The following is a 57,671-nucleotide window of genomic DNA, read 5'->3' on the forward strand; positions in this document are numbered from 1 at the left end:
GACATCTTGAAGAAATGCTGCCCAGACACCCGTTGTACCATCATGAAGGCGGGAGATGTCATGACCAGCCCTCTCATCACCATCGATGGCGATGCGGCCATCGGTGAGGCTGCTGACCTAATGGCCGACAAAAACATCAGAAGGCTCCTCGTGACCGAGCAGGGGAAGATCAAGGGTATCATAACAGAGAGAGACGTGATGAGGGCCACCCTCGACGTCTTCAAGACCCTTTCAGAGGCCTTTGTCTGAGAATTCACCTGGCATCGCCTCTCACACCAAGATGATGGAGATCAGCGAGTCGCTGAAGGAGGGCCGGAGAGAGATCGATGAAAGAGAGATTCGGCACTTTTGTTCTTCTGGTCGTCCTCCTTTCCTGGCTCCCTGGCTGTGCACCCTGCTCGACCTATTTGGAGAGGGTGCGGAACAACGAGGTCGTCTTGGATGCTTGGGCCAGGGGCAGGAGGGCGGAAAAGAGAGGAGAGTACCGGAAGGCTAAAGAGGAGTTCTACTTCGTAAAGCGTTTTGCCACCACTTACTACCTGCAGAGAAAGGCCCGACGGCGCTATGAGGCTGTAAGCAGAATCCTCGAGCAACCGGAGGACAAGAGGTGAACGATCCGCAGTTCCCCTTCACCTTCGAATCAACAGAGGCGGAGGATCATCTCCCGCTCAGAATCCATCGGACCTATGAAACAGAACCCGCATTTCCGGTATACGTGGACCGCGATGGAATTCGAGGTCGATACCGTCAGCCAGAGGCACTCCAGCCCCCTGGTAGAGGCAGCCTCTGCCACCAGGTGGATGAGTTCCGTCCCGATCCCCTGGTTCCGGAAATCCTGATGAACGAAGACGAGCAGCTCGGCCATGAGAGTGGATGGAATGGGAATCGCCGATGTATGCCCTATCACCCTGGTCTCATACAGAGCCAGGAAAGTGATATCCCCCTCCCGCAGGAGTCTCTCAACCCACTGCCTTCGCGTTTCTTCCAAACGGGGAGGAAGCCCCTGGTAGGCTTCTTTAGGCTCCAACTGATCGTAGAAAGCGACCAACCCCTCGAGTGCCCCTTGAAAGAAGGGGCATATCGTGACCTCCTTGCCCAGCTTTGTCCTGAATGGGCGGGCCTCCAATAGCTACCCATCCTTCTCGGTTTCGAGAAAAGCCTCTCTTCCCTCTTCCACGGTCTCCCACTTCATGCCCGGGGAAACCTCTCCAGAAACCTGTCCCTCCGGAGGAAAGGTTCCGGCCCGAAAGATCTGCCCTGTTCCACCTTACGGTCCCTTGACCCGCACCACACGGCCCCCGGTCATTCTTATGAGATCTCCAGGGGGGAGCCGGAAGATAGCGTTCGGACTGCCGGCCGCGGCCCAAATCTCATCGTGTCTCAGCAGATCCTCGTCGATATAAGTTTCCATAGGCTCCGCATGACCGACCGGAGGGACACCACCGATGGCAAAACCCGTTCTCTCCCGGACAAAATCAGCACTCGCCATCTCTACAGGTTCGGAGCAGTATGAGGCGATTTTCTCCTCGCTCACCCGGTTCGGACCGCTCGCAATTACCAGAATCGGTCTATCCGTGGATTTCGACCTGAAGACAAGGGACTTTGCGATCTGACCTATGGTGCAACCCACGGCCTGTGCAGCGTCGGCAGCGCTTCTCGTCGTCCTTTGAGATTCCACCACTCGATGAGAAAACCCGAGCCGCCTCAGTTCATCCTGAACCTTCTGGGCCTTTCGACTCAACTTCCCGGACATGGTATCCCCCAGCAAAACACCTCTCCCTCATAGAATGCCCGAACAACCAGCAATGACCAGCAACCCAGTATAGCAATTCTGCATGCTTGTGTCCATTACGCCCCGCCGGCCTTTACCGGGTCCCCGGCCGAATCTCCCGCCAACGGTGAATCCGCGCGCTTCCGACCGAGATCGTCGAACCGACAAAGTCCTGTCTCCGGAGCGGGGAAACCCCTCCCCGTGATTCGGCTTGACATTCCTCGAGGGATGAATAGACTGTGTGTAGCAGCCTGCCTTCTGCCAAGACCCACCAGTCCCAGCAAGGAGGAAACCATGGAAAACCCCTGGTACGAACATTATGAAGAGGGTGTTCCCAGATCTCTTACGTATCCTGAGGGACCGATCTATCAGCTCCTGGACGAATCTGTCCGCAACTACCCCGACCATGTGGCCATCATCTTTCTCGGAAAAAAAATTACATACCGGCGCCTGGGCGAGCTCGTGAATCGTTTCGCCACAGCAGTAAAGGCGGTCGGGGTCAGGAAGGGAGACAGGGTGGCTTGCATCCTGCCGAATTGCCCGCAGTTCGTCATCTCTTACTACGGTGTCATAAAAACAGGGGCGGTTTTTGTCCAGATAAATCCCCTAAACAGCCCAAAGGAGATACAGTTCCAGCTCGCCGACTCGGGAGCCGAAACCATCATCGTTCCCGACGTCCTCGACCTGCCCGGCAAAGTCGGTAAGATCAGATCTCAAACGCCGCTCAAAAGAATCATAAATACGAGCTTCAAGGAGTTCCTGCCTTTTCCGAAGAACGTCCTCTATCCCCTGGCCGCAAAGCCTTCCAAGTTTGAAAAGGGCGACGGGGTCTTCAGGTTCAAGGAACTGCTCGACAACCACCCGCCTGCTCCTCCCCCTGTGTCTCCTCACCCGGACGACGTGGCCCTGCTTCTTTATACCGGTGGAACCACCGGTATTTCCAAGGGTTGTATGTTGACTCACAGAAACCTGGTCAGCAACGCGATCCAGTGCAGCCTCTGGTTCGCCAAGGCGGAAAAGGGGAAAGAGATCTTTCTGTCGGTCCTCCCCTTTTTTCATTCCTACGGAATGACGACCGCCCTGAACCTTCCCGTCTACTTCGGTGCCACCATGTTCGTCCTCCCCCGTTTCGAGCGGGACAAGCTCGACGGTTTCCTCAAAGACATAGAGAGGATCCGGCCTACCGTCTTCCCGGGTGTGCCTGCCATATACCAGGCAATCATCAATTTCCCGGAAGTGCGCCGCTACGATCTCACCTCCATCAAATTCTGCATCAGCGGGGCGGCCCCTCTGCCCGTCGAGATCTGCAAGACTTTTGAGCAGATCACGGGCGGCAAACTCGTCGAAGGATACGGCCTCACAGAGGCATCTCCGGTCACCCATGCCAACCCCCTGTTCGGCAGCCGCAAGGTGGGAAGTATCGGACTCCCCTTCCCTGACACGGAATGCGAGATCGCCGATCTCGAAACAGGAGAAGGCCCCCTGCCTCCGGGTGAATTGGGAGAACTCCGCATAAGGGGTCCCCAGGTTATGAAGGGATACTGGAATAATCCCGAAGAGACAGCCGGATGCATCAGGGAGGGGTGGCTCTACACGGGTGACATCGGAAAAATGGACGAAGACGGGTATTTCTATATCGTGGACCGGAAAAAGGACATGATTATCACGGGTGGCTTCAACGTCTATCCAAGAGATATCGACGAGGTCCTCTTCAAACATCCCAAGGTCAAGGATGCCGTGGCCGTGGGAATCCCCGACCCATACAGGGGTGAGACGGTGAAGGCCTACGTGGTGCCCAAAGAAGGTGAACAGATTACAGAAGAGGAGATCCTCTCATTCTGCCGCGAGAACTTGGCCAAGTTCAAGGTTCCCACGGCAGTCGAGTTTCGAAAGGAACTCCCCAAGACCATGATCGGTAAGGTACTGAGAAAGGCTCTGAGAGAGGAGGAGATGCGCAAACAGGAGAGCGGAGGATCCGAGAGCAGGGGTGGATCATGAGACGGGTTGCAGTTGTCGGTATCGGCCATAGCCGCTTCGGAGTCCGATCAGATGCCTCGCTCCGTGAGCTGGCCTTCGAATCCGTGAAGGCCTGCCTCCAGGACGCGGGGGTCACCCTGGAGGATGTGGATGCCATGGTGACAAGCGTGGCAGGAGACGAATTCGCCTTCTCCCTCCAGCCCTCTGCTCAGGTACATGACTATATCGGCTTCCACCCGAAACCGAACTTCAGGGTTGAGGGGGCCTGCGCGAGCGGCAGCATGGCACTGCGGACGGGCTGGATGACCGTGGCCTCTGGTCTCGCCCACACGGTGCTGGTGGTTGGTGTCGAGAAGATGACAGAGGTGCCGACCAGCGTTGCCACGGATATCATGGGGCGGGGCGGAGACGCCATGTGGGAATACCCCTTTGGCATGACTTTCCCAGGCTACTATGCCATGCTCGCCCAGGCCCATATGGCCGAATTCGGAACCACGGAGAGACACCTGGCCATGGTGGCAGTCAAGAACCACTATTACGGCAGCCTCAATCCCATGGCCCACATGCAAAAGGAGGTAGCCCTGGAGAAGGCCCTCTCATCCTTCACCGTGGCCTATCCCTTGAAGCTCTACGATTGCAGTCTGATCACAGACGGTTCTGCCTCGGTCCTCCTCGCCTCCGAACAGAGGGCCAGGGAGATAAGCTCAAAGCCGGTCTGGATCGCAGGCCTGGGGCTTGCCACCGACACCATGGCCATCGGGGAGAGAAAAAGCCTCACCTCCCTCAGGGCGGCAGAGGTCGCGGCCCAGCAGGCCTATGAGATGAGCGGACTCGGTCCTTCCGACATCGATGTAGCCACGGTCCACGACTGCTTTACCATTGCGGAAATCGTGGCCTATGAGGATCTCGGGTTCTGTTCCAAAGGCGAGGGGTGGAAGCTGATCGAAGAGGGTGAAACCTATGCCGAAGGCAGAATCCCTGTAAACCTCGACGGAGGGCTCAAATCCAAGGGACATCCCATCGGTGCTACAGGCGTTTCCATGGCAGTGGAGATCACCAAACAGCTCCGCGGGGAGGCTGAAAAACATCAGGCGAGAAACGCGGAGATCGGGTTGACACACAACGTAGGCGGGAGTGGGCAGGTCGCTGCGGTCCACATCTTCAGGGGGGACTGAATGGGGTTCAGGGATTTTTCCTTACATATAGATCAGACCAAGGTCGAGCGGTTCGCCCGGGACCTGGCCTCGGGCAGGATCACGGCCACAAGATGCAAGAGCTGCGGGACGGAGTTCTTCCCTCCCAGGGCTGACTGTTTCAGGTGCATGGCAAGCGACATGGAATGGATCCCTCTAGACACCCGGGGCAGACTGGCCACTTTCACCATGATCCATGTTCCCCCGGAACATTTCGCCTCAAAGACGATGATGCCCTTTTCGTCGATCACCCTCCAACCCTGCCCTGTGGGTCTCCTTGAGATCGAAGGCGGACTCAGGATCATGGGCTGGATCCCCCATGTGGAGCCCGAAAACCTTCGGATAGGCATGCCCTTGAAGGGGGTCCCCCACACCCTGCCGGACGGGAAGGTGACGATTCTCCTCGAACCCGTCGACACTGTCCCCGAACCCGGCAACCAGAGGGCCTAGCAGGGGAGAAGTCCTCGATTCCCCTGGTAGAGAGCGGTGAGATGGAGACAAGAAGGATCGTCGACCACCTCGAAGAACTGGCCGAGAAACTCGGCATAGAGGTCATCCATGAAAGCCTCGCAGGGGAGGACTTCCCCGTGAGGAGCGGCATCTGCAAGGTCAAGGGAAGGTACAGGATCTTGCTCGACCGGTCCGAAACCGCCGAAGACAAGATGAGGGTCCTTGCCAGAGCTCTCGCGTGTTTCAATACAGAGGGAGTCTACCTCCTGCCCCAGATAAGGGGGATCCTGGAACAGGTCAGGAGATCGCAGTAAGATCAGCACCTGTCTTGCGGGCCTCACGCAGGCAGGACGAAGCTCATCGCCTTATCACATCGAATCCCGTGTATCTTCTGAGCGCCTCAGGGACGACAATGGAGCCGTCGGCCTCTTGATAGTTCTCCATGATTGCCATAAGGGCCCGGCTCACGGCGACCGCCGTCCCGTTCAGCATGTGAACGAATTCGTTCTTCCCCGTCTTCCTCGATCTGTACCGGATCTTCAGCCGGCGGGCCTGGTAGTCGGTGCAGTTCGAAGTGCTCGTCACTTCACCCCACTCCCCCTGATCGCCCCGTCCAGGCATCCAGACCTCCAGGTCGTACTTCCTGTAAGCAGGGCCTCCCAGGTCGCCCGTACAGATGTCTACCACCCGATAGGGCAACCCGAGGCCGGCAAAGATACCCTCCTCGTAGCCCAGGAAAGACTCATGCATAGCCTCTGACTGGTCCGGCTCTGTGAAGGCGAACATTTCAACCTTTGTGAACTGGTGAACCCGATAGAGTCCCTTGGCCGCACGCCCCGGTGCACCGGCCTCTGTCCGGAAACAGTGGGAGATCCCGAGGAGTTTCATGGGCAGCTCGTCGGCAGGGATGACCTGATTGGCGTAGAGCCCTCCCAGGGTGATCTCCGCTGTCCCGATAAGACAGAGATCGGAATCGGCAATCGAGTAGACCTGTGTCTCCTCGCCCCTGGGATTGAACCCGATTCCGTCGACGATCTCGCTCCGGGCCAGATCCGGAGTGACATATAGGGTAAACCCTTCCCTGGCGAGCATGTCGATGGCATACCGGATCAGGGCATACTCCAGCAAGACCGCCTCGTTCTTGAGGTAGTAAAACTTCTGTCCAGCTACACGGGTGCCTCCCTCGAAATCGACGAGTCCCAATTGTTCCCCCAGCTCGACATGGCTCTTCGGTACGAAGTCAAACTCCCGCGGCCTCCCTACCCGCTTAATCTCTCGATTCTCCTTTTCCGAAGTCCCCACCGGTGCCTCGGGATGGGTCATGTTCGGGATCATCGAGAGTTCCTCGTAGTACGCCGCAGAAATCTCTCGGAGCTGCTTCTCGTTCTCGGCGATCTGCTGCTTTGTCGCCTTCGCCTCTCCCACCAGATCCTTACGCCTGTCCGGATCCTCCTGCCTTGGGATCATCTCCGAGACTTCCTTCAGCCTCCTCCTGAGGTTGTCCGTCCTGAACTGGAGGTCCCGCCGCTGGCTGTCAAGATGGAGCACCCGGTCCACGTCTGCCTCAATATTCCGGTTCCGGCAATTGGTCTTGACAGCTTCCGGGTTCTGCCTGATGTACCTTATGTCGAGCATGGCTCTCCTTCCGTCTTCTACGCATATCTGGGACACGCTCTAGTGGCCCCTTCCCCGGTCAAACCCTGCCACGGGAGCTAGTATACCACATGCAGGCAGGGCCGGCATGGGGCCGGCAATCAAAGGGCCTATCCCCCCTTCTTCCCCGTGGATCCATCTACTCCGCTTCTCGATCTCGCCTCGCAATCCTCCCCCTCGATTCTCGGCAGATTCATCAGGTAGATCGCGGCGATGGCCAGAGCTATTCCAACCACCCTTCTCGGTGAGGCCCTCTCGCCGAGGAGCAAGACGCTCAGGACCACCGCCACGACCGGATAGAGACTCGATATCGACGAAACCAGGCCCACCGGGTTGGCCCTCACGGACCTGAAATAGTAGTACGCCCCCAGGTAGTTGCAGAAACCCGCAGAGAGGGCACACAGGCTACCGAGAGGGTGGAATTCCATGCTGATGAAAAACAACACGATCATTCCACAGAAGGCGGTGCCTATTATCCCCAAGACCAGAGCCGATTCGGCCGATATCGTCCTTATGATGACCTTCGGCAAGAAGGTCCAGGTCCCCCAGCAGAGGATCACCAGGAATATGTAAATCATCCAATCGTTGTTCATCGTGTGCCCGCGGCTTGCAAGGGACTCAACGGGCCAGAGACGTCCCGCCGAAGATCCTATGTGAGGATCAAATAGATCGCCACCAGAGCCAGGAAGACTCCGGCGTAGTTCAGTTTCCTGAATTTTTCTCTCAACAGAACACTCCCGAGTATCAAGGTGGTGATCGGATATGTGGCCGACAGAGGAGCGACCACAATCGCATCCTGCTTGGAAATCGCAAGCAGATACAGAAGAATCCCCACGTATCCGATGATGCCGTTTACAAAAGCCCAGGCAGGCCCCCTCCCCTTGATGGGAAGGCGCCCCCCGAGCCTGTACATCAGGACGAGCCCCACGGCCAGTCCCGCGATCACCTCATACACCATTATGCTCGAAGGAGATATATACTCCGTAGCTATCTTGGGAAGGAACGCCCACAGGCCCCAGGCGACGACGGTGATGAGAGCATAGCCGAGATTCTTCATCCACCACCCCACGAGCAGCCATGATCCCCGACTCCGGATCGCCTCGTTAGGCGGTACTTCCCCGGGCAATGCATCCACGGGTAAGAAATGATATAGGAGACTTGAGAAACCAAGACATCCTCCCCCTTCTGTCCCCCCATTTTATAACAGAACCCCGAGACACTATCCAGATGCACCTTCATATTCCGGGGCCCCGGTCTTGTCAAAGGGAAGGCAATTTGCTAAGGTTTGGCCTGATGGAACCCGACTGAAGAACGTGCCCCGGGGATTTCTCCCGGTAGTTTGGACCCGACTCATGAAGCTCTTCCAATATATCAAGAGGGAGCTCATAATCACCGGGCTCAGAGCCAAAGACAAGGCAGATGCACTCCGCCGTGTGACACGGGCTTTCAAACAGGCCGGGCTGGTCGAAAAGGATGGAGAGCTGTTGAGCCGTCTCATGACAAGAGAGAAAGTGATGACCACAGGCATTGGAAAAGGCCTCGCCGTGCCCCATGCCTTTTCGGAGGAGATCGAGGATATGGCCATTGCCGTGGCCCTCCTCAGCAAAGAAGTCGATTTCCAATCCCTTGACCAAGAACCGGTGAAAGTCATCTTCATGATCGTTGCCAATGACCGGAGAACCGATCTCAATCTCAAGGCCCTGGCAGGAATCTCTCGAATGACAATTCACACGCCCCTCGTAGAGAGACTCCGGTCCGCCCGTGACCCCGGCGAGGTTCTCTCTATCATCCAGGAAAGCGAAGGACAGGTGGCCCACCATTGAAAAGATCGATCCATCTGCTGGTCTTTGTCCTCAATAAGGAAGAACTCCTCGACGAGATTCTGACAGGGCTTCTCGACATCGGGGTGTCCGGGGCGACCGTGGTCGACACCATGGGCATGCTCCAGGTGATCAGTCAGGACATCCCGATCTTTGCGGGATTCAGATCGATGACAACCGGCGGCCGGGGCCACAACAAAACGGTATTCTCGGTCATAGAGGACGAAGAAATCCTGAGGGAGGCCATCGCCTTTGTCGAGGAGACCTGCCTCCAGTCTCATCAACAGACTATCGGCATCCTCTTTGCCGCACCTCTTACCTACTTTTCCCGCCTCGGGCTCCCCCGGAGTAGTCGCCACTGAAAAACCCCCGTGGAACGAAGACAACGAGGTTTCTAGGGCGCCCGTCTTACCGAGCGGAAGGGCCGTCTTCCGGTGGCAACTAGATAGAAGGCAGCGGCCGCCGCCGGCCTGCCCGTGTTTCTCCCACTCTTGCCAGAGCCAACTTGAAAGCCACCGGACCTATCAACTGGTTGACGGCAATCACTGCGACGACGATGGTGGCAAAGGAGACGCCCCATTGCGGGAACCGCCTGGCCACGATGGCCGCCAGTCCAAGGGAGACCCCTGCCTGGGTGACAAAGGCAAGCCAGCTGTTCCGGTAGAAGGTCGGAGGATCACCGCTCAGCCGCCCCCCGAGAAAGGCGCCCAACCAGATCATCACGAGTCTAACACCTGCGAGGGATATGGCCACATGCCAGGTCTGTCTCAGGGCGTCCAGATCCAGGGCCGCACCGGTGAGAGCAAAAAAGATCACATAGACTGGAAGGGAAGACCGGTCGATGGCATTCATCAACCTCTCACCCTCGGAGGAGCGGTTTTGAATGATGAAGCCTGCAGCCATACAGATCAAGAGCGGCTCGAGATGGAAAGCGACGTGGAAGGACTCCCCCATGAAGGCTCCGAGGTAGTATGAAAACCTGGCGATGGAGAATGTGACGCCAAGGACGAAAACCGCCAGATAGACCCGGATACGCTTGATATAGAAGGCCATGAACAGACCGACAAGATAACCGAGGGAAAGGGAGAGGAGTATCTCCGCCGATAGAACCAGAAGCAATCCTGCATGGAAGGATCCATCCGATTGCGACAGGACGCCGGCGACCGAAACGGTCGCGGCAAAAAGCAGGATAATCACGACGTCCATGGCCACGGTGACGCCGAGAACCCCCTCGGTGAACGGGCCCCTTGCCCGGCATTCTTTGATTATTGCAATGGCGGACGATGGCGACCTCGCCACCGAGATGACTCCGAACAGAAGGGCCACGGAAAACAAAACCGGGAAACCCATCTCGCGGGTAAAGGGAACCAGGCCGTGTGTGGAAAGCACGAATAGGGTTACACCGGACCATACCACAGTGGTAAGAAAGAAGATAGTGTAGAGGATACTTCTGTACCTGCTCCTCAGATCCTTGACTCTCAGCTCCCCACCCGCTGCAAGTGCTATGAAAGTCAGGGCAAGATCGTCAACCACCTTGAGCCGCTGGACCATCTCTATCTCGACAAAATCCAGGATGTGGGGACCGAAGAGGAGGCCGGTGAAGATGTAGCCGCTGATCTTGGGCAGGGAGACTGTAGAAAAGATTTCGCCTATAAGGTAGGCCGCCAGAAGGAGGAATCCAAAGGCTACTGTCACCTGCGATTGGGCGGCAACAAGACCGTCGGTCCCGAGGAAACGGACCACTCCCATGAGAGCCACAATGGCAACGAAAGTCAGGACCCTCGTCATGTCTCCTCGCAGTAACGGTCGAACACCCTTCTCGCCAGATATGGGCTGATCAACTCGTTCACCATGACAGCCAGAAGGACGATGGCAACCACCGTGTCTGTCACATCCGAAGGATAGGCCCGTTGGAAACCGAGAACCATTGCGACGGCAACTCCCCCCTGGGAGACCAGTGTCACGCCAACCGTCCTGGGACAAGGAAAGGCGGCGAGATTGCGAATTGCGAGATACCCTCCGAGCATTTTCCCCACAAGCCGGGCAGACCAGTAGACACCGGCCAAGAGGAAGACCTCTGCCCCCCCCACCCGCCACGTCGCCCCGGCCAGGACCAGGAGAATGAGGTATACCGGCTTCTCGGCACCCACGAGGGTTTCCATCACCCTTTCCCTGGCAGGAGACAGGTTCACCACCAGGATTCCCATGACCATGCAGACAAAGAGCGGGGCAAGATGGAGGTAAGCGGCGATCCCCCCGCTGAAGGTCACCATGCCGATTACGATGAGCAGGAGTTCCTCATTGGAGGCCTTGTGAAACATGAAGGAGTTGAACAGAAACCCGACTATCAATCCCAGACCTACACTGACCGCAAGCCCGCGCAGCAGGATAAACAATCCCGTCTCCCCTGAAGGGACGGGCGGGATGTAGCAGAAGAGCAAGCCGAAGATCCCCAGGCCGACCAGGCCGTCCAGACTGGAGATGTACCGTACCAGTCTCACGATTCCTACCCTCGGCGCCCTCATCTCCTCGGCAACCAAGGCCGGCACCGATTGAGCCGTAACCCCTGCAGCGGCGGAAAGCACCACACACGCAGCAAGGACAAAGGCGGGCTCTCCCGGCACCATGCGCCAGAATAGCCAATAGAAAACCGAAAAAACCAGGGCCATTGTCACCATCGACTGAATAACCGTGCCCATCCAGTATGAGGGAGGAAACATCCGGAGTTTTCGAAACTCCACTTGCACGCCGAAAAGAAACCCGATCCATCCGAGCACCAAGCTGAGAAAGGGACCGAGGCTCGACAGGGTTTTCTCGTCGAGGATATTGAGGAAGTTACTGCCCAGGAACAGGCCGATCAAAATAAACTCCGTACCGGTGAGAAACAGGTATTGAGTGAGAAAGGGGAGGCGCATCCGGACAAAGGACTTTCGCGCACCGATCATGGAGATGCCGAGGATGACGAGGAGACCGATGATGATCTTGACGCCCACAAAGACCGTCCTTCCAGAAGGCCGGTTTCTTTCAGGGAACCGGCATGGATGGCTTCTGATTCGGTTTAGGATACATTAAAGGGAAAGAAGAGCCGCCGGTCAAGACAAATCTTGACCGGAGTTTCCTCATCTTTTGACCGAAGATCCCTGCCGGTCTTTAGCTCCACGGTTGTTTCTCTTCTCGACATGAGCACCCCCTCTTCCCTTCGCTTCAAAGACCTTGAGGAGCGGCCCATTCCAGGGGGGAAGACTCCGGTCTCTCGCTTTTTTCTTGTGGCGGGACTCGGCCAAGGGGCTGAGGGCGGGGTCGAGAGAAAAAGGGATATGTTTTGACTTTTGGAGAAATAGTATAATATGTTTAGGCAGTCATCCTGATATTCCCGATTTGGCTTGAAATAACTTGAAGATGTGTTAATAATATTAGTAGAGGTGTGTCCTGTGACATGGGACCAAGGGGGGAAGGGAAGACGTTTGTCTCGTGGTCTTTCTCCGGATAAGACCTAACAGATCCCGTTGAGAACAGAACCTTACAGGGCGGGTCGCATCCATCCAGAGGTCGCCTTTATGCAAGAGGAAATACCGGTCTCTCCTGGTAGGTTCAACAGGCTCTTCCGGTTCTGATCAGTCTGACCCGTCCTTTCTCGTTGCATTCCACAAAGCAAGCATCGATCCTGCCGTACTCCTGAAGCCGGCGATGGGGTCTGTTTCCCGGTTTTCAACGGGTCCTGGTGGAAATGCCGTCCCGGAACACCTGTTCCCAAAGTCCGAACACGATTAACTGGAGGAGAGCCAATGTTCACCAATCCAGAAATAGATCCCGAATGGGAAGAAGAGGGTTGGGCACGTTCTCCTGACGAGGAGGAGCCCCTTGCTCACGAAGACGAGCTCGAACTCGGCGAGGAGGAGAACCCCCTCTTCCTGTATCTCCGGGACATGGCCCGATATCCCTTGCTCAGTCGGGAGGACGAGGCCAGACTCGCAAGGGAAATCCAGGAGATCCAGGAGGATTTGCTTCGTCTTTTCATGGAAATTCCTATCAAAGTGCGAGAAATCGAACATCTCAAGAGAACGATGCGCTCCGGAGGAAAAGGGAAAGGCAGGGTTTTGAATGCCAAGGCTGATTTGATCAATCGGATTCTGCTCCGGCTGAGGGAGATCGATCCCGACAAGGCGCGGGAGTATCGCATGACAGAACTCCTGGATCAAATCCACCTGTTGGAGGCCAGACTCGGAGAAGCTTTCGGCCGCATGGTACAGTCCAACCTCAGGCTGGTGGTCAGCATCTCCAAGCACTTCCTCAACAGGGGACTCCCCCTTGCCGACCTGATTCAAGAGGGCAACATGGGCCTGATGAAGGCCGTCACCAGGTTTGATCCAACAAGAGAGCTCCGTTTCAGTACCTATGCGACCTGGTGGATCCGTCAGGCTATCCACAGGGCCATCGAGATGAAGGGAAGGACCATCCGGATGCCCGTGCACATGTTCGGGGCCCTGAATCGTTACCGCAACGTCTTGCAAGCCCTCAGCGAAGAGCCCGGGGAATCTGAAGGCCTCTCCCCCGAGCAGATCATGGAGAAGAGCAGGCTCTCCCAGGGGCAGTGGGAGGTCCTCCAGAATCTCGTCGAGGAGCCGCTATCCCTTGAGATTCCTGCAAGGGACGGTGAGGCACGACTGATCGATCTGGTTCCGGATCGAAAGACCCTCTCTCCGCCGGAAGCTGTGACCAAGAGGGAGGTTTCAGAGAAACTCAGAGAGGCCCTGAGAAACCTCTCCCCCCGGGAAGAGGCTGTACTCAGGAGGCGGTTCGGGATTAATCACGAAGTGGTTTCCACCCTGGAGGAGATCGGAAACGAGCTGGGCCTCTCCCGTGAGAGGGTGAGGCAGATCGAAAAGAGGGCGCTCCGAAAGCTGAAAAGCGAGGGAGTTGGAGAGGATCTCCAGAAACTCCTGTGAGGGCACAGCAGCTGCCAGCCCGGCTCACAAGGCGATCATTCCCTGAAAGCCGTCATGGGCTCTTCAATTGTCTCCCCCTTTTCGAAACGCTCCAGGCATAGGCGTAACAGATCCTGGGACACCCCTTCCCCGGTGACGAAATCCGCAATGAGCCGGCCGGCGGCAGGACTGTGCTGAAAGCCGTGGCCGCTGAACCCGTTTGCGGTGACAAACCCTTCCAGGTCTCGAACCGGGCCTAGGATGGCGTGATGATCCGGAGAGATCTCGTACAGGCCCGCCCAACCCCGGGCCATGCGGGCCTCCTGGAGAGCAGGCACCCGGGCTATCGCCTTCTCGGCCGTCTCGGCCATCGCTGAAGGCTCGATGGAGGTCCGGAAACTCGGTTCCCTGTCGACAGGACCTGCCAGAAGCAGGCCCTTGCCCTCCTGGCGGAAGTACCATCCCTGGTCGAAATCGATGACCATAGGGATGGGCTCATCGGAGAGGCTGAAGGGGGCCGTTACAAAGAGCTGGCGCCTCACGGGTTTTACCGGGATCTCCACACCGGCCATGCGCCCCGTAATCGAAGCCCAGGGTCCGGTTGCATTGACCACGATCCGGGTCTCGATCTTCCCTGTGCTCGTCTCCACTCCCGTAATCCTCCCGCTCCTCCCATAGACACCCACCACCTCGGTCTGTTCCCTTATCCGGACCCCCAGCCTTCGGGCCACCCTCACCATCCCGGTCATGGCCTCGTAAGGCCCAGCGTAGCCGTCCAGAGCGCAGAAGGTTCCTCCTGCCAGATCTTCCCATCGAAGAAATGGCCACCTGTAGTGGATCTCCTCGGGGCTCAACAACTCCACCGGAAGGCCAAAGGATCTCTGGAGTCTCACGTTCCTCCTGAACAGATCCAGAGTCTCGGGACGCGTGGCCAGGAAGAGATATCCAACCTGCCTGAACTCGAGGTCCACACCGGTGAGTTCCTCGAAGCGGGTCCAGAACTCCAGGCTTTCCCTGGAGAAACGAATGTTGATGTCGGTGGAGAATTGGGTCCTGATCCCCCCGGCACAGAGCCCGGTGGACCCCCCGCCGAGGGATCCCCTTTCGAGGAGGATCACATCCTTCATCCCTCTTCGGGCGAGATGGTAGGCGATGGAAACGCCGACAATCCCCCCTCCGACAATGACTACGTCGCCTTTCTCCACGGTCACCATCGACCTTCATCGCCCACACCGGATGCCTCGACCGCGACCAATCCGGCAGGAGAAACCCTCAATCGCACACCTTCCTGAAATTGCACCTGGCCCGGGTCTTTTCATCCCCGGTCTTTCTAAAGAATCTCTCCTCTCTCGGCACGTTGTTTGCCACGTCGGCCAGGAGGGACTGCATGTCCGCGATACTTCCCCGGATGTAAGAAGTCGCACTCTCGATCTCCCTCCGGCCTATGGTGAAGTCCACACTCCGGTTCGAGAGGAGATTGTACTCTACGAGTCTCACCCTCTCCGGGGGCAGCCTCCACCTCTCCATGGCGTACATGGCATAGCAGGCGAGCTGGAGAGATATATCGGCCCCGAGGCTTCGGCCCGTCTTCCAGTCGATGATGACGGCGCCCTCTTCTGTCCGGAAGCTGCAGTCTATAACAGCCCATATCTTCGTTCCGTCGAGGTAGAAGGAGGAGAAATCTTCGATCTCCAGCCACATCCGGCGGGGCAGGTCCTTCAGCATGAGGAACATCTCGGAACCGTAGAAGTTCCTAAGGCACTGTTCCACATTGTCCGCAACCCGCTTCCATTCCGCATCGTCAAGCTCTTCGCCGTACTCGTGCTCAAAAAGGGCGCATGTCCTTGGATGGAGGAGATACCTCTTCTCCCTGGATGACCTGAACTCCTCGCGCATCCGGTCGAGGGTGATCGATACGATATCGTCCACCTCGAGTATCGAGACACCCCGCTGGAGGTTCCTCAGGGTGTGCTTCAGGCATTCGTGCACCTTCTCGCCCGCCCACATGTACCGGTTCTTGAGGTTTTTGAGAATGTAGATCTGCCTCGTTCTCGGCGGCGCGTCCTCTCGCCAACCACCCCAATACGCGTAATAGCTGAAGTGATACTGCCTGGGGCAGGCTCGGAAAACCTCGTCCCTGGACTTGGACCACGAGAATTCGTTCCGGATCTTCTTCGCTCCTCGGGGTTCCCTCCTCGAGACGGTTTTCCACTCCGCCACAAGAAATGGAGGGAGCGTGCCTCATCTCTCCCGGGGGAAGCCCCTACCTCCTCAGGACACGGCCGGCCAGTCTGTTGTTGTACTCTCCATTCTCAACCACCACCCTGCCGTTGACCAACACGTATTCGACCCCCTCGGCATACCGCATCGAATCGCCGAAACCAGCAGGGGAATCGAATCTCCCCATGTCTATGATAAGGATATCCGCATCGTAGCCCTCCTTTATCAGCCCCTTTCCCTTGATCCCGAATCTGCTTGCCGGATAGCCCGTGGCCTTGCGGACACCTTCTTCGAGCGGCATGATTCTCTTTTCGAGAATGTATTTCCTGAAAAAAGTCGGGTAGGTCCCATAGAGACGGGGGTGAGGCATACCTCCGTAAAGACCATCCGTGCCGAGCATGCTCCTTTGGTCAGCCAGGATCCTGGTGACGCTCTCCTCCGACATGGCATGCATGAGCATGCTCGCCCGGCCTCCCTCGGCCAGGATTATGTCACACAGAGTATCAACCTCGTCTCGACGTGTCTCCTTCATGATATCGGCGAGAAATCGGCTGTCAAAGTCTCGAAACCCAGGAGATCTGAGATTGGTGACCATGAGGCCCCCGGCACCTGTGGCGCGGAGATAGTTCTCCCATCCCTCGATCCCGTGATGGATATCTTCCCGTATGCGGTCCCGGATCTCCTTACTCCCGAGGCGGCGGAGCATCATCTCCGTCCCGCCTTCAAGGACCCACGGCGGCAACGCGGCGTTGAGCGTCGTGCTGCCGACGCTGTATGGGTAGACGTCGAATGTGATGTCGAGGCCGCACTCACGGATCAGTTCAAGCAACCGGTCCGTCTTGTTCCAATTCTCCCTTCCGAAAGCCTTCAGATGAGATATGTGCAGCCTTGCCCCTGAAAAGGAAGCTATCTCGATTGCCTCCTGGATCGACTCGAGGAGAGTCTCCCCCTCGCTCCTTATGTGGAAGTTCAACAACATGTCCTCCTGTGCGGCTGCCCTTGAAACGCTCTTCAGCTCTCTCCGGGCGGCGTAACAGGCAGGGGCGTAGACGAGCCCGAAGGACAAACCGAATGAGCCTTCACGAGACGCCCGACGGGTCAGCTCCTCCATATGCCTGATCTCCTGGGAACTTGCAGGACGGCTCTGCCATCCCAAGGCGGCGAGCCGTATGGCACCGAACCCAACCTGGGAACCGAGATTGACCTGCAAGCCTCTCTGCTGAAGAATCTCCAGATACTCCCCAAGAGAGACCCAGTTCCATCCCCTTCCAAGCTTTCCCCAGACGCCTTCATACTGGGCCGCCCACTCTTTCCTGTTCTCCGGCGAGACAGGGACAACAGAAAGGCCGCAGTTGCCGACAATCTCCGTTGTGACGCCCTGCATCAGTTTGGGACTTGCCTTGTCGTTGTCGAGCACCGCCAGGTCGCTGTGTGAATGGATATCCACGAATCCTGGAAGCGCATGGAGTCCTTCAGCCTCGATCACCCTATGAGCATTACTCCCCGGTATGTCCCTCCCGACAAAGGCGATCCTCCCGCTGGAGGAGATACCGATCGAACCGGATCTGGGCCTGCCGCCCGTTCCGTCGAGGATCAGAGCATTCCTTATCAGTGTTTCGATCACGCGCCGCTCCTCTTCTATGTTATACACATCGCCCTTTCCATAATCCGACAAAAATCGCCCCCCTCCCCTATAGGATGGCGGACGCAGTCCCTCACCCGAGCACCTGCCTGGCCGGGACAAGCACCCCTGTCCGGCTCAACGCTCCAACGACGCGGGCAGGTTCATCGACAACCACTGCCGGGATGCCCTCGACGGCATTGGGCTCAGAGACTTCTGTATACCACCCGGCCGCCCAGGATGGTCATGGTCACGCCGATCTCTCCGATCTCCCCCGGCAAGACATCCCACGGGTCCTCCTCCAGGACAACCATGTCCGACAACCGGCCCACGGTGAGCGACCCCTTCACATCTTCTTCGAAAGAGGCATAGGCTGCATGGGACGTGTACATCTTGAAGGCCTCTTCGATGGAAATCTTCTGCCAGGAACCGACGACTTCACCTGTCTTGGTCTGCCGGGTGACCATCGTCTGGACTCCCAGAAGAGGAGGATGCAATCCACAGGGATGATCAGAAGAACCCGCCACTCTGATCCCCTTCTCCAGGAAGCTCCTATGTGCGAACATGGTCTCCACCCGCTCCCGTCCGTAGTAGGGGATGAGCTTTTCGCCGTGCTGCCACAGGTAGGACCCGAATGGAACGGCCAGGACCCCAAGCAGGCCCATTCTTTCCAAAATCCTCTCATTGATGACCGTGCAATGCTCGATCCTATGGCGAGGGTCGGGTCGTGGAAATATCTCCTCGGCTCTCCCTATGGCGTCGAGGGCCATTTCGATGGCCACGTCTCCGTTCGCATGAAGGCATGCCTGATAACCAAGACGGTGAATCCTCTCGACCAACTCGTTCAGGAAACCCTGGTCTTCGATAACCAGAACCCCATGGTCCTCAGGGTTGTCGGCATATCCGTCACCGAAAGCGGCTGTCCGCCCGGCAATCGCCCCATCGAGGATGACCTTGATCCCGGTAGATCGGACGAGTTCGTTTCCCCACCCTCCCAGGAGACCCAACCCCTCCAAATCGTGGAGGAGGAAGTAGCTGAGCAACATGTTGACCCTGAGAGGCAGCGATCTCTCCCGGGCTGTATCGAGATAGGAAGTAACATAGCTGGAAGAGACCAGAGCGTCGACGACACTGGTGAGACCCGCCGAATTCAACACCTTGGCGGCTTCTACGAGAGCCCTTCTCCGGACCCCACGATCGAATGGGGGGACCACGACCGGCTCTCCGCTCATGGCCTGGTCGGCAAACCGAAAAAAAGCGGCTTCGATCAATTGCCCGGTCAACCGGCCGGTGGCAGGATCCCTGCCGAGCCTGCCTCCCTCAGGGTCCGGGCTGGTCTCATCAAGGCCTCCTCGCCTCAGAGCCTCTGAATTGGCAATCCCCCAGTGGAGGCTGACATGAGATACAATGACCGGATGGCGGGGAGCCACGCGGTCGAGATCGTCCCGGGTGAGAAGCCGCTGCTCTTCCATCTTCGTGTCATCATAGAGGATCCCCCGGATCCATTCTCCCTCGGGCAGCCGCTCGGCTTCTGACCGGATAACCTCCGCGAGTTCCGAGAGGCTCCTCACCCGGTCCGGTGAGAGATCGACCTGGAGAAACATCTCGGCAAAACTCGAGAGGTGCTCGTGAGCATCGATGAAACCGGGCAAAACAGTTCGTCCTTCGAGGTCGAGCCGCTCGGTCGCTCGACCGGCCAAACCGGCAAGCTCCTTGTTCGAGCCGACAGCAATGATCCTGTCCCCCATGGCGGCAAGGGACTCGGCCACGGTTCCTCTTTCATCGAGAGTCCGAATCCTGGCGTTCTCGACCAGTAATGTCGCCTCTGCGGTCGGTCCCTTTGAGTCCGATCTCTCAGCAGTTCCCATAAGAGTCACAGGGTCGCGGAACAAAACGTCCAAGATGAACAGGCCAGATGCTATCAGACTCGGCGGATTTCGTCAAATCACGCGCGAGATTCGAGGCTCAGAGGAGCCTCCAGTTTTCAGGATCAACATGGCCAACCAGAAGCACACCGCTTTCCCTGGCAGGACCGGAGTCAGGACCCTGCTCAGGCGAGTCCCTTCTCCCGTCCTCTTCTATTCGGTCTGGTCCACTTTCTATAATAATAGGAGCAGGCCAAATGCTCAAAAGGGAGGCAAAGAGGGACATGTTGGCTCACGACAACAAGCAGCCCGGTGATGGGAAGGCCGGGGAAACCGCCGGATTTGGGAAAAAGGCCGGCCGAAATATTCTATGGGAGTTCAGGCGGACATGGCCCCAGCTCCTTGTGACAGACGTTCTGGCAAAGGGCGCCGGCTTCGTCTTACTCACTCCACTCGTCGCCGTGCTTCTTCACATATTCTTGACCGGCGCAGACAACCGAGTACTCACCAATGAGGGGATCTTGTTCTTTTTCCTCCGCCCGGCGGGTCTGGTGCTGCTCATCCTGGTGGGGGTTATATGGGCCGGCATCGTCTTCGCCGAACAGGCAAGTCTGATGGCCGTCTGCCTTGGGACGGCCGAGAACCGCCGCGTGACCTGGGGACAGGCACTGCGTTATTCGGCTCGACATGCCGCAGCCATGACACGGCTCGCAGGGAGGGTGGCGGTCAAGAGCCTTCTGCTGGCGCTGCCCTTCCTCGCTGCCGCAGGAGGGGTCTTTTTCGCCTTCCTAACCGACCACGATATAAACTACTACCTCACCCAAAAGCCGCCGGTCCTGTGGGTGGCAGCCCTGCTTATCGGAGGGATCCTCCTCGGGCTTTTGGTACTACTTGCCCGTCTCGCCCTGGGGTGGACCTTCGCATTGCCGATCCTGTTGTTCGAGGAATCCGGGCCCAAAGAAGCACTTCGCTCCAGCCAAACCAGAACAAGAGGCCGCAGGTGGACGATAGCTCTCTGGTTCGCCGGCTGGGCGGCACTTTCAATAGCCGCCTCGGCTCTGTTCACCTGGATCGTGGGCTTTGCCGGCCGATTCCTGATCCCCACTCAAAGCGGTTCTCTTCTTCTCGTCGCCGGTGCGGTCGGAGCGGTATTCATACTGAGCTCCCTGGGGAATCTGGCCATCTCCTTCCTGGCCGCGGTGTTCTTCGCCCTTCTTGTGGTACGTCTCTACCGAGCATGGGGGGGAAGAGGGGGGCTCAAGAACCGGTCGATCGCCCCGGTTGGATCGCTTGCCGGAGAGCCTGCATGGCGGATTAGACGCTGGACTGTGCTCTGGGGGAGCCTCGCGGCAGCTGCAGCCGTCGCCGTGACGGCCGTGATCCTGGTCCACTCCATCCCGGTCGACGCCCGCATTGAGGTGGTGGCGCACCGCGGGGGCGCTGGGGTGGCACCCGAGAATACGCTTGCGGCCATGGACCGGGCCATCGCCGACCACGCCGATTGGGTCGAGATCGATGTCCAGGAGACCGCGGACGGGAGGGTCGTCGTCGCCCACGACATGGACCTCATGAGAGTCTCGAGGGTGGGCCTGAAGATAGGGGAAGCTACTTATGCGGAGTTGGAGAAAGTCGATATCGGGAGCTTCTTTGCTCCTGAGTTCAAAGACCAGAGGGTGCCGACCCTCCGGCAGGTCCTTGATGCCTGCAGGGGAAAGACCGGTGTCATCATAGAGCTGAAGTACTACGGATACAACAAACACCTCGAGCAGCGGGTCGTCGAGATCGTCGAAGCCACGGGTATGGTCTCACAGATCGCAATAATGTCACTGAAGTACGAGGGAATACTCAGAACAAAGGCTCTCCGGCCGGACTGGACCTATGGTTTTTTGAGCGGCCTCGCTGTCGGCGACCTGACCGCCCTCGACGTCGACTTCCTTGCAGTCACTGCTGGCCTGGCCACCAGGCGGTTGATACGGACGGCCCACCGGCGGGGAAAGAAGGTGTACGTCTGGACCGTAAACGATCCAGTGCGGATGTCGGTGATGATCGACCGCGGCGTTGACGGGATCATTACAGACCAAGCGGCCCTGGCCGAATCTCTTCTCGCCAGACGGGCACGCATGACCTCCGTCCAGCGCTTCGTCGTCGGAATCGCGGCCCGTTTGGGTCTCCTAAGGGGAATGGAGCAATCCTCGGATGTATCAGATGCCTAGATTTATGTTTAGAGTTCAGAGCTCGTAATTTCGGGGGACGTAGGTTCTCAAGCAACTTACTCTTGCAAGTAATCCATGGTTTCCGGCATCTCCTCGGAATTGGCCGACCGATTGACGGCCGAGGTTGTGACACCCAGAAAACGGGCAACCTCGGCTCCAGAATATCCCATTGTCTTTACCGCCAACTGACAGAACAACCTCCTCGCTCTGACGACATTCCCATACTTCCCTCCAGACCGCAACTCAGATTCCGCTATCCCCTCTCTTTTCGCTATCCTTCTGGCCAAGGATGTGAGGTCACAGACCTGAGCAGATAATCTCAACGTCTCTTTTTGCCTCTCCTCAGCCTCAGACAGCAGCAGCCTGACAAATTCACTGCTGCCCAAAATCCTCTCATCTGAGGCGATCTTTGTCCCCTTCCGCCTGAGAGAGAGAACCTGCGACCATCCCCCAAAGCTGCGAATCAAGCCTCCTCCGACAAGATCCTCCCTGTGCCCTTGGGATACACCATCCCTGACGAAAAACTCGTAACGAGAAATCGCTTCTCTTCTCATCTCGCCAAAATACTGAAGAACCGCCTCTGTATCCTGCCAGGCACGCTCCACTCGCCCCACGATGGCGGAATGGCCCGTCCAATGATACCCATTTAGCTCCTCTAAGCTCTTCACAATTCCGGCCCTCAACGGATTGAGGTGAATATATCTTGTCAACTCCAAGAAATACGGATCCTTCTCACAGACGATCGACCTATATCTGTTTTGAAAGAGATGTCCGTACCGGTTATGCCTCCGGTTGTAGCTAACCGCATAACCGGTCAGAAGTTTTCTCATACTCTTGGAGAGGCGTTGAGTGGCGGTTCTCGCCAGAAGATGGAAATGGTTGGGCATAAGGGCCCACGCATAGACTATCAACGAACCTTCTTGACAGAGAGTAGAAAGGCGGTCGAGAAAATCCTCCCGATCTCGGGTGCTCCTGAATACTCTTACCCGATCGATTCCCCGACCTATGACATGGTGCAAGGTTCCAGGCGCATCGAGTCTCGCTTGTCTTGGCATGACCGAAGGTTAGATCATCCAGGTTATCTTGTCAAGTTGCTTGAGAACCTACGTCCCCTTCTTTTCCTTCTTTTCTTTTTTTGTTGACACGAGACCTGCTCTTCTGGTATTCTCCTTGCCGTAAGAAATAGGGAGCTCGGAAGATGATTGGAATTTCTGGAAAAGGTCTTCGCTGGTGGTGGTGGACGTCAAATCGGAGGGATTTGCCCGATGATGGCCACTGAGGGATAGACCGGACGATGATTGAGGCCGTGGGCAGATCCTTTGCTCACGGCCTTTTTGGTTTGATTCAGAAAGCCGTGAGCTTATTGGGAAGGCTCACGGCTTTCTGACTTTTTGGAGAAAGTGATCCCATGTGAAAGGAGAAAGAAGATGATCGGGGAAGCGATTCGACGAGTCGTTCAGGGCCATGACCTGACCGGAGGGGAGATGGAGAAAGTAATGGGGGAGATCACCGGGAGGAAGGCCTCTTCTGAGCAGATCGCCTCATTCGTCACAGCACTGCGGATGAAGGGGGAGACGCCTGAGGAGATAAGCGCCGCAGCAAGGGTGATCAGACAGAGAGCCTCGGTGATCCGTGCAGGAGACGACCTGGTCTCCATCGATCGTGAAGAAATCACCGTGGAAAGGGAGACCATTCTGAACACGGCAAAGGGCTTTACCCAGGGAACCAATACCTTCAACATCTCAACCGCCGTGGCACTCGTCCTGGCAGGAGGCGGCTTGAGGATCGCAAAATACGGGAGGAAGTCTGTCTCTCCCCTATGCGGATCAGCCGATGTAGTCGAGTCCCTGGGGATCAACCTGGATCTGACATCCACACAGCTCGAACGGTGCGTCAGAGGGTTGGGAATCTGTTTCCTCTATGAACCCCTGGTCCAGAACGGCCTCGAACACATCGTGGCCCTCCGCAGGAAGATCGGCCTCCGAACCATATTCAATTTCCTCGACCCCCTCATAAATCCGGCAGGGGCATCGGTCCAGGTGCTCGGTGTCTACAATCCGGACATGACCGAAATGATGGCGGCCGTCCTGAGGAATCTCGGAATCCGGAGGGGACTGATCGTCCATGGGGAAGACACCCTGGACGAGGTCAGCATCACCGGAAAGACCAAGGTCACGGAGTTCACAGGCAGTACCCTCAAGAGCTACGTGATCCGGCCCGAGGATGTCGGGCTTGAGAGGGCGGAGCTCGTCGATATCAGAGGAGGAACCGCGGGGGAGAACGCAGAGATCATCTTGGAGATCTTGAACGGAAGCCCCGGGCCCCGTCGTGATGTCACGCTTCTCAACGCGGGCGCGGTCTTCATGGCTGCCCGAAGGGCAGAGAGTCTCACGCAAGGAATCGAGATGGCCAGGAGATCGATCGATTCAGGGGAGGCTCTCGACAGGCTTAAGGGATTGATCGAGCTCACCAACCAAAACGACAGGTATGTAAGGAAGACCTACGAGCTGGAAACAGGGGAGACGAGCCAGCAGGGGTTTCAAGGATCTTGATGAAAGGGCGATGGGGCTTTTCCGGAAATTTTTCTTGAACCGGTGCTTGACATACGGGTTTTTTTGTATTATGCTACCCTTCAATCAAACAGGTGGGTAGCATGATGATAAAGGGATTCGGAAGGGTTTTCTATTTTAGCTTTTATTACCTTTTCGTCATGGTCTGCCCACAGGGCTGGGGTTAGGGACAAGGGGATCGAATCCAGAAGCCGTGGGCAGACGAACGGTGCTCACGGCTTTTTTGTTTTAGAGCCGTGGGACCCTCGCCCGCGGCTCTTGCTTTAGGAGGAAGAAACCATGCTCGTCATCATGGAGGAAAAGGCGACCCCCGAGCAGATTGAGGAGGTCATGCAGAGGATCCGCGCGCTCGACTACGAGTGCCATCGGATCGAAGACGAGAGAGGTGTGGTCATCGGTGCAACAGGTCACGGCAGGGGAAGGCACCGTCTCCAGGTTTTGGAATGCCTGGCGGGAGTGGAGCGTGTGGTTCCCATATCCTCCCCGTACAAGCTCGCAAGCAGGGAGACAAAGAGGGTAAGGAGCTATCTGAAGGTCAACGATGTCGAGATAGGCAACGGGCGAATCGTGGTCATGGCAGGCCCCTGTGCCGTGGAGAACGAAGCCCAGCTGATGGAAGCAGCGAGGGCCGTGAGCGAGGCAGGCGCCTCGATCCTCAGGGGAGGAGCCTTCAAACCCAGGACGTCACCGTATAGCTTTCAGGGGCTCGGTGAAACCGGGCTAAAACTCATGGCTCGAGCCAGAGAGGTCTTTGGTCTCTCTGTAGTGACAGAGGTTATCAGTCCCCAGGACGTGGACCTCGTTGCCAGCTATGCCGATATCCTCCAGATCGGCGCACGGAACAGCCAGAATTTCTCCCTTCTGAAGGAAGTGGGGCGAGTTGGGAAACCCGTTCTCTTGAAACGCGGCATGATGACGAGCATCGAGGAATTCCTCATGGCAGCCGAATACATACTCTCCGAGGGGAACGACAAGGTGATGCTCTGTGAAAGAGGAATAAGAACCTTTGAGACTTCTACGCGCAACACCCTCGACCTCAGTGCCATCCCGGTTCTCAAGGAGAAGACCCATCTCCCCGTGATCGTCGATCCAAGCCATGCTGCCGGAAACTGGAGATACGTCCCTCCCCTCTCCCTGGCCGCCGTGGCGGCCGGGGCTGACGGGCTCATCATCGAAGTCCATCCATGGCCCGAGAAGGCCCTTTCCGATGGAGGCCAGTCGCTGAAGCCCGAACGATTCGGGAAACTCATGGCCGACCTGAGTCAACTGGCCAGACTAATGGGGAGGGACGCATAGTCGAATGGAAAGGATCGATCTATCCCTTAAAGAGGAAGAAAAGAGGTGCGAGATCTTCATAGGCTCCGGAGTCATCGATTTTCTTGTGGCCGACCTCGAGGGAAGGCCGCTCGGTAATCGACTGGCCATAATTACGGACAGCACGGTGGAAGGGCTCCTGGGCCGCCGCCTGAGCCGCCGCCTCTGCGATGCAGGCATCAAGACCGATCTGATCGCCTTCAGTCCTGGAGAGGAAGCCAAACGATGGAAGACGGTCAAGAGGATCTTCGAGCAGCTCCTGGCAAAGGGTCTTGACAGGAAATCAGCCCTTGTGGCTCTTGGGGGAGGAGTAGTGGGTGATGTGACCGGCTTCGTGGCCTCGCTCTATATGCGGTCGATCCCTTACGTCCAGGTACCCACCACCCTTCTTGCCCAGTCTGACAGCAGCCTGGGAGGAAAGAACGGGATCGATCTCGCACAGGGGAAGAACCTTCTGGGCACCGTCTATCAGCCTTCCCGGGTCTACGTGGATCCGTCGGTCCTCAGGAGTCTGCCTCCCCATGAATTCCGCAACGGCCTCGCGGAAGTCATCAAGTCCGCCGTTATCAGAAGTGCCGAACTGTTTCGGCTCCTGGAAGACTCCCGCGCCGCCTTGCTGGAACACCGATCCGGGGTCCTGGAGGAGATGGTCTCCAGGTGCTGTCAGATCAAGTGTGCGGTGGTCGCCGACGACGAGAGAGACACAGGGTTGCGAAGAATCCTCAACTTCGGGCATACCGTGGGTCATGCCATCGAGACCTACACGGACTACCAGGTACCTCACGGCATGGCCGTCTCCATGGGCATGGCATCCGAAGCAGCCCTCTCGGCAAGGATGGGAATCCTGTCAGACACCGAGAGACGGAGGCTCCTTGCCCTGCTCGGGATATACGGGCTCCCCACTCGGATCCCCGAAGGCTACAATGCCGAAAGGATCCTCGCACTCATGGCCTCGGACAAGAAAACCGAGGAGGGACGGATCGCCATGGCTCTGCCTACCACCATAGGAGACGCCGTCGTCAAAAACGGCATTCCGAAGGGTTTGATCCTGGAGACTTTGAAGGAGGCCCAGGCATGATCGCTGTTCCGATCGTCTCGTCCACGGAGCAGGAAGCCCTGCGAGACATGGAAGAGGCCGCAAAGGTGGCCGACTGTATCGAGATCCGCCTCGATATGGTGCCCAGGCCTGCCTGGGCACCCCTCCTGAGAAAAAAGACCAGGCCGACCATCATAACCCTTCGTCCCGAACGCCAGGGCGGCTGCTTCCGGCAGGAAGAGACTCTCCGGGTCCGGTTGCTCGGGGAAGCGCTCGGCCATGGTCCTGATTTTGTCGATCTTGAGTGGGACACCCCGCCCCACCTGCTCGGCCCCCTCCTGAGGAAGAAGGGGGAGAAGACAAGGGTCATATTCTCTTACCACAACTTTGCGGAAACCCCCCGGGATTTGGAGCCTATCATGAGAGAGATCGCCTCCAGGGGCGGGGACATCGTGAAGATGGTGACTCTCGCAGAGGATCTCGTTGACAACGTGAGGGTCCTCGAAGCCATCGAAAGACGCCCCGGCAAGACGATCGCCTTTTGCATGGGTCCCTTTGGATTGCCGAGCCGGATCCTCACACTCAAGGCTGGAGGTTACCTTACCTTCGGGGCTCTCTATCGTGGAAAGGAATCGGCACCGGGCCAGATCCCTGCCGCTGAATTGAGAGAGATCTACAGGGTCCACCGGATCAAACCCGAAACCCGCGTATTCGGAGTCATCGGAGATCCTCTTGCCCACTCGCTCTCGCCGAATATTCACAACCCGGCCTTTGAACAGACGGGCTACGACGCGGTCTATGTACCCTTTCGAGTCCGGAAGCTTGAGGGTTTTATCTCCCATTTCAGTTCCCTTGGTGTACACGGCTTCAGTGTAACGATCCCCCACAAGGAGGCGATCATCCCTCTGCTCGACGGTGTGGACGGAGAATCGGACCGGATGGGGGCGGTCAACACGGTCTATCGCCGCAAGGGGCAGTGGCTGGGAACCAATACCGATGTCTATGGGGCGTGGAAGGCTCTGGAAACGGCGGGGGTAGAACTTCGGAGAAAGCGGTGGACCGTCGTCGGAGCGGGGGGGGTGGCCAGGGCCGTCGCCTTTGTCGCAGCCCTCCGCGGGAGACCCGCATCTCTCACCATCGTCGGCCGGACACCGAAGAGGCTCGAACGCCTCGTCAAGGATCTCCGACAGGTATCACCGTGCCCGGTTTCAGGGATACCTTTCACGGAGACGGACCTGAGGAAGGCTCTCAACCATACCGACATCCTCGTCAATGCTACACCTGTGGGTATGACTCCAGGAGCGGATGAGACCCCCATCCCCTCAGACCTCCTGGAGGCGAGACCGCTGGTATTCGACACCATCTACAATCCCATAGAAACCAGACTGCTGAGGGAGGCCAGGGAGCGGGGGTGCCGGAGCGTCTCTGGTTTTGAGATGTTTCTCCATCAGGGGGCGGCTCAATTCGAGAAATGGACCGGCATGAAAGCCCCCCTGGGACTGATGGAGGAAAGAGCCAGAATGGGGTTGGAGCAATGAGAAAACGGAGAGTTCCATGCCTTGCCAGGCTCGACAGCAGAGTCACGGTTCCCGGTTCAAAGAGCCATACGGCCAGAGCCCTGATCATCGGTGCACTGGCTTCAGGACAGACCGTTTTAAAAGACCCGCTCCTGGCTGAAGATACCGAGTATATGATCCGGGGCCTCAAGGCCTTAGGTGTGAGAATGAGAACGACCTCAAGGGGAGTTGTGATTCAGGGCACGGGGGGCAGACTCTCTCCTCCTGCGGAGCCGATCTTCCTCGGAGGCGCTGGAACCGCGGTCCGCTTCCTTACCACCTTGAGCGGGCTCTGCGGTGGGCATGCAGTGATCGACGGATCGCCTCGCATGCGCGAGCGACCCATTCAGGATCTCCTCGACGCCCTCAAACCCCTGGGGATCGATGCCCGTTCCATCCCTGGAACAGGATGCCCCCCGGTCGCCGTCGAGGGAGGCCGCTTCCGGGGAGGCAAGACATCCCTCAGAGGAAGCACGAGCAGCCAGTTTCTTTCCTCGATTCTGCTCGCAGGCCCCTATGCGGAATCCGGGGTTGAGGTGGACGTTGATGGGGACGTGGTATCCCGCTCGTACATCAATCTTACCATGACCACCATGAGGGACTTCGGGGTAGAGGTGACCCACGACGACTACCGGGTATTCCGAGTGCCAGCGGGCTCCTATTCGGGAAGGCCGTACACGATCGAGGGAGACCTCTCCAGTGCGTCCTATTTCTTTGCTGCCGCCGCCATAACCGGAGGCCGGATCCGTGTCGATGGAATCAACCCGGCCACGGAGCAGGGAGACAAGGGGCTGCTCGATGTGCTGGAAGCGATGGGGTGCCGCGTCCGTTGGGAGGGCCGTTTCGTGGAGGTCACCGGCGGTTCTCTCTCCGGTATCGATGTGGAAATGAAAACCATGCCGGATGCCGTGCCTACTATTGCCGTCGTGGCCGCCTTTGCAAAGGGTACCACCCGCATCTCCGGAGTCGGGCACCTCCGCTTTAAGGAGACCGACAGGCTGGCTGTCCTCGAACGGGAGTTGGACAAGCTCGGCATCGAAGCAAAAGCAGAGGGGGATTCTCTGGCCGTGCGGGGTGGCAATCCCAGGGGAGCGGAAATCGATCCCTCAATGGACCATCGAATGGCGATGGCCTTTGCAGTCGCCGGACTCCGAACACCTGGAATCGTTATCCGGAATGCCGATTGCGTAAGCAAATCCTTTCCCGGGTTCTGGAGACTCCTGGAGGGGCTCGGGTGAATCTGGTTCTCATCGGGTTCATGGGGGTGGGAAAAACCTCGGTGGGCATGGGACTGGCCGAGAGGTTGAGACGCCCCTTCATCGACACGGATTCGCTCATCGAAGAGGCTTACTCCCTGCCTATCACCCGGATCTTCGAAAAGCACGGGGAGGCCTCCTTCAGGGAGACGGAGAGGCGGGTGGTGGAGGAGGTCGGCAACCGGCGGCGATGCGTGATCGCCACAGGAGGAGGCGTCGTGCTCTGGAAAGAGAACGTGGAGTGTCTCAGGAGGAGGGGGCTTCTAGTCCATCTGACCCTTTCGCCGGAGACGATCTTCCGTCGAATCGGCCACGAAACCGAGAGGCCCCTCCTCAATACAGACAATCCGAGGCAGACCCTGGAGACCCTCTTCCGGTCCAGGGATAGGCTCTACCGCGCCTGCAGCGATTTCACCATCGACCGCGATGGTCTGGGCGTGGATGAAACCGTGGAGAGGGTGCTCGCCTTGGCGGCTCTTCATGGATTGACAAGCAAAGGCACAGACGGGCCGCTGGAGAGGAAATGAGGCATGACAAACGCTTTTGGTGAACGGTTCAGAATCTTGACTTTTGGTGAAAGCCACGGCAGAGGGGTCGGGGTTGTCATCGACGGGGTGAGGCCCGGACTCGATTTTGACGTGGAGGCCATTCAGAAGGAACTCGACAGGAGGAGACCGGGCCAGAGTGAACTCGTCAGCCCCAGGCCGGAAGCAGACCGTGTGGAAGTCATCTCCGGGGTCTTTGAGGGCAAGACCCTCGGAACTCCCATCTGCCTGATCATCCCAAACAGGCACCAAGACTCAGATAACTATCAGGCCCTTAGAGAGGTTTTCCGCCCTGGCCATGGAGGATACGCGGTCCTCAAGAAATACGGGATCAGAGATCACCGGGGAGGAGGCCGGTTGTCCGGCAGGGAGACTGCGGCTCGCGTGGCTGCAGGTGCACTGGCGAAGAGAGAGCTGGCAAGGGAAAACATTCGGATCATAGCCTATACACGGGAGATCGACGGAATTGCCGCCCGGACCGTCGATCTTAACGAGATAGAGAACAATCCCCTCCGGTGCCCGGACAGGGATGCTGCCAGAGAGATGGCCGAGAGGGTTCTCCTCCACAAGTCCAGGGGAGATTCGGTGGGCGGCATCGTCGAGGTCCTGGCGCGCAATGTCCCCCCTGGGCTCGGCGATCCTGTGTTCCAAAAGCTCGACGCGGAACTCGCGGGTGCCCTCATGTCTATCGGAGGAGTAAAGGGGGTGGAGATCGGCGAGGGTTTCCAGGTGGCCCGCATGCGGGGATCTCAAAACAATGACCCCATGGACCGTCATGGATTCAGAACCAATCATGCAGGAGGAATCCTCGGGGGTATATCGACGGGTCAGGAGATCCTGGCCAGGATCGCGGTCAAGCCGACTCCCTCCATCAACAAGCCCCAGGACACAGTCGACATCCACGGAAGGGAAAGACGGATTTCCATTGAAGGAAGGCACGATCCGTGCATCTGCCCCCGCATCGTTCCCGTGGCAGAGGCCATGGTGGCTCTTGTTCTGTACGATGCCCTGCTCCGGCAGAGGGATCTGGAAGAGACCGAAACAACCCTGGAGGGGCTCCGGAAGGAGATCGACGGAGTCGACCACCGGATCGTCGAGCTTCTCGCCAGGAGAAACGAGATTTCCCGGGAGATCGGAGAGTACAAGAGAAGGAGGGGCCTTGAGATCAGGGACAGAGAGAGGGAGTCCCGACTTTTGGAACAGAGAACCCAATGGGCTCTGGAGTCTGGTCTGGACACGGCCTTGGTGGGAGAGATATTTGACCTGCTGCTCAGAGGCTCGAGGGAGATTCAGAGCCGATGAAAAGGACCCTGGGGATAGTCGGATTGGGTCGATTCGGCCGCCTCGCTGCCGCCCAACTCAAGGACCGGTTCGAACTCGTCGTCTATGACAGGGAGGACTGCAAGGAGGCTGCCGACAGACTCGGAGTCCGGACCGCTCCCCTGGGAGATGTGGCCGGATGTTCGGTGGTCCTCCTCTGTGTCCCCATCTCCGGAATCGAACAGGTTCTGAGAGAAATCACCCCTTACCTCGTAGAGGGGTCCCTTGTTGTAGATACGTGCTCGGTCAAAGAGTACCCCGTCTCTGCAATGAAAGCGATTCTGCCGGATTTCGTGGAGATTCTCGGGACGCATCCCCTCTTTGGGCCGGACAGTGCGGCGGGCGGCCTTGAAGGGAGGAAGATCGTCATCTGCCCTGTCAGGCTGCAGGATCCCAGGAGGGTGGAACGGTTCCTGAGACGGCTCAAGCTCCGGGTTCTGGTCTCCTCGCCCGAGGCACACGACCTGGCCATGGCCTCGACCCAGGCGATCGTTCAATTCCTGGGTAGGGCCTTTCTCGAGATGGGGCTCAGCCGACACCCCATGGCCACTCCAGGGTACGATCAACTGATCGGCATTCTCGAAGTGGTCCAACACGACACATGGGAGCTCTTCTTCGACATGCAGAATTTCAACCGTTTTGTTCCTCATGTCAGGGAGAGACTCGTCGGGTCTCTTACGGCACTGAACCGGAGGCTCTCGTCGAGGAGCCCTGCTTTGTTTGAAAGGAATCTGGAGGGAAGAAAGGGATGAAGGTCGCTTTTCAAGGGGAAAGAGGTGCTTACAGCGAGATGGCCTGCTATGACTTCTTCGGGACAGAGGTGACGGCCCTCCCCTTCGCCACTCTGAGTGACGTCTTCAATGCCGTGTCGGACCGGACCGCCGAGATGGGAATCGTCCCCATCGAGAACACCTATGCCGGGACGATCACAAAGACGTACGAGCTGCTCCTTGCCTACGACCTCTTTATTGTAGGCGAGACCTACCAGCGAATCGTCCACTGCCTGCTGGCCAATCCCGGGGCCAACCTCCGACAGATCAGGAGGGTCTACTCCCACCCCCAGGCCCTGGAGCAGTGCGAGCGCTTCACGACGGATCTCGGGTTCGAGCCCGTGCCTGTTAGAGATACGGCCGGAGGGGCCAGAATGGTTAGGGAAAACGGGCGCCTCGATGAAGGTGCCATAGCCCACGAGGCCTGTGCCAACATATACGGCCTGGATCTCCTGAAAAAGTCGATCGAAACCAATCCGAAAAACTCAACCCGGTTTGTGGTGATCTCCAGGAGACACCTCAAGGTGACCGAGGATGTCAAGACTTCCCTTGTCTTTGCCACCAGGCACATCCCTGCGGCCCTGTACAAGTGCCTGGGCGGCTTTGCCACCAACGGTGTCAACCTCACCAAGATAGAATCTACACCCAACAGGAACGAGGGGGCCGGGTATCTGTTCTACCTGGATCTAGACGGGCACCCCGAGGATACCAATGTGAGGGAGGCCTTGAGGGAACTGGATTTCTTCGCCTCCTTCGTGAAGATCCTCGGTTCTTATCCAAAGGAGACGTTTCCTCCCACCTGACGGACCCGAAAAGGTGAGAAGGGGTTCAGCCGAAGAAACGCGGCATTACTCCCGGTACTATTCCTCATGTGGTCCATCCAGGCGGGAGAGACGGGCCTTTGGGGGTTCGCGCCCCGGGGCCGACCGGTTCCACTCGGCCAGAGCCTTCCAGGCAGTGCTGTATGCATTGGCCGCACTCCAGAGGAGCCAGCCACGCACCCGGGAACGGCGCAGAGCCCGGAGCTCTTCCAAGACGTAATCCCGGCCGAATACGCGCGTTCCAAATGGAAAGGCCTGAATCCAGGGTCTGATGGTAACCCCGGTTCCTCGGAGAAGGGTCGAGAACCTCTTGCACGTCTCAGAAACCAGGAGAAAAGGCTTGTCTCCGGGATCGGCGATCCCTTGAAAGGAACCATAGAAGTGGGATGGATAGATCATGGGACTTATGACATCACAGTATCTGGCCAGGTCTTCTATGTTTTGGCCGGTCATCTGAATATCCTCTGCCCGCCTCCATCCCATCACCCCGAAAACATCGATCGACAAGAGGACTCCGTAGGGAGCCAATTCCTCCTTTGCTTGGGCGAGAAAAGCGGTAATGGTCGCGTGCTTCGTGGTTTTTCCCGGGTCAAAGCCAAAGACGTAGTCCCTGGTGTTTCCCATGGTAGGATAGCGGATGTAGTCGAACTGGATCTCATCGGCACCCAGGGCCGCCAGTTCCTTGGCAATGTCCAGGTTGTATCGCCGGACTTCAGGATAGAAAGGATCGACCCACGCGAACCTGCCCTTCTCCATCCATACCTCCCCTGTGGAAGCGGATCGAATAGCCAGGCTCGGCCTTCTGGAAGCCAGCAGAGGATCGCAGAAAAGGACGATCCGAACGCAGACATGGAGGCCCCTCTTGTGGAGGAAGTGGAAGAGCTTTGACAGGTCATCGACGCATGGGCTTCTCGACGCGCCGATCTCTCTGGCAAGAGCCACCTCTGACGGATAGGAGAGCATCCCGGACATGTCCTTGGCGTCAAGGACGACCGTGTTGCCACCCAGAGGGGTGAGCTCCTTGATGAGCCTGGGCATCTTCCGGCACGCCATGGAGTATCGATTCAGATAGATCCCCCTGGCCTCGAAGTCCTTTGCCTTCGGAATCGTCTTGGACACAACAGGGGCCGACCTCACCACGGGGATCACGAGATACTGGTTCGGGCGGATCAGGGTCCCCCTCAGGCCGTTACGCGCCCTTATGCGGCGGATCAGATCCCTGACCGTATAGGCCTCCGTAAGGGGAAGATAGAGATGGGCGATCTTGAAGAGCGACTCCCCGGGCGAAACACGGTGGAAGAACTCTGTTTCCTTCTTGTAGTCTCTTGCAAAAGTTGCCCATGGCAGGGAAAAAAAGACCCATGCAAAAACCAGGAAGAGACAGGTGTTTCTTGTGGGCAGACCTTTTGTTTTCAACATCTTAGAGCCTCACCAGCGACTTGTTTAACTCATCCTCAAGCACGGGACCTCAACGAGAGCGCAAGAACCATACCTAAACCGCGGTGAGTGCTCTTTTTGCATGCCCTTCACCTCTCCTTCGCCTCTCTCCACTCAGGACGGCTCCGTTCAGCCTCGAAGGGTGCTCCACCGCTTTCGTAATGCCCCTAAGGGATGGCGCCTCTTCTAGAATTCGGGGGGTTCCAGAGCCGATTTTCGATTCCTGGATTCAGATTCGCAGTTCCTTTCAATTGACTAATACGTCGCAAGCCAAGAGCCGGGAGACTCGGGCCGACATTTTCCTTGATTTTGTTCGTGGAAGGTGATAAACAGGCGGATGTAAGTTGTAAGCGTTTTTCCGAGGGTCACACAAATGGACCGGAGACGTGCCACCATGCCGTGCGCCTTTGTGACAAACCCGAAAGATACTGCAACTTACACCTAGATTATTTGCAGAGGGGGGGTGAGTTGCAGTGGCCAGGGGACGAGTCAAATGGTTCAGCGAGAAGAAGGGCTATGGGTTCATCACCCAGGAAGATGGAACCGACGTATTTGTCCACTATTCTGCCATTCAGAAAAACGGGTTCAAGACTCTTCATGAGGGCGAAGCCGTAGATTTCGAAATCACCCAAGGCGAAAAGGGGCTGCAGGCCTCAAATGTGATTGTGCTGGAGTGACAGAGACGATTCACGGAGACAGAGGGAGCCCCGCAGGAAGAGATTCTTTCGGGGCTCCCTTTCTTATCGGCCTTCTCACCTGGTGCTCTATCCGTCCCTGGACCCACTTTTTCACGGCGGCGATGAGTTGACCTTTGCCGGAGTTTCCACTATGCTTTTACTGAGGGGGGTGCGGGAGGATATTCGCTATGAAAGACAACGACTTTGATAAACCGGACAATGGAAACTCCGATCAGATGTTCACTTTCTCCGATGAGGACTTGGAATTCGGCGGAGGGGTCGAGGATGGAGAGCCCGGGGAGGGACAGACACCGGTCGGGGGCGATTCTTCGCCCGGGGTTTTCGCTTCTTCGCGAGGAGAGAGACGATCCCGGCGGTCCCGGAGACTCGTGGTCCTTTTGTGCTTGGGTCTTGCCATTCTCCTGGTGGCCATCTTTCTCTTTCTGAGACCGAAAGCCAGACGGGCTCGAGTCGCCCGTGAAACGCTGAATCCTGTCGTTCAGCCTGTGGAGAAGAAAAAGGAACCCATCTTTCCCCAGGTGGACCAGAAAACAGGAACATCCCAGGAACCTGTTGCAGGTGGTTCATCCGAAGGAGAAGGGCTGGTCGCCTCCATGCCCGTGGAATCCCCCCCCGAGAGTAGATCAGCGGGACCTGAGCTGAAAGAGTCCATCCCCGGCGAGCAACTATCCACGGCGGCTCCTGCTGCCGAACAGGAAACCCCGATGCCTCAAGACGAGGCCAAGACCCGGGTTGCCAGTGTCCCGGAGTTGTCGGTGCCGCCCGTTGCCGAGGAAAAACCTCAACTCCCTGCAGGCAGGTTCACGGTCAACGTGGGCTCCTTCAGAGAGAGGGCAAGGGCTGAACGGTTGATGAAAAGACTGGACAAAGCCGGCTATGATGCATTTGTGGCAGAGGCCACCATCCCCGGGAGCGGAACCTGGTACCGCGTTTCAGTGGGGAGGTTCCATTCCCGGCAAGAGGCCTTGGCCTTTGCTCAAGAACTCAAGGAAAAACAGGGAATAGACTTCTTCATCAGAAAGCTGAAAAAGCCCAAGACCTGACCCGCCTCGATCTTTTCCATGATCCTGTTTGGGAACCCCTCGAGCTGCCCTCCCCTTGACCTGTGTGGCGAATCTGCTAAGATGGTAACGATCGGCTATGGCCTTTGAGGGGGTGAGAGGCCAGGTGTCGTTGCCCCGACTCAACTTCAAACATCTCCGTGCGTTTTACTCTGTCGCCAGGAACAGGAGTTTCACTCTCGCCGCCGAGGAGCTCAGTGTTTCCCAGCCCACCATAAGTCTCCAGGTGCGAGAACTCGAGAAGGATCACAGGGTAACGCTCTTTACAAGAACCCAGAAGCCGATTGAATTGACCGACGAGGGCAGAATCGTATTCTCCTATGCCGACAGGATCTTCAGCCTAGCCCGGGAGATGGAACGTGCCGTCGAAGACCTCTGCACGATGCATTCGGGAACGCTTAGACTCGGCTCAGGACCTCTTTATGCCAAGTATGTAATGCCGAGTGTCATCGACTTCATACAGAAGAGAAACCCAGATATCAACATCCAGCTACAGACCGGACCCCCAAAGGACATTCTGCAGAAGGTCTTGCGTCTCGAGTGTCACGTGGGGATCCTGGGGAGGCTTCCGTATCCGGGAAACATCATCTACAAGAACATCATAAAGCAGAAGCTCTTCTTTGTTACGACGGACAGTGAGATCAGGGAGAAGGTCCGCTTGGTCGATCTGTCGAACTACCCGATCATACTTCAACAAAAAGGATCTGCAATCAGGGAGACCATCATAGATGCCTTCAAGGAGAGAAACCTGTCATTGAACGTACACATCGAGTCTCATAGTCATGAAGCGATAAAAAACATGGTTACAAATGCCATGGGCGGCGCTTTTTTCCCTTTGTATGGAATCGAGGAGGATCTCAAAGAAGACAAGTTCAGAAAAATAGTCATAGAGGATGACCTCTACCTTTACGTGGACGTCATTTTTGTCAAAGAACGGAGGAAATCGAGAACTGTCAGAAGCGTTATTTCGGCGATAAGCAACTACTACTTGTAAATCATCCCTAGAAAACCCGCAGTGCAACCTGTCGGCACCGAATCTCTCTAGATGGGAGGACTCGGCACAAGGTCGTTTTGCGACTCGCTTGAGAATCCGTGTTCCCGCTTTTCTATAGATTTTTTCAATTCATCGATTAGTTTTATGTATTTGTTTTTTCGAAAGAATTATCTAATAATCATGCCAGGGAATTCGATCGAATCGCGATGAGGAGGGAGGTGAGATATTCTAAGCGATACAAGGGGCAAGGGTACATGGTTACCTTCAACCGACTGGAAAACAAGAAAGGAGGGCTCCATGAAGTCGCGAAGGTTTTTTGTCGTTCTAGCAGCGGCCGCAGCGTTGGTCCTTCTCGTGCCATGGCTTGGCGGAGGTCCCTTTTGCGCGGAGCAAAAGTACCCGGTGAAACCCATCAAGCTCATCTGTCCGTATGGGGCGGGTGGTGCAACCGATCTTGCTGCCCGGATACTCACCAGCGTCATCCCGGAGTTTCTCAATCAAGCCGTGGTAGTGGTCAACAAACCAGGAGCCGGCGGGGCCGTGGGCTTCGATTTTGTGAGAAGGAGCAGGCCCGACGGCTATACCATGATGATGACAGCGATAGGGGCCAATGTTCTGGTTCCAGCAATCAACCTCAAGGTGCCTTACAAATACGACGACCTCGTCTACATAGCCCGAACACAGATCAACCCGAATGTTCTTATCGTCAATGCCAAATCCCCGTGGAAGACCTTCCAGGACCTGGCCCAGGCCCTGAAAAACAATCCCGGGAAATACAGGTTTTCCACCGCGGGTGTGGGAAACGTCTCCCATCTCGGACCGATCGTGCTGCTCAAGGAGCTCGGCCTGCCGAATGATGCCGCAATCCCGGTCCACTACGACTCGGATGGCGCAGCCATTCTCGCCCTGATACAGGGCGAGGCGGATTTCTGGCAGGCGAATCTCGCTCCGGCCGCAGGCAACATCAAGGGCGGATTGGTCCGCGCCCTGGCCGTGACGACCCCAAAGAGGGTACCCGGGTTTGACGACATTCCGACATATACGGAGTTGGGTTATCCGGGAATCGACATCGTTGGATGGCGTGGCGTGGCCGGCCCACCCGGACTGCCGGATCACATCGCAAAGATATGGGAGGAGGCTGTTGCCAAGAGCTGCCGGTCCAAGTCCTGGCTGAAACTCGTCAGGAAACTGGGAGATGAACCGGGCTACATGGACACCGAGGAGTTCAACAGGTTCGTTCATAAGGAGTTCAAACGATACAGGAAGCTCTTCACCGAGCTGGGATTGCTGATAAAGTAAAGCCCGCCGTATCAGGGCCTCTGCCTTTCGCCTGAAAGGGCGGAGGCCCTCCATGAGGAGGTCCTTTCAGTGGGAGAAGATCCGAAGGGAAAAGGCGAGGATCTCTTGACCCAACCTTCTAGACAGAAAACCTGGAACAGAGACATCTGGCTCGGCCTCATCCTCCTTGGCTTTTCCCTGTCCCTGTTGTTCTGGCTTATCCCGGTTTACGTGGGGGAACATACCACCGGCGAACGAGGGCTTACCCCTCGTTTTTTCCCGTACAGTATCGTCATCACCCTGGCTTTCCTGAGTCTCCTTCTGGTCTACGAGAACTTCCAGGCAGGTCACGAACAGCGTCCCCGTGCAGAGGACAAACGGGTGACACCCTTCACCCTTGTCTGCGTACTGCTGTTTTTCGCATACTACGTGGAGATCAGGGTGATCGGGATGGTTCCGGCCAGTATGGTCACCATGTTCGGTCTGACTCGTCTTTTCGGATTTCGCCGTTGGTTGACTAACCTCGTGATAAGTGTGGTCTTTGCGATTCTACTCTATCTCTTTTTTGAAAAAATGGCTCAGGTTTCGATCCCACGCGGCCTGTTGTTTGAAGGCTGGTACTGAGGGGTGAACCCGGGGTGTGGAGCCGATTTCTCCCCCCGACTTCAACAGATGGATCCATTCATGATCGTTTTGGATGCAGTGAGCCATTATGTGACGAACTACCTCGAGAATTTCCGGCTGGGAATAGTCTATTTTTTCACCTTCAAGAATCTCCTGGCCATCTTTGGTGGAGTCTCCATAGGGTCGCTCTGCGGAGCCATCCCCGGAATGAGTATCACCATGTCCGTGGCCCTCACTCTGCCTTTCACCTTCAGCATGGAGCCTCTCACTGCCATCTCTCTGCTGCTTGCGGTCTATGTGGGAGCAATCTACGGCGGGTCGATTTCGGCGATCCTGCTCAACACACCAGGCACTCCCGCTGCCGCATGCACGTGTCTGGACGGCTTCAAGTTGGCACAACAAGGCAAGGCGGGAAAGGCTCTCCAGATGGCCAATTGGGCTTCCTGTGTAGGCGATCTTTTCAGTACCATCGTGGTCATCCTGGTGTGCCCCCTCCTGGCCAAACTGGCCCTGTACTTCAAGTCGCCCGAGTACTTCGCTCTCATCCTTTTTTCCATCACCATCATCGGCGGGGTGACCGGGAAATCGATGATCAAGGGTCTCATTGCAGGCGCCCTGGGCTTTCTCGTCGCCACCGTCGGCATGGATCCCTTTGTCGGGAGCGGCCGCTTCGACTTTGGATCTCTGGAGCTTATGAAGGGTTTCAGCTTTGTCCCCCTCTTGATCGGTCTCTTTGCCATCCCGGAGGTTATGCTCCAACTCAATCGATCCAGAATGCTCAAGGGCAGGGCCCGTATCAGCATGGTTGAATCTTCCGACCCTGATGACAGGCGCCTCACGTGGAGGGAATTCAAGGGCAGCTTCCGTCACATGATCCGAGGGGGATTCGTGGGCCTCATCCTCGGAATAATCCCCGGGCTGGGGGCTACCCCTTCGGCCTTTGTGAGTTACGAGCGGGCCAAGCGTTCGTCGTCACATCCCGAGGAGTTCGGCAACGGGTCCCTGGAGGGCGTGGCAGCCGCCGAGGCCGGCAACAACGGGGTCAACGGAGCCACCCTGTTGCCCCTGCTGACCCTGGGAATCCCAGGAGACGTGATAACCGCCGTCATGTTGGGGGCCTTCATGATTTTCGACCTAAACCCGGGCCCTCTCCTCTTTACCCAGCACATAGACCTGGTTTTCGGGCTTTTCTGCGCCCTGCTCATGTGCGACGTGGCATTGCGGCTTGTAGGGATGGTCCTTATCCGATACGCCCAGAAGATTACACAGATGCCCACCTCACTGATCTTCCCCGGCGTGGTGGTTCTCTGTGTGTTCGGCAGTTATGCCATCAACAACAGCATCTTCGACATCCTCACCATGTTTGTCTTCGGCATCGTGGGATACGTGATGCTCGTCTTCGAGATGTCGCCAATCCCCTTTCTCATCGCTTTCGTGTTGGCACCCATGCTCGAGAGGGGGCTACGGCGCTCCCTGGTTATCTCTGGGGGAAGCCCGGTAATCTTCTTGCGCAGCCCCATTGCGATCTTCTTTTTTGTCTTAACCGCCGTGGCGATTATCTCAATAGCCAGGAAGAGGCTCAAAGAGAGAAGTCCATAAGCTTTTCGCCACCGGTCACAGGTTCGACTCGATGGGGTGATGGCCTTTGGCCTTCCCGACAGGAATGACTCCATGGGAAGGGTCTTATCTGGGAGTAATCCAAGGAAAAGCAGAGGGAGGAGTTAGGGATGGAGGAGAGGAACATTGTTATCATCAGTCTTGATGAGGTTCGGCCGGACCATTTGAGTTGTTATGGGTACCAGGGGGTCAGGACCAGGCATATTGATGAGGTGGCCGGGCGTGGAGTGAGGTTTGAGACCTGTATCAGTACGGCTGACTTTACACCCATTGCCATGGGCACGGTGATCACGGGGAGGTATCCGAACAGGCACGGCATGAGGGACCCGTATTGTCGGCTTGTGGGGCCTTCGATTGGAAGGATTCTCAAGGAGAGGGGATATACCACGGCCGGTTTTGTGGGGAATGGTCTTTTGGCCGGCCAGCATGGTTTTGCCGACGGATTTGCTTTCTGGAATGAGACCTCCAAGGAGACCAGTTGGCTCGAGCTTCGCTATGCTGGGAGCGATCAGGTCTTCTACGAGGGCAACTACTGGGTGGAAGAGTTGTTCCACTGGTTGGAGGGCAATCACAAGGCCCGGTTTTTTGTCTGGGGGCATCTGTACGAGACCCATGAGGGATCGGAGCATGCTCTTCTCAGGAGGGGACTAATCAGGGAGGGGGAGTTGGCTGAGTTTGAGTACTACGATGCGAAGATAAGGATGGCTGATGAGAGGTTGATAGGGCCACTGCTTGGGAGGCTGGAGGAATTGGGGATCGTGGATGACACGATTTTGGTTGTGATGAGCGACCACGGAACCAATCTGGGGGACCGGCCTGCCCGGCAGATTCCGTGGAGGGAAGAGGGTAAGATATATCCCCAGCATACGACCATGTATGATCACGATCTCAAGGTTGCCATGATCATAAGCGGGCCGGGGCTGCCGAGGGGGAGGGTTGTAAGGGGGATGGTAGGTTCTGTGGATCTGGCCCCTACGCTTTTGGATCTGGTCGGCATCTCGACCGAGCAGTATGATTTTGATGGGACGAGCCTGCTGCCTGCGATCGAGAGGGGCGAGGCCACCGGGAGGGAGATTTACTCCGAGGATCTTTTTGAGCCTCGTGGGGATGGGGCCTTGCAATCGATCAGGACGGACGGTTTCAAGTTTATACGTAACCTGACTCTTGGGACCGAGGAGTTCTACGATCTGGAAAACGATCCGCAGGAAAGGAACAACATCATCGAACAGATCGACAAGGCCAGGGCCGTTGAACTGAGGAAGAAACTGAACGTCTTTCTCAGGGACACGGTCTCCCAGGGCAAGGGGTTTTCCAAGAAAGACAGGGAGAAGATCGACAGGAGGCTCAGGGCGCTGGGATACATACAATAGAGGTTGATTTGGACAGAGGAAGGAGGTCTATGTCCGTGAACGTGATTCTACTGACCATCGACACCCTGAGGAAGGACGCCCTTGGTTGTTACGGCGGCAGGGGTCTGACCCCGTATATCGATTCGATCCAGGACCACTGCATTCGGTTCACCAAGGCCCATTCGGCCGGGCCTTACACCCGGGCGGCTTTTCCCGGGATTCTCACCTCTTCCTACTACCTGGAATACGGCATGGAACAGGAGCTCTCTGGCAGGAGGACGCTCATATCGGAGGCTCTCAACAGGGCCGGGATCGTGACGGCGGCCTTTCACTCCAACCCTTTTCTGAGCGAGGATTTCGGGTGGAACCGGGGTTGGGACGTCTTCTATGACTCCATGGACGAGGAGGTGGACGACAAGGCGCCCTACATCAAGGCCCGCGAGATAAACGCAAAGGTGGCCGCATGGCTCTCCTCCCATATCGGCTCGGGAGGCTACAGGCCGTTTTTTGTCTGGGTTCACTACATGGACATCCACGAGCCCTATGTTCCTGAGCGGAAGTACATCGACATGGTGGATCCGTCGATCGATCTGAGCGAGGAGGAGATGTTCAGGCTCTTTCCCGAGGTCGTACTCAAGCGGGATGTATCGGACAGGGCGAAGGTGGAACTCTTAAGGAAACTCTACCTGGCCCATGTCCGAGAGGTCGACGACGGGGTGAGGGGGTTTTTCGGGATTCTCGATGATACGGGAGTCCTCGGGGAGTCTGTCATCATCATCACCTCGGATCACGGAGACGAATTCGGTGAGCACGGGGGGATCTCCCATGACGGCAAGATGTACTCAGAGCTTGTCAACGTGCCCCTGATGATCTATGAGCCTCAAAGGCGAGAGGGTGTTGTCTCGGACACGCTGGTCACGACCCTTGACATCCCTCCGACCATAGTCTATCTGTTTGGTCTCGAACCGGTTGAGGCATTTGAGGGGCATTCCCTCCTGCCCCTTGAGGAGTACCGTGAGAGGGGCGTCTTCGGTGAGGCTGTGGACAAGCACGGGAGTTTCGAGAAGGGGGAGGAGAAGGAGGTTCACTACTACAGGGAGGGAGGCCTGAAGATAATCTACCGGGAAAGAGATGATGCGTGGGAGATGTACGATCTCGAGTCAGATTCGAAAGAGGTGAGAAACATCGTGGACACATCTCCTCGAGCCGAGCAGATGAAGGAGAAGATCAGGCCCCGGGTGAGGCGGTACCGGAGGTAGGTATCTGCAGACGGGAAAAAATCGAACCAGGAGGTTTGTGTGATGGCTCTGGACAAGAAGATCAGCGAGAAGCGGAAGCGGCAGTGTGAGAAGCTCGTTCAGATCTCGAAGAACATTGTCAGGCAGGCCTTTGACAGGTTTGCCCACCAGGAGTTGGGCATCACCTGGACGGGGGGGAAGGACAGCGGTCTGACCCTGTGGATCATCCGGCAGGTCTGCCAGGACAGGGGAATCGGCCTTCCCAAGACCATGATCATCGGCGAAGGCGATGAATTTCCGGAGATCGAGGAGTTTGTTGAAAGAATGAAAGAGGAATGGGACGTTCCCCTTGAGGTCTGCCGGAACGAGGATGTCCTGAAGGCCGCCAACTACACCCTGAATGCTCCGGTAAGGGTAAAGGAGCTCAATGAGCGGAATCGTGCCGAGCTCAAGCGGATCGGTTTCGACAAGGAGGAATTTCCCTTTGAGGCGGAATCCTACGCCGGGAACCATTTGATGAAGACCGTGGTTTTCCACGAGTTCCTGGAGAGGAACGGGATCAAGGGGATCTTTCAGGGGCTCCGTTGGGACGAACACCCGGCCCGGTTCAACGACGAGTATTTCGAGCACATGGAGGGTGGGCATCTGGTGCCGGAGCACACCCGGATTCGGCCGATTCTGCACTTTACGGAAAAGGATCTCTGGGACACCTATGCTGCTTTCAAGATCCCCTACTGCCCCCTCTACGAGAAGGGCTACAGATCGCTCGGAGCCAAGACGACCTCCCAGAAGAACTCCGACATACCAGCATGGCAACAGGACCTGGAAAACACCGAAGAAAGAATGGGAAGACGCCAGGACAAAGAAAAAGCCATGGAAAGAATGCGAAAACTAGGGTATATGTGAGCTTTGCCGGGACGGAATCGCGAGGAAGAGAGATGGTACAGCTGATTCCACCTCACGGTGGGAGACTGGTGCGGGCCCTGCTCGAGGGCGAGGAACTCCGGTCCGAGAAGGAGCGGGCCCTGGCAGGCCTCCTCCGGGTCCGCATGAGTTCACGGGAAACCTCGGATCTGATCATGATGGGAATCGGTGCTTTCAGCCCCCTTGAAGGTTTCATGGGCAAAGAGGACTGGCGCCTTGTCTGCGACGAGCTTAGAACGGCCCGGGGAACCTTCTGGCCGATCCCGATAACCCTTTCGGTCTCCGAGGAGAGAGCAGCAGAGATAAAGGAGGGCCAGGAGATCGCCCTTGTCGACGGTGACCGGGGTGAAATCGTAGGCTCCATGAAAGTGGAGGAGAAGTACCGGATCGACAAGAGGCATGAATGCCTCTCGGTATTTCGCACGGACGATCCGAAACACCCGGGAGTGGCAAAGGTTATGGCCCAAAGCGAGGTCAACCTGGCCGGTCCGGTCAAGGTTTTCAGCGAGCTCGACTACCCTGAGAGATTCGGGAGGCTCTATGCTCGGCCTGACGAAACCAGAGAGATATTCGCCCAGAAGGGATGGAGTAGGGTAGCAGCCCTCCAGTTGCGAAACCCCATGCACAGGTCCCACGAATACCTCGCCAAGATCGCCCTGGAGGTCTCGGACGGAATCTTCATACATCAGCTCGTGGGAAAACTGAAGGAAGGAGACATCCCGGCCGAAGTCCGTGTGAGATGCGTTGACGCCCTTCTGAAGGGCTACTTCCCCGCGGAACGGGTGGTCAACAAGGTCTACCCCATGGAGATGCGTTACGGAGGTCCGAGAGAGGCGCTGCTCCACGCCTGCTTCAGGCAGAACTACGGCGCATCCCACATCATCATAGGTAGGGACCACGCCGGGGTCGGCAACTTCTACGGCCCCTTCGACGCCCAGAGAATCTTTTCCGAAATTCCGGAGGGATCACTCAGGATAAAGATCCTGCCCATCGACTGGACCTTCTACTGTTACAAGTGCGAGGGCATGGCCTCGATGAAGACCTGTCCCCACTCTCCGGAAGATCGCCTGCTGATCAGCGGGACAAGACTCCGTGAGATGCTCTCCCGGGGTGAACGCCCTCCCAGGGAGTTCAGCCGGCCCGAGGTAGTCGATATCCTGGTATCCTACTATTCTCAAGGGGGATAGGAGAGATACCGGGTTCTGTTCAGTCCAAGAACAGGGCGGCCTTCCCGGCCAGGGCCTTCACGTGTTCCAGAGGAGACCATTTGGTTGAGACTCTGACACTCCTTCTTATAGGCGGTGTGGCGGGTTTTCTCTCCAGCCTCCTTGGGATCGGTGGAGGGGTCATCCTGATCCCCCTGCTCATCTATGTGGGGCACATCCAGATACTGGTCGCCACCTCGGTGAGCGTGGTGGCCATAATCTTTGCCTCCTCCGCCGGCACCGTGGCCCACTATGGAAGGGGCAACGTCCACATCGCCACAGGGATATGGATGGGTGTCGCCAGTATCGCGAGCGCACTGGGCGGCGCTCTTCTTTCAGGGTATTTTCCGGACGCCCTGCTCTACTATCTCTATATGGGGATAGTGACGGCGGCCATCATCATGCTCTTTCTTCCACGCCTCAGGCAGACGCCGAACCCCCGAGAATTTCATCTCAGGAGGTTGCCCGCCGTTCTAACCGGTCTCTTCAAAGGCTTCATGACCGGTGTCTTGGGGATCGGAGGGGGGTTTATCCTCGTTCCCCTCATGATCTATTTCTTGGACATGCCGATCCACAAGGCCATGGGGACGTCGCTGGCTGTCAACCTGTTCACCGCAGCGGCAGGATTCGTGGGAAAACTCGCCACCGGGAATTACGACCTCCGAGTCATCTTCTGGGTCGTCCTGGGGATAATTCCGGCGACCCAAGCCGGCGCCTGGGCTGCCAACAAATCCAGCCCCCGCTCCCTACGACTGTTCCTCGTGGCTCTTCTCATGGTTATCCTGGTCAAGATGGCCTGGAGCGTCTTCCTCCAGCCTCAGGGTCAGTAAGCGCCTCTATCCACATGAGTTGCGAGATACGCCATGTCCTCCTCTGTACGAGCAAAAAGGCCCACGTTACCCAGACGCACCTTTTCCAGTCCCATGGATCTCACCGCCTGATAGGCCTCTACCATTTCAACGGCCCTGGGGCTCCGGTAGCCTCTCATCCTGTGTGGTGAAAGGGATGGCCGGATCGACGTCCCTCAGATCCCTTGCAATCTCAACGAGCTGGCTGGTTTCGACTACTCCCGGAATGAAGAGGGAGAGAACCTCCAGGACAAACCCCCTTCTGATGATCTGTTCGGGCAGTTTCAGGATGCGGCCGTTATCACACCCGGTGAGCCACTTGTGTATCTCCGGATCGCGGGCCTTGATGTCGAGCCAGAAGCCGTCGACCCCTGAATCACCGAGGTAGTCGAGGTTTTGAGGCGTAAGCCCAAAGCCGTTTGTCTCGATCAGTACCCACAGCCTCGTTCTCGACTTGACAAGACGGGCACACTCCCTGTAGAACTCGGAACAGCAGGTCAGATCACCCCCGGTAAAGGCGATGATGTTCCGTGCAGGTCCGAACCCTTGGGGGCTCAAGAGAATCGATTCAGGATCCAGGGTTCCGGGGCAGAATCGGGACCTCTCTCCCCGGGTCACACAGCTCCCGCAGCACCGGCACGTGTCACGGGCATGCCAGGCAGTCGCTTTGGGCCGCGGTTCCCAGAGGGTTACAATCTCCTGGTAGGCGAGGGCTTCTCCGAGAATATCCACGGGGCTGTACCATGTGCCCTCCTTCACCTTGGTGAAGTACCAGGAATGGCATTTGCGGCAGGAAAAATTGCATCCTGATTGATAGACGGACAGGTAGTTCTCGGGCCGCGAGAGGTGAATCGACGTGACGAGTCGCTCCCACCGGCCTCCGTGCCACCTCAAGGTCGCCCGGCAGGCCGGTTCGTCTCTCGCCCCTGCCCTCACCCTACAACTGCCCGGGGAAAACCCCTGTTCTGCCAGGCGGCAGACCCCGGCCTCTCTCTCGGTCATGGGAAGGACCCCCATACAGGGAAGATCCGGCCTGTGGGAAGGTGCGCGCCTCTGCTATTCTACCGCTACGACCCGCGGAATAGAACCCGCTTCTCCGCCGCCCCTTCTGCGGACCCGCAGACAGCCAGGGGCGTTGACTTTCCATCAAGACTCTGCTATTTTGGCACCCAGATCGATTCTCTGCAAGGCCGAGGCCTTGGGGAGTACGGTGGCCCGGGCGATGCATCGCGACGAGGGAGCCTGTTCACGTTTCAAGAGAACCGTCCTCTATCGAGGGGGAAGTTGCCGATCGCTGGGGCATAGGGTCTAGCCGATACCAGAGGGAGGAGGAGCATGGGCCAGAACATCGAGAAGGTAGCCGTCATGGGTGCGGGTGTAATGGGGAGCGCTATCGCCGCGCACTTGGCCAACGTGGGAATCCCCTGTTACCTCATGGATATGGTGCCCGGCGAGCTCGCGGAGCAGGAAAAGGCCCGAAAGCTCACGCTCGAAAGCCCGGAGGTTCGGAACCGATTGGCCACACTGGGAAAAGAGAGAGCCTTGAAATCCAAACCCGCGGCCTTTTACAGCAACAGAGACGCGGAGTTGATCACCGTGGGGAACTTCGAGGACAACATGGACTGGGTGAAGGATGCGGACTGGGTCATCGAGGCAATCGTTGAAGACCTCGCCGTCAAGAAGGATTTTCTCAGAAAGTTGGAGCCCTACTGTTCCGGTCAGACCATCGTCAGCACCAACACGTCCGGGATTTCCGTGGCTGCCATGTCCGAAGAAATGCCCTCCGAATTCAGGGAAAATTTTCTTGGAACCCATTTCTTCAATCCGCCGCGGTACATGAGACTCCTCGAAATCATCCCCCTGGACACAACTCGGCCGGAAGTAGTCGATAGGATAACGAGCTTCGGAGAGAACGTGCTCGGCAAAGGCATCGTCTTTGCCAAAGACACGCCCAATTTCATTGCCAATCGCATCGGGTCGTACGGGGTGGCCGTCACCTTGCGGGAGATGATCGAGGGAGGCTACAGCATCGACGAAGTCGACGCAATAACCGGCCAGGCCATGGGGCGGCCGAAGACGGCTTCCTTTCGAATGCTCGACATGGTGGGCCTCGACGTGATTCTCCACGTGGGGCGGAATCTCAGAGAGTCGATCACCGACAGCCGGGAAAGGGATCTCTTAGAACTTCCCGGCTTTGTCCAGAAGATGGTGGAAAACCGCTGGCTCGGACTCAAGACGGGACAGGGATTCTACAAGAAGATCTCCTCGGACGGCAAGGAGGAGATCCTCGTGCTCGATTACAACACCCTCGACTACAGGCCCAGGCAGAAGGTCAGCATCCCTTCCCTCGACGTAGCGAAAAACACGGACGACGTCAGACAGCGGATCAGCTCCCTCGTCTACGCCCGGGACCGGGCAGGCGATTTTGCCTGGAAGGTACTGAAGAAGACCCTACTTTACTGTGCCGGCAAGGTTCCTGAAATCTCGGACGAGATCGTCCATATCGACCGTGCCATGAGGCTCGGTTTCAACTGGGAACTCGGTCCTTTTGAGACCTGGGACGCCATCGGCGTGCGAAGATCCGTTAAACGAATGGAGGAAGAAGGGGAGACCATTCCTCCCCTGGTCCGATCTCTCCTGGCAAAGGGCCTTGAATCCTTCTACCGGAGCCAAAGGGGCGAGCGGTCCTTTTTCGATTTAGCCACCTCTGGATACAAGAAAATCGAGGAAAATCCCAGGGTGATCCTGCTTCCCTCGCTCAAGGAACGGGAAATGACCATCCGATCCAATCCAGGGGCATCCCTTATCGATATGGGTGACGGGGTGGCATGCCTTGAGTTTCACAGCAAAATGAACGCCATCGGCCAGGATACGCAGCAGATGGTCCTTGAAGCTCTCAAAGAAGTCGAGAGGAGCTTCGAAGGACTGGTGATCGGCAACCACGGCGCGAACTTCTCTGTGGGGGCTAACCTGATGATGCTCCTCTTCGAGATCCAGGATGAGAACTGGGACGTGGTAGAGGCGGCGGTCCGAGACTTCCAGCGGGTCAACATGGCGATAAAGTTCTCCCCAAAACCGGTCGTCGCCGCCCCTGCGGGGATGGCGCTCGGAGGTGGTTGCGAGATCGCCCTGGCCAGTGCCAGGATACGGGCCGCTGCGGAGACGTATATGGGGCTGGTCGAGGTCGGCGTGGGGTTGATTCCCGCAGGGGGAGGGTGCAAGGAGATGCTTATCCGGAGCATGGAGGCCATCCCCGAAGGGGTCGAGGCTGATCCCTTCCCCTTTGTGCGCCGGGCAGCCGAAAACATCGCAATGGCCAAGGTCTCAACCAGCGCCAAGGAGGCCAAGGAACTCGGATACATGAGACCCTCCGATTCGATCACCATCAACCGAGACCATCTCCTCTACGAGGCCAAGCAAACCGTCCTGGCCATGGCAAAGGAAGGCTATCGCGCCCCGAGGCCGAGGAAAATAAGGGTCCTCGGGGAAAGCGGCCTTGCAATGTTCAAGATGGCGGTCTACACGATGAGGGAGGGCCATTACATAAGCGAATACGACGCCCACATCGCTCGAAAAGTGGGGTTTGTGCTGTGCGGGGGCAACGTTCTCCCAAATACCGAGGTCACCGAACAGTACCTCCTGGATCTGGAGAGGGAGGCGTTTCTGAGTCTCTGCGGTGAACCCAAGACCCAGGAGAGGATACAGTACACCCTGGCCAAAGGAAAGCCCCTGAGAAACTGAGTCCCAGGCCCGACACAGGGGGCGCAGGACTCTCCCTGAAAATGGAGGCCACCATGCGAGATGCTGTGATAGTTTCTGCCGTCCGGACGGCTGTGGGAAAGGCGCCTAGGGGGGCCCTCAGGTACACCCGGCCCGACGAAATAGGCGCCCTCGTTCTCAGGGAAGCCGTAAACAGAGTGAAGGGACTCATCCCCGACGAGATCGACGATGTCATCATCGGGTGTGCTTTTCCAGAAGGCCAGCAGGGCCTGAACATGGCCAGGGGCCTCGCTCTCAGGGCAGGATTCCCGGACACGGTTCCGGGACAAACGATCAATCGTTTCTGCTCTTCAGGGCTTCAATCTATAGCGACGGCAGCCTATACCATCGCCTGTGGCGGTGCTGACACGATCATTGCCGGAGGGGTGGAGTTCATGAGCCTGAACCCCACCATGATGGGTCTCTCCCCTTCGCCCAACCCACATGTCGTCGACGATCGCCCCGAGGTATACACCTCGATGGGGCTCACCGCCGAGAGGGTGGCAGAGAGATTTGGCATTTCCCGAGAAGATCAGGACAGGTTTGCCCTGAGAAGCCATCAGAAGGCAGCCCTCGCCATTCAGGAGGGCAGGTTCAGGGACGAGATCCTACCCGTCCAGGCCCGCCTGCCGGACGTTACCCGGGACGGCAGACCGACTTACAGGACGGTCGTCTTCGACACGGATGAAGGGGTCAGATTCGATACATCCCTGGAGGCCCTGTCGAGCCTGAAACCCGTCTTCCGGAAAGACGGGGTCGTCACGGCCGGCAACTCCTCTCAGACTTCGGACGGCGCGGCTGCTGTTGTGGTCATGTCCAGGGAAAAAGCCGAAGAGAAGGGACTGAGGCCCATGGCGGTATTCAGGGCCTATGGGGTAGTCGGAGTCCCCCCGGACATCATGGGGGTGGGGCCTGCCTATGCGGTCCCGAAGGTCCTCAAATCGGCGGGGCTTTCTCTCGGGGACATGGATCTCATAGAACTGAACGAGGCCTTTGCCGCCCAGGCCCTCTATGTCATCCGCGAACTCGGCATCGACATGGAGAAGGTCAATGTCAATGGAGGGGCCATTGCTCTCGGCCATCCCTTGGGATGCACGGGAGCCAAGCTGACCACCACCCTCCTGTATGAGATGGCCAGGCGAAAGGCGAGGTATGGTCTTGTAACCATGTGCGTCGGTGGCGGCATGGGGGCTGCCGGTCTGTTTGAGAGAGAGGGGTGAGGAGGTGGAGATGGAAGGGGGCACGATCAGAGGGGGCAGTTTCTTGATCGAAGATACGGGGACAGAGCGGGTCTTTACGCCCGAGGACTTCAGCGAGGAGCAGCGACTCGTCGCCAAGTCGGCCGAAGAGTTTGCCCAGGGGGAGGTGCTTCCCAGAACAGACGAACTCGAGCTCTTGGATTACGACCTAATCCGGAGTCTCATGAGTCGTGCCGGAGAGTTGGGGCTTCTGTCCGCAGATATCCCCGAGGTCTACGGGGGAAGCGGGCTGGACAAGGTGAGTTCCACCCTCATCACCGAAAAGATGACCACCGGGGGGACCTCATTTGCCGTGACCTTTGCAGACCATACGGGCATCGGGAGCCTGCCGATCGTCTTTTTCGGCACCCCCAAACAGAAAGAGAAATACCTTCCCCGCCTGGCCCGGGGTGAGTTCATAGGTGCCTATGCACTGACCGAGTCCGAACACGGCTCCGATGCCCTCCGCTGCAAGACCACGGCCAGGCTGAGCAGAGACGGAAAGCATTACGTCCTCAACGGACAGAAGCAGTTCATCACCAACGGTGGGTTCGCTGACCTCTTTCTCACCTATGCACAGGTCGACGGGGACAAATTCACGGGTTTCATAGTCGAAAGGAACTCAGAGGGGTTGTCTTTGGACGAGGAAGAGAAGAAGATGGGGGTCCACGGTACATCCACCCGGGGGGTGATCCTGGAAGATGTGAAGGTACCCGTGGAGAATGTGTTGGGAGAGATAGGCCGGGGCCACATAGTGGCTCTCAACACCCTCAACATCGGCCGCTTCAAGCTCGGTGGAGCCTGTATCGGCGGGGCAAAAACGATGCTTGCCGAGGCCATCAGGTATGCCAAGCAGCGGGTACAGTTCGGAAAGGCCATCTGCGAATTCGGTCTGATCAAACACAAGATCTCGGAGATGGCCGTTCGAACCTATGTGACCGAGAGCATGGTATACCGAACTGCCGGGCTCATAGACGAGATTCTCTGCGGCATAGACCCCACTGCCGAGGATGCGGGCCAGGAGACGGCCAGGGCCATTCGGGAATACGCCACCGAGTGTTCCATCAACAAGGTCTATGCATCGGAAATGCTCGACTACGTCGTCGATGAGGCGGTTCAGATCCTAGGGGGATACGGATACATAAAGGATTACCTCCCTGAGCGGGCCTACCGCGATTCACGGATCAATCGCATCTGGGAGGGGACCAACGAGATCAATCGGATGCTTGTCTTGGACATGCTCATGAGAAAGGCCATGAAAGGCGAACTCCCCCTCCTGGCCGCCATCCAGAAGCTCACTTCCGAATTCATGACTTACACTCCGACCCTTATGGAGTCAGAAGGCGGACCCCTGGCCCCACAGAAGAGGATGGTCGAGATGGCCAAGAAGATCGGCCTCATGGTTGCAGGATTGGCCATTCAGAAACACATGGAAAACCTCCGGGACCAGCAGGAGATCGTCGCCCTCATTGCCGACATTGTGATCGAGATCTTTGCCATGGAGAGTGCCCTCTTGCGGGCCTTGAAAAAAATAGAGAAATCCGGCGACGAACAGGCTAGAATCCACCTGGCAGCCACGGAGGTCTATGTCGACGAGGCCTTTCCAAAAGTGGAGCTTCTGGCAAGGCATCTGCTCGGTGCGGTCTCCCGGGGCGATGAGCTCAGGACCCAGCTTTCGGGTCTGAAGAAGTTTGCCAGGTATACGCCAGTCAATGCGGTCGCCCTACGCAGGGAGATTGCAGAGAGCCTCCTCACTGTGTCTCGATACCACCTGAGCCCTTGAAAGGATCAGCAGGATGCAGGCCAAGAGCTCTCAACCCAGGGGATGGGCGGTCCTGTCCCGGGTACACCCGCCTTTGGGATGCTGAGACAAGACATCAGAAAGAACCCGCAGAGGCCCGGCATGAACGGACCCAGACAACGCCGATGACCGAGGAAGGAGCCATGTGCGAACCGAATGCCGATGAGGTTTTGGATCTCAAGAGAACCGCCCTGAACATCCGGAAAAAGATCCTCAGAATGATCAAGACGGGCAAGTCGGGACACATCGGAGGGGCCATGTCCTGCGTCGATGTTCTCACTGCCCTCTATTTCAGGATCATGCGAATCGATCCAAACAACCCAGGGTGGAGGGAGCGAGACCGTTTTGTCTTGTCAGCCGGGCACAAATGCCTCGCCCTTTACGCTGCTCTTGCAGAAAGAGGTTTCTTTGGTGAATCCCTTCTCGATACTTACAACCACCTTGGGACCAGACTCCCCGGCCACCCCGACATGCACAGGGCACCGGGCATAGAGGCCAGCACAGGTGCTCTAGGCCATGGCCTCTCGGTTGCAGGTGGTATGGCGATGGCCGCCAAGATGGACGGGCTCGACTACAGGGTCTACGTAATCACTGGGGACGGTGAGATCGAGGAAGGCTCCATCTGGGAGGCGGCGGCTGCGGCAAGCCACCACAGACTGGACAATCTCGTCGTTTTTGTCGACAGGAACAGACTTCAAATATCCGGGCCCACCAGGCAGGTGATGAACTATGAGCCCCTCGACAGGAGATGGGAGGCCTTCGGGTGGACCGTGAGAGAGGTCGACGGCCATGATATGAGTGCAATCCTGAAGATTTCCGCCGATATCCCTTTTGAAAAAGACAGGCCTTCCGTGATAATAGCCAACACGGTCAAGTCCAAGGGCCTGAGCTTTGCCGAGAACAAGGCCGAATACCACCAGTGGAAACCGACACCAGAGGAACTTGAGAAGGCCCAAAGAGACCTGGACCGAATCGGGAGGGAACTGGCGCTATGAACGAGTCTAGAGATCCGAGAAAGAGCTTTGGGGAAGCCCTCGTTGAAGTCGCTGAAAGGGACGAAAGGGTTCTGGCCATATCCACAGACAGCTCAGGAGGTTCGGGTTTGGGGCCCTTCAAAGAGAGATTCCCCGAACGACATATCGAGTTCGGCATCATGGAGCAAGGAGCGATCGGATTCGCTTCGGGACTTGCAACAACCGGGAAGATCCCTTTTCTGGTCGCCATCTCCCCTTTTGTCACGGCAAGACCCTTCGAAATGGTCAAGATCGACCTCGGCTATATGAGACAGAACGTGAAGGTTGTTGGAAGGTGTTCAGGACTCACCTATTCCACCCTGGGGCCGACCCATTACTCGCTCGAAGACATCGCGTTGATGAGGACAATACCGGGGATGACCATTCTCGTTCCAGGAGATCCGGTCGAGATAAGAAAGGCGGTTTACGCGGCTTCTGAACACGTGGGCCCCCTCTATATGAGGATCGGCAGTCCCCCGATGCCCGTACTCCATGGAGAAGACCTTCCGTATGAAATCGGCAAGGGTGTGCTGCTCAGGGACGGCAGTGACGTCGCGATAGTGGCCTGTGGAACCGTGCTGTCCAAGGCATACTCCGCGGCAGAGATACTCGAGAAGGAGGGCATCAAACCCAGATTGATCGATATGCATACGATCAAACCCATAGACAAGGAGATCATCGTCAAGGCGGCCAGAGAGACCGGAAAGATCGTGACCGTCGAGGAGCACTACCTCACAGGAGGTCTAGGGTCTGCCGTGGCCGAGGTGCTTGTCCGGCAATTCCCCGTGCCCCTGAAAATGATAGGCGTTGACGACCGGTTTGCCGATACCGGGCCCTATGAGGAGTTGCTTGGCCTTTATGGCCTCCAGCCGAGGCAGATCGCCGATACCGTAAGGGAGTTTGTCAGAGGGAATGCCAAGAATCCGCAATGAAAGAAGACACGGGCCTCGAGCCTGCCTTCAGGTTTCTCCTTGCCCACGGCTTGCCTGATCCGCTCCCTCGAACCCCGAGGCCTTGACCAAAGAGCGAGAAACCGATAAGAGTATATGGCTCGAATACTTACGGAGGAGCTCCCCTATGCGCTACTCTCAGTTCTTTCTTCCAACTCTGCGGGAGGACCCTGCGGAAGCAGAGATCGTCAGTCACAAGATCATGTTCCGGGCCGGTATGATCCGCAAGGTGAGTTCCGGGATCTATGCCCTCCTTCCTCTGGGATGGAGGGTGTACAGAAAGGTGGAGGCTATCATCCGAGAGGAGATGAACAGGGCGGGAGCCCAGGAGGTCTATCTCCCGGCGGTCCATCCCGCGGAACTCTGGCAGGAGACCGGCCGATGGCAGGAATACGGCAAGGAACTTCTCAGGATGACCGACCGTCACGACCGCCAGTACTGCTTCGGACCCACCCATGAGGAGGTCATCACGGATCTTGCCCGGAGGGAGATACGCTCTTACCGGCAGATGCCGCTCAATCTCTTCCAGATCCAGGTCAAGTTCAGGGATGAAATCCGGCCCCGTTTCGGGGTCATGCGCTCCCGTGAATTCATCATGAAGGACGCCTACAGCTTCGACGTGGATGAAGAGGCCTCCAGTGTGAGTTACTGGAAGATGTACGAAGCCTACCGGCGCATCTTCACAAGATGCGGGCTCAACTTCAAGCCCGTCGAAGCGGAATCAGGTCTCATCGGGGGAAGCTTCTCTCACGAATTCATGGCCCTGGCGGGAATCGGAGAAGAGACGATCGCCAGTTGCACCTCTTGTGATTATGCTGCCAACGTCAAGAAGGCCGAGATCTTCGTGCCAGACAACCAATCCCCTCCCGAGAGGGAGAAAAGGGAGATGGAGAAGGTCTCCACCCCGGAGATAAAGACCATCGAGGCCCTCTCCGATTTTCTGAAAACCCCTCCCCAGAATCTCGTCAAAACCCTGATCTTCGAGTCCGACAGGGGAGCGGTGGCAGCCCTGGTCCGGGGCGACCACGATGTCAACGAGATCAAGCTCATGACGGTTCTCAATGCGTCACATCTGGAACTGGCGAGCGACGAGGTAGTGGAGAGAGAGACCCGCTCGCCGAAAGGGTTTGCAGGGCCGATCGGGCTGAAGATCCCCTTGATCGCCGACTATGCCTTGAAAAACATGGTCAATTTCGTCACCGGAGCCAATGAGAAGGACGCCCACCTGATCAATGTCAACTGGGGCAGAGATTTTCACGTGGACCGCTTCGCCGATATCCGAATGGCCGTCGAGGGCGATCGGTGTCCACGATGCGGTGAGGTCCTGAGGTTCGATCGGGGCATCGAGGTGGGGCAGGTCTTCAAACTCGGGACAAAGTACAGCGAGGCCATGCATGCCACATATCTCGATGACAAGGGCAACGAAAAACCCATTGTCATGGGATGTTATGGCATCGGCCCGGTCCGGACCATCGCAGCTATCATCGAACAGCACCATGACGCCGACGGCGTGATATTCCCCATGTCAGTGGCGCCCTTTCACGTGAGCATCGTCCCGGTAAATGAACAGAACCGCCGCCTCATGGAGACCGCGGAAAGGCTCACCGGCGAACTCGAGGACCGAGGCGTTGAAGTGCTCTTAGACGACCGTGCAGAGCGCCCGGGTGTCAAATTCAAGGATGCAGACCTAATCGGCATACCCCTCAGGATAACCCTGGGGGAGAGGAACTTTGCCGAGGGCCGCCTCGAGGTCCGCCATAGGGAGACCGGGGAGACAACCCTTCTCGATATAGACCGTGCCTCAGAGACAATCTCACGCAGAGTGGAAGAGATTCTCGGCTCCTACATGCCGGACTAACCCGGGCAATACCGGTCGATCAGGACTATTCCCCTCCGCGGAGGGGCCCGAACCTCTCCTCGATGATCCTCATGAACCTCGGCCTGTAGATCAACTCGAAGGTCTCTCCCTTTCCGGGAAAGAGAAAGCACGCATGGTCCTTGACGTGCTCAACAATCCTCAGGGCTTCGTCCAGGGAGAGATCGGCCTGCATGATAAATTGCAGCCAGAAATCCACGAGAAACCTGAGGCGGCGGATCCGCCGGTTCTCCTCGGCGATCTCATCCTCTCTCACCATCTTCCCTCCCCGGCGATCATCGGCGATTCTGAAACTATTATATCCCGCGACAAAAGAATTGACTAATCACCTCTGATCCATTATAAGAACAATCACCGGCAGGAGAGCCTTTTGCCCGCCGGTCTCTCATCACACCTGGGAAGAAACGGTCATGAAACAGGCACGGAATCGGCTCATCTTCGCCCTGGATGTACCTGATCTTTACGAGGCAGAGCGGTATCTACGCATCCTCAGAGACCGGGTCGGACTTTTCAAGGTGGGCAAAGAGCTTTTCACCCATGCCGGGCCCAGGGTGGTGGAAATGATCGGAGAGATGGGACAGCGAACCTTCCTGGATCTGAAGTTCCATGACATTCCCAACACGGTGGGTGGAGCCAGCCGGGAAGCCACCAGGCTTAATGTGGCCATGTTCAATGTGCATGCCATGGGCGGCCCCGAGATGATGGCGGCCGCCGCCGAAGGGGCCCGTTCCGCGGCAGGGGAAACCGGCATGGAGAAGCCCGCCGTCCTGGCTGTGACGGTCCTGACGAGCCTCGATTCCGACGCCTTGAAGCTCGTGGGAATCGACACCTCCGTCGAAGAAGAGGTCGAGAGACTCGCCCGCCT

General features: G+C 57.3%; 52 protein-coding genes (1 of these 52 running past the window's edge). 37 read left to right on the forward strand and 15 right to left on the reverse strand.

The window, feature by feature from the left end:
- The first annotated feature begins 60 nt into the window (after positions 1–60).
- Together JRJ26_10310 and JRJ26_10315 are read left to right on the forward strand one after the other, a co-directional pair.
- Positions 61–249, forward strand: coding sequence for a CBS domain-containing protein (locus JRJ26_10310; protein MBW2057874.1), 189 nt, complete (start codon positions 61–63; stop codon positions 247–249).
- Positions 250–326: 77 nt separating this feature from the next.
- Positions 327–611: a hypothetical protein gene (locus JRJ26_10315; GenBank protein ID MBW2057875.1), complete on the forward strand. Its 285-nt coding sequence runs from the start codon at positions 327–329 to the stop codon at positions 609–611.
- A gap of 29 nt (positions 612–640) precedes the next feature.
- On the opposite strand, the gene JRJ26_10320 is transcribed toward JRJ26_10315, so the two are convergent.
- Both JRJ26_10320 and JRJ26_10325 read right to left on the reverse strand, forming a co-directional pair.
- Positions 641–1,126 (reverse strand): GNAT family N-acetyltransferase, encoded by a 486-nt coding sequence (locus JRJ26_10320; GenBank protein MBW2057876.1) that lies wholly within the window; start codon positions 1,124–1,126, stop codon positions 641–643.
- 141 nt (positions 1,127–1,267) lie between these two features.
- Positions 1,268–1,753 (reverse strand): YbaK/EbsC family protein, encoded by a 486-nt coding sequence (locus JRJ26_10325; GenBank protein MBW2057877.1) that lies wholly within the window; start codon positions 1,751–1,753, stop codon positions 1,268–1,270.
- A gap of 312 nt (positions 1,754–2,065) precedes the next feature.
- Between JRJ26_10325 and JRJ26_10330 the strand changes: the two genes are divergently transcribed.
- The 4 genes from JRJ26_10330 to JRJ26_10345 are packed head-to-tail and all read left to right on the forward strand — an operon-like array spanning position 2,066 to position 5,705.
- Positions 2,066–3,769, forward strand: coding sequence for a long-chain fatty acid--CoA ligase (locus JRJ26_10330; protein ID MBW2057878.1), 1,704 nt, complete (start codon positions 2,066–2,068; stop codon positions 3,767–3,769).
- Positions 3,766–4,923 carry a thiolase domain-containing protein gene (locus JRJ26_10335; protein ID MBW2057879.1) on the forward strand — a complete coding sequence of 386 codons (1,158 nt, stop codon included), beginning with the start codon at positions 3,766–3,768 and terminating at the stop codon, positions 4,921–4,923. Before JRJ26_10330 ends, JRJ26_10335 begins: the two co-directional genes overlap by 4 nt.
- Entirely contained in the window at positions 4,924–5,391 is a 468-nt protein-coding gene (locus JRJ26_10340; protein ID MBW2057880.1) for a Zn-ribbon domain-containing OB-fold protein, read from the forward strand.
- A gap of 41 nt (positions 5,392–5,432) precedes the next feature.
- Complete coding sequence (locus JRJ26_10345) at positions 5,433–5,705, forward strand: hypothetical protein (GenBank protein MBW2057881.1); 273 nt, start codon at positions 5,433–5,435, stop codon at positions 5,703–5,705.
- Between the two features lie 43 nt (positions 5,706–5,748).
- Here JRJ26_10345 and serS read toward each other — a convergent pair whose 3' ends face one another.
- The 3 genes from serS to JRJ26_10360 all read right to left on the reverse strand — a co-directional run bounded on the left by serS (position 5,749) and on the right by JRJ26_10360 (position 8,101).
- Positions 5,749–7,026, reverse strand: coding sequence for a serine--tRNA ligase (gene serS / locus JRJ26_10350; protein ID MBW2057882.1), 1,278 nt, complete (start codon positions 7,024–7,026; stop codon positions 5,749–5,751).
- Positions 7,027–7,154: 128 nt separating this feature from the next.
- Positions 7,155–7,637, reverse strand: a complete 483-nt coding sequence (locus JRJ26_10355) for a DMT family transporter (GenBank protein MBW2057883.1) — start codon at positions 7,635–7,637, stop codon at positions 7,155–7,157.
- Between the two features lie 56 nt (positions 7,638–7,693).
- Positions 7,694–8,101 carry a DMT family transporter gene (locus tag JRJ26_10360; GenBank protein MBW2057884.1) on the reverse strand — a complete coding sequence of 136 codons (408 nt, stop codon included), beginning with the start codon at positions 8,099–8,101 and terminating at the stop codon, positions 7,694–7,696.
- Between the two features lie 295 nt (positions 8,102–8,396).
- Between JRJ26_10360 and JRJ26_10365 the strand changes: the two genes are divergently transcribed.
- Positions 8,397–8,867: a PTS sugar transporter subunit IIA gene (locus JRJ26_10365; protein MBW2057885.1), complete on the forward strand. Its 471-nt coding sequence runs from the start codon at positions 8,397–8,399 to the stop codon at positions 8,865–8,867.
- Positions 8,864–9,226: a hypothetical protein gene (locus JRJ26_10370; GenBank protein ID MBW2057886.1), complete on the forward strand. Its 363-nt coding sequence runs from the start codon at positions 8,864–8,866 to the stop codon at positions 9,224–9,226. The genes JRJ26_10365 and JRJ26_10370 overlap by 4 nt, the downstream gene beginning before the upstream one ends.
- Positions 9,227–9,305: 79 nt before the next feature.
- Here JRJ26_10370 and JRJ26_10375 read toward each other — a convergent pair whose 3' ends face one another.
- Together JRJ26_10375 and JRJ26_10380 are read right to left on the reverse strand one after the other, a co-directional pair.
- Positions 9,306–10,652, reverse strand: a complete 1,347-nt coding sequence (locus JRJ26_10375; protein ID MBW2057887.1) for a cation:proton antiporter — start codon at positions 10,650–10,652, stop codon at positions 9,306–9,308.
- Complete coding sequence (locus JRJ26_10380) at positions 10,649–11,857, reverse strand: hypothetical protein (GenBank protein MBW2057888.1); 1,209 nt, start codon at positions 11,855–11,857, stop codon at positions 10,649–10,651. The genes JRJ26_10375 and JRJ26_10380 overlap by 4 nt, the downstream gene beginning before the upstream one ends.
- Positions 11,858–12,649: 792 nt before the next feature.
- Between JRJ26_10380 and JRJ26_10385 the strand changes: the two genes are divergently transcribed.
- Positions 12,650–13,810: a sigma-70 family RNA polymerase sigma factor gene (locus JRJ26_10385; protein ID MBW2057889.1), complete on the forward strand. Its 1,161-nt coding sequence runs from the start codon at positions 12,650–12,652 to the stop codon at positions 13,808–13,810.
- Positions 13,811–13,845: 35 nt separating this feature from the next.
- Here the strand turns inward: JRJ26_10385 and JRJ26_10390 are convergent, their stop codons facing one another.
- The 4 genes from JRJ26_10390 to JRJ26_10405 all read right to left on the reverse strand — a co-directional run bounded on the left by JRJ26_10390 (position 13,846) and on the right by JRJ26_10405 (position 19,498).
- Positions 13,846–15,003, reverse strand: a complete 1,158-nt coding sequence (locus JRJ26_10390) for an FAD-binding oxidoreductase (GenBank protein MBW2057890.1) — start codon at positions 15,001–15,003, stop codon at positions 13,846–13,848.
- A gap of 58 nt (positions 15,004–15,061) precedes the next feature.
- Positions 15,062–16,009: a PD-(D/E)XK nuclease family protein gene (locus JRJ26_10395; GenBank protein MBW2057891.1), complete on the reverse strand. Its 948-nt coding sequence runs from the start codon at positions 16,007–16,009 to the stop codon at positions 15,062–15,064.
- Between the two features lie 43 nt (positions 16,010–16,052).
- Positions 16,053–17,684: a D-aminoacylase gene (locus JRJ26_10400; protein MBW2057892.1), complete on the reverse strand. Its 1,632-nt coding sequence runs from the start codon at positions 17,682–17,684 to the stop codon at positions 16,053–16,055.
- A gap of 152 nt (positions 17,685–17,836) precedes the next feature.
- Positions 17,837–19,498 (reverse strand): amidohydrolase, encoded by a 1,662-nt coding sequence (locus JRJ26_10405; protein ID MBW2057893.1) that lies wholly within the window; start codon positions 19,496–19,498, stop codon positions 17,837–17,839.
- Positions 19,499–19,752: 254 nt separating this feature from the next.
- Here JRJ26_10405 and JRJ26_10410 point away from each other — a divergent pair, with 254 nt between their 5' ends.
- The gene (locus tag JRJ26_10410) at positions 19,753–21,708 is read left to right on the forward strand and encodes a glycerophosphoryl diester phosphodiesterase membrane domain-containing protein (GenBank protein MBW2057894.1); all 1,956 of its coding nucleotides are present in this window, start codon (positions 19,753–19,755) and stop codon (positions 21,706–21,708) included.
- Between the two features lie 56 nt (positions 21,709–21,764).
- Here JRJ26_10410 and JRJ26_10415 read toward each other — a convergent pair whose 3' ends face one another.
- On the reverse strand, positions 21,765–22,763 hold the full coding sequence (locus JRJ26_10415) for a transposase (GenBank protein ID MBW2057895.1): 999 nt from the start codon (positions 22,761–22,763) through the stop codon (positions 21,765–21,767).
- Between the two features lie 372 nt (positions 22,764–23,135).
- Here JRJ26_10415 and trpD point away from each other — a divergent pair, with 372 nt between their 5' ends.
- The 9 genes from trpD (at position 23,136) to JRJ26_10460 (ending at position 32,878) form a co-directional block, all read left to right on the forward strand.
- Positions 23,136–24,260: an anthranilate phosphoribosyltransferase gene (gene trpD / locus JRJ26_10420; protein ID MBW2057896.1), complete on the forward strand. Its 1,125-nt coding sequence runs from the start codon at positions 23,136–23,138 to the stop codon at positions 24,258–24,260.
- A gap of 297 nt (positions 24,261–24,557) precedes the next feature.
- Complete coding sequence (gene aroF, locus JRJ26_10425; GenBank protein MBW2057897.1) at positions 24,558–25,574, forward strand: 3-deoxy-7-phosphoheptulonate synthase; 1,017 nt, start codon at positions 24,558–24,560, stop codon at positions 25,572–25,574.
- Positions 25,575–25,578: 4 nt separating this feature from the next.
- Positions 25,579–26,670, forward strand: coding sequence for a 3-dehydroquinate synthase (gene aroB, locus JRJ26_10430; protein ID MBW2057898.1), 1,092 nt, complete (start codon positions 25,579–25,581; stop codon positions 26,668–26,670).
- The gene (gene aroE / locus JRJ26_10435) at positions 26,667–28,166 is read left to right on the forward strand and encodes a shikimate dehydrogenase (GenBank protein MBW2057899.1); all 1,500 of its coding nucleotides are present in this window, start codon (positions 26,667–26,669) and stop codon (positions 28,164–28,166) included. The genes aroB and aroE overlap by 4 nt, the downstream gene beginning before the upstream one ends.
- A complete protein-coding gene (aroA, locus tag JRJ26_10440) occupies positions 28,163–29,422 on the forward strand; it encodes a 3-phosphoshikimate 1-carboxyvinyltransferase (protein ID MBW2057900.1) in 1,260 nt (419 codons plus the stop codon). Before aroE ends, aroA begins: the two co-directional genes overlap by 4 nt.
- Complete coding sequence (locus JRJ26_10445; GenBank protein MBW2057901.1) at positions 29,419–29,967, forward strand: shikimate kinase; 549 nt, start codon at positions 29,419–29,421, stop codon at positions 29,965–29,967. Before aroA ends, JRJ26_10445 begins: the two co-directional genes overlap by 4 nt.
- Before the next feature lie 3 nt (positions 29,968–29,970).
- Positions 29,971–31,287 carry a chorismate synthase gene (gene aroC, locus JRJ26_10450; GenBank protein MBW2057902.1) on the forward strand — a complete coding sequence of 439 codons (1,317 nt, stop codon included), beginning with the start codon at positions 29,971–29,973 and terminating at the stop codon, positions 31,285–31,287.
- Positions 31,284–32,057: a prephenate dehydrogenase gene (locus JRJ26_10455; protein MBW2057903.1), complete on the forward strand. Its 774-nt coding sequence runs from the start codon at positions 31,284–31,286 to the stop codon at positions 32,055–32,057. The genes aroC and JRJ26_10455 overlap by 4 nt, the downstream gene beginning before the upstream one ends.
- The gene (locus tag JRJ26_10460; protein MBW2057904.1) at positions 32,054–32,878 is read left to right on the forward strand and encodes a prephenate dehydratase; all 825 of its coding nucleotides are present in this window, start codon (positions 32,054–32,056) and stop codon (positions 32,876–32,878) included. Before JRJ26_10455 ends, JRJ26_10460 begins: the two co-directional genes overlap by 4 nt.
- A 57-nt stretch (positions 32,879–32,935) precedes the next feature.
- Here the strand turns inward: JRJ26_10460 and JRJ26_10465 are convergent, their stop codons facing one another.
- On the reverse strand, positions 32,936–34,315 hold the full coding sequence (locus tag JRJ26_10465; GenBank protein ID MBW2057905.1) for a LysM peptidoglycan-binding domain-containing protein: 1,380 nt from the start codon (positions 34,313–34,315) through the stop codon (positions 32,936–32,938).
- 491 nt (positions 34,316–34,806) lie between these two features.
- Here JRJ26_10465 and JRJ26_10470 point away from each other — a divergent pair, with 491 nt between their 5' ends.
- The 11 genes from JRJ26_10470 to JRJ26_10520 all read left to right on the forward strand — a co-directional run bounded on the left by JRJ26_10470 (position 34,807) and on the right by JRJ26_10520 (position 46,151).
- The gene (locus tag JRJ26_10470; GenBank protein ID MBW2057906.1) at positions 34,807–35,010 is read left to right on the forward strand and encodes a cold-shock protein; all 204 of its coding nucleotides are present in this window, start codon (positions 34,807–34,809) and stop codon (positions 35,008–35,010) included.
- 188 nt (positions 35,011–35,198) lie between these two features.
- On the forward strand, positions 35,199–36,074 hold the full coding sequence (locus JRJ26_10475) for an SPOR domain-containing protein (protein MBW2057907.1): 876 nt from the start codon (positions 35,199–35,201) through the stop codon (positions 36,072–36,074).
- Positions 36,075–36,198: 124 nt separating this feature from the next.
- Positions 36,199–37,086, forward strand: coding sequence for a LysR family transcriptional regulator (locus tag JRJ26_10480; GenBank protein ID MBW2057908.1), 888 nt, complete (start codon positions 36,199–36,201; stop codon positions 37,084–37,086).
- Between the two features lie 297 nt (positions 37,087–37,383).
- Positions 37,384–38,385, forward strand: coding sequence for a tripartite tricarboxylate transporter substrate binding protein (locus JRJ26_10485; protein ID MBW2057909.1), 1,002 nt, complete (start codon positions 37,384–37,386; stop codon positions 38,383–38,385).
- Between the two features lie 69 nt (positions 38,386–38,454).
- Positions 38,455–38,988: a tripartite tricarboxylate transporter TctB family protein gene (locus JRJ26_10490; protein MBW2057910.1), complete on the forward strand. Its 534-nt coding sequence runs from the start codon at positions 38,455–38,457 to the stop codon at positions 38,986–38,988.
- Between the two features lie 60 nt (positions 38,989–39,048).
- The gene (locus JRJ26_10495; protein ID MBW2057911.1) at positions 39,049–40,587 is read left to right on the forward strand and encodes a tripartite tricarboxylate transporter permease; all 1,539 of its coding nucleotides are present in this window, start codon (positions 39,049–39,051) and stop codon (positions 40,585–40,587) included.
- A 128-nt stretch (positions 40,588–40,715) separates the two neighbouring features.
- A complete protein-coding gene (locus JRJ26_10500) occupies positions 40,716–41,975 on the forward strand; it encodes a sulfatase (GenBank protein ID MBW2057912.1) in 1,260 nt (419 codons plus the stop codon).
- 35 nt (positions 41,976–42,010) lie between these two features.
- Positions 42,011–43,213 carry a sulfatase gene (locus JRJ26_10505; protein MBW2057913.1) on the forward strand — a complete coding sequence of 401 codons (1,203 nt, stop codon included), beginning with the start codon at positions 42,011–42,013 and terminating at the stop codon, positions 43,211–43,213.
- Positions 43,214–43,255: 42 nt separating this feature from the next.
- Positions 43,256–44,098, forward strand: coding sequence for a phosphoadenosine phosphosulfate reductase family protein (locus tag JRJ26_10510; GenBank protein MBW2057914.1), 843 nt, complete (start codon positions 43,256–43,258; stop codon positions 44,096–44,098).
- A gap of 32 nt (positions 44,099–44,130) precedes the next feature.
- Entirely contained in the window at positions 44,131–45,303 is a 1,173-nt protein-coding gene (gene sat, locus JRJ26_10515) for a sulfate adenylyltransferase (GenBank protein ID MBW2057915.1), read from the forward strand.
- Positions 45,304–45,383: 80 nt separating this feature from the next.
- Positions 45,384–46,151, forward strand: coding sequence for a sulfite exporter TauE/SafE family protein (locus JRJ26_10520; GenBank protein MBW2057916.1), 768 nt, complete (start codon positions 45,384–45,386; stop codon positions 46,149–46,151).
- 126 nt (positions 46,152–46,277) lie between these two features.
- Here the strand turns inward: JRJ26_10520 and JRJ26_10525 are convergent, their stop codons facing one another.
- Positions 46,278–47,171: a radical SAM protein gene (locus tag JRJ26_10525; protein MBW2057917.1), complete on the reverse strand. Its 894-nt coding sequence runs from the start codon at positions 47,169–47,171 to the stop codon at positions 46,278–46,280.
- Between the two features lie 333 nt (positions 47,172–47,504).
- On the opposite strand from JRJ26_10525, the gene JRJ26_10530 reads away from it, so the two are divergent.
- The 6 genes from JRJ26_10530 (at position 47,505) to JRJ26_10555 (ending at position 56,788) form a co-directional block, all read left to right on the forward strand.
- Positions 47,505–49,910: an enoyl-CoA hydratase/isomerase family protein gene (locus tag JRJ26_10530; GenBank protein ID MBW2057918.1), complete on the forward strand. Its 2,406-nt coding sequence runs from the start codon at positions 47,505–47,507 to the stop codon at positions 49,908–49,910.
- Between the two features lie 53 nt (positions 49,911–49,963).
- Complete coding sequence (locus JRJ26_10535; protein MBW2057919.1) at positions 49,964–51,148, forward strand: thiolase family protein; 1,185 nt, start codon at positions 49,964–49,966, stop codon at positions 51,146–51,148.
- 10 nt (positions 51,149–51,158) lie between these two features.
- Positions 51,159–52,949, forward strand: a complete 1,791-nt coding sequence (locus JRJ26_10540; protein MBW2057920.1) for an acyl-CoA dehydrogenase family protein — start codon at positions 51,159–51,161, stop codon at positions 52,947–52,949.
- A 161-nt stretch (positions 52,950–53,110) separates the two neighbouring features.
- A complete protein-coding gene (locus tag JRJ26_10545; protein MBW2057921.1) occupies positions 53,111–53,962 on the forward strand; it encodes a transketolase in 852 nt (283 codons plus the stop codon).
- Positions 53,959–54,912: a transketolase gene (locus JRJ26_10550; protein ID MBW2057922.1), complete on the forward strand. Its 954-nt coding sequence runs from the start codon at positions 53,959–53,961 to the stop codon at positions 54,910–54,912. Before JRJ26_10545 ends, JRJ26_10550 begins: the two co-directional genes overlap by 4 nt.
- Before the next feature lie 145 nt (positions 54,913–55,057).
- On the forward strand, positions 55,058–56,788 hold the full coding sequence (locus JRJ26_10555; protein MBW2057923.1) for a proline--tRNA ligase: 1,731 nt from the start codon (positions 55,058–55,060) through the stop codon (positions 56,786–56,788).
- 25 nt (positions 56,789–56,813) lie between these two features.
- On the opposite strand, the gene JRJ26_10560 is transcribed toward JRJ26_10555, so the two are convergent.
- On the reverse strand, positions 56,814–57,065 hold the full coding sequence (locus JRJ26_10560; protein MBW2057924.1) for a hypothetical protein: 252 nt from the start codon (positions 57,063–57,065) through the stop codon (positions 56,814–56,816).
- Positions 57,066–57,216: 151 nt separating this feature from the next.
- Here JRJ26_10560 and pyrF point away from each other — a divergent pair, with 151 nt between their 5' ends.
- Positions 57,217–57,671, forward strand: partial view of an orotidine-5'-phosphate decarboxylase gene (gene pyrF, locus JRJ26_10565; GenBank protein ID MBW2057925.1) — the 5' portion only. It continues 265 nt past the right edge of the window; 455 of the gene's 720 nt are visible here — the first part of the coding sequence; the start codon lies at positions 57,217–57,219; its stop codon lies off the right edge, out of view.

The organism is Deltaproteobacteria bacterium (assembly GCA_019308905.1).
In the GTDB taxonomy this organism is placed as follows: domain Bacteria; phylum Desulfobacterota; class BSN033; order WVXP01; family WVXP01; genus JAFDHF01.

Excerpts from the sequence above, each read along its gene's own strand:
- JRJ26_10310 (MBW2057874.1), top strand. The coding sequence starts at position 61 with ATGACCAGCCCTCTCATCACCATCGATGGCGATGCGGCCATCGGTGAG.
- JRJ26_10315 (MBW2057875.1), top strand. The coding sequence starts at position 327 with ATGAAAGAGAGATTCGGCACTTTTGTTCTTCTGGTCGTCCTCCTTTCC.
- JRJ26_10325 (MBW2057877.1), bottom strand. The coding sequence starts at position 1,753 with ATGTCCGGGAAGTTGAGTCGAAAGGCCCAGAAGGTTCAGGATGAACTG.
- JRJ26_10330 (MBW2057878.1), top strand. The coding sequence starts at position 2,066 with ATGGAAAACCCCTGGTACGAACATTATGAAGAGGGTGTTCCCAGATCT.
- JRJ26_10335 (MBW2057879.1), top strand. The coding sequence starts at position 3,766 with ATGAGACGGGTTGCAGTTGTCGGTATCGGCCATAGCCGCTTCGGAGTC.
- JRJ26_10340 (MBW2057880.1), top strand. The coding sequence starts at position 4,924 with ATGGGGTTCAGGGATTTTTCCTTACATATAGATCAGACCAAGGTCGAG.
- JRJ26_10345 (MBW2057881.1), top strand. The coding sequence starts at position 5,433 with ATGGAGACAAGAAGGATCGTCGACCACCTCGAAGAACTGGCCGAGAAA.
- serS (MBW2057882.1), bottom strand. The coding sequence starts at position 7,026 with ATGCTCGACATAAGGTACATCAGGCAGAACCCGGAAGCTGTCAAGACC.
- JRJ26_10355 (MBW2057883.1), bottom strand. The coding sequence starts at position 7,637 with ATGAACAACGATTGGATGATTTACATATTCCTGGTGATCCTCTGCTGG.
- JRJ26_10360 (MBW2057884.1), bottom strand. The coding sequence starts at position 8,101 with ATGAAGAATCTCGGCTATGCTCTCATCACCGTCGTCGCCTGGGGCCTG.
- JRJ26_10365 (MBW2057885.1), top strand. The coding sequence starts at position 8,397 with ATGAAGCTCTTCCAATATATCAAGAGGGAGCTCATAATCACCGGGCTC.
- JRJ26_10375 (MBW2057887.1), bottom strand. The coding sequence starts at position 10,652 with ATGACGAGGGTCCTGACTTTCGTTGCCATTGTGGCTCTCATGGGAGTG.
- JRJ26_10385 (MBW2057889.1), top strand. The coding sequence starts at position 12,650 with ATGTTCACCAATCCAGAAATAGATCCCGAATGGGAAGAAGAGGGTTGG.
- JRJ26_10390 (MBW2057890.1), bottom strand. The coding sequence starts at position 15,003 with ATGGTGACCGTGGAGAAAGGCGACGTAGTCATTGTCGGAGGGGGGATT.
- JRJ26_10405 (MBW2057893.1), bottom strand. The coding sequence starts at position 19,498 with ATGGGAACTGCTGAGAGATCGGACTCAAAGGGACCGACCGCAGAGGCG.
- JRJ26_10410 (MBW2057894.1), top strand. The coding sequence starts at position 19,753 with ATGCTCAAAAGGGAGGCAAAGAGGGACATGTTGGCTCACGACAACAAG.
- JRJ26_10415 (MBW2057895.1), bottom strand. The coding sequence starts at position 22,763 with ATGCCAAGACAAGCGAGACTCGATGCGCCTGGAACCTTGCACCATGTC.
- trpD (MBW2057896.1), top strand. The coding sequence starts at position 23,136 with ATGATCGGGGAAGCGATTCGACGAGTCGTTCAGGGCCATGACCTGACC.
- aroF (MBW2057897.1), top strand. The coding sequence starts at position 24,558 with ATGCTCGTCATCATGGAGGAAAAGGCGACCCCCGAGCAGATTGAGGAG.
- aroB (MBW2057898.1), top strand. The coding sequence starts at position 25,579 with ATGGAAAGGATCGATCTATCCCTTAAAGAGGAAGAAAAGAGGTGCGAG.
- aroE (MBW2057899.1), top strand. The coding sequence starts at position 26,667 with ATGATCGCTGTTCCGATCGTCTCGTCCACGGAGCAGGAAGCCCTGCGA.
- aroA (MBW2057900.1), top strand. The coding sequence starts at position 28,163 with ATGAGAAAACGGAGAGTTCCATGCCTTGCCAGGCTCGACAGCAGAGTC.
- aroC (MBW2057902.1), top strand. The coding sequence starts at position 29,971 with ATGACAAACGCTTTTGGTGAACGGTTCAGAATCTTGACTTTTGGTGAA.
- JRJ26_10455 (MBW2057903.1), top strand. The coding sequence starts at position 31,284 with ATGAAAAGGACCCTGGGGATAGTCGGATTGGGTCGATTCGGCCGCCTC.
- JRJ26_10460 (MBW2057904.1), top strand. The coding sequence starts at position 32,054 with ATGAAGGTCGCTTTTCAAGGGGAAAGAGGTGCTTACAGCGAGATGGCC.
- JRJ26_10465 (MBW2057905.1), bottom strand. The coding sequence starts at position 34,315 with ATGTTGAAAACAAAAGGTCTGCCCACAAGAAACACCTGTCTCTTCCTG.
- JRJ26_10475 (MBW2057907.1), top strand. The coding sequence starts at position 35,199 with ATGAAAGACAACGACTTTGATAAACCGGACAATGGAAACTCCGATCAG.
- JRJ26_10485 (MBW2057909.1), top strand. The coding sequence starts at position 37,384 with ATGAAGTCGCGAAGGTTTTTTGTCGTTCTAGCAGCGGCCGCAGCGTTG.
- JRJ26_10495 (MBW2057911.1), top strand. The coding sequence starts at position 39,049 with ATGATCGTTTTGGATGCAGTGAGCCATTATGTGACGAACTACCTCGAG.
- JRJ26_10500 (MBW2057912.1), top strand. The coding sequence starts at position 40,716 with ATGGAGGAGAGGAACATTGTTATCATCAGTCTTGATGAGGTTCGGCCG.
- JRJ26_10510 (MBW2057914.1), top strand. The coding sequence starts at position 43,256 with ATGGCTCTGGACAAGAAGATCAGCGAGAAGCGGAAGCGGCAGTGTGAG.
- sat (MBW2057915.1), top strand. The coding sequence starts at position 44,131 with ATGGTACAGCTGATTCCACCTCACGGTGGGAGACTGGTGCGGGCCCTG.
- JRJ26_10525 (MBW2057917.1), bottom strand. The coding sequence starts at position 47,171 with ATGACCGAGAGAGAGGCCGGGGTCTGCCGCCTGGCAGAACAGGGGTTT.
- JRJ26_10530 (MBW2057918.1), top strand. The coding sequence starts at position 47,505 with ATGGGCCAGAACATCGAGAAGGTAGCCGTCATGGGTGCGGGTGTAATG.
- JRJ26_10535 (MBW2057919.1), top strand. The coding sequence starts at position 49,964 with ATGCGAGATGCTGTGATAGTTTCTGCCGTCCGGACGGCTGTGGGAAAG.
- JRJ26_10540 (MBW2057920.1), top strand. The coding sequence starts at position 51,159 with ATGGAAGGGGGCACGATCAGAGGGGGCAGTTTCTTGATCGAAGATACG.
- JRJ26_10545 (MBW2057921.1), top strand. The coding sequence starts at position 53,111 with ATGTGCGAACCGAATGCCGATGAGGTTTTGGATCTCAAGAGAACCGCC.
- JRJ26_10550 (MBW2057922.1), top strand. The coding sequence starts at position 53,959 with ATGAACGAGTCTAGAGATCCGAGAAAGAGCTTTGGGGAAGCCCTCGTT.
- JRJ26_10555 (MBW2057923.1), top strand. The coding sequence starts at position 55,058 with ATGCGCTACTCTCAGTTCTTTCTTCCAACTCTGCGGGAGGACCCTGCG.
- JRJ26_10560 (MBW2057924.1), bottom strand. The coding sequence starts at position 57,065 with ATGGTGAGAGAGGATGAGATCGCCGAGGAGAACCGGCGGATCCGCCGC.